Below are 57,671 nucleotides of genomic sequence, written 5' to 3'. Positions count from 1 at the left end.
TCGACGAGACAGTGCAGCGTGAACTCGCATTCATGCTCAAAGCAATGGGTGAGTACGGGCTGTTCGTTGTGATTGTGGGGGTATGGCCGAAGACGCACCTACTCTCGTACTACAACGGCGACCTTGAGGGGCGCGTTGACGACATCCACTTGACCTGGAGCGATGCAGAGCTGACCCAGGTCCTAGTGCAGGGCGCTGACGCACTCAAGATCACATTCAAGCCGGCCTTGATCGCAGAGTTGGTCAGGGAAGCGTCGGGCAACGTGGGCTTGCTCCAACGACTGGCCGAGCAGGTCTGCACTGCGGAGCAGGTCTACTCCTCCCCGGGGCTCGGAGGGGCGCGGCGCGTTCTCGACGTTGGCGCCTCGCTCAACGTGGCTCGTCAAGCCGTTGCCGATCAGATGCAAGGACGATTCGAGACGTTCGCTGACAACTTCGTCCGAGGTATGCGCCGACTGCCGCAGGGGCTGGAGGTCTACAGACACCTGCTTGAAGCTGTCACCGATGCCAACGATCAGGAGCTGCTCGATGGCATCGACTCTGCAGCCCTGCTTCAGCGGATCGCGTCTCATCCCGGTGGGGCCGGTATCCGGGCCTCTGACCTGACCCAGGCCCTCGACCGTATCGACAGCCTTCAGGTGAAGATCGGCGTGCAGCCACTCGTGCTCACCTATAACAAGCCCAGCCGAAAGCTGTTCCTCGCCGACCGGTCCTTCCTGTTTTTCCGGAGGCATGGCAATCCAGTCTGGCCGTGGGTGGCGGGTGGTCCCGACATCACCAACGATCTCGCGCAGAGCGACCCTCTGAATCTCTAGGTGTTGAGGTGACCGCCGCGCGACCTCAACCACAGATGCAGAGAGTTACCGGTTGATGCTCAATGTCATCGCGCCTGGTCGAGGTTGGGACGGTTGCTGAGGTACCCGCTGTATGGTCGAGCCGTGGCAACTCACACGCTCTTCGACATCGACAAGCAGGCTTTGTCCGACGTTCCCGCAGAAGCAGTCGAGCATGGCGAGGTCTTCACCCGGCGCTGGGTGGTCGAGCTCATCCTCGATCTGCTCGGCTACACGTCGGACAAGGACCTCGCCCAGCTGAAGGTCGTCGAGCCTGCTTGTGGTGCGGGAGCGTTCCTCGGCGTGATCGCTTCTCGGATCAGTGCCTCGTGTCGAGCCCACGGTCGTCCGATCACCGATGGGTTGAACGCTGTCCAGGCCTTCGACCTGCTCGGGCGGAATGTGGCCGAGAGCCGAGGACTCGTCGAGCAGCAGCTTCAGGATGACGGCTGGGAGCGGGGTGACGCTCGAAAGGTAGCTTCGAACTGGGTGAAGCAGGGCGACTACCTTCTCCAGGCCGACGCCGAGCACCGCGCGGATTTCATCGTGGGGAATCCCCCCTACATCAGGCTGGAGGATGTCCCCGACGACCGGATGGACGCCTACCGCAGCGCCTGCTCCACGATGGGTGGCCGCGCCGACATCTACATCGGCTTCTACGAGGTGGCGCTTCGGAGCCTGCAGCCGGGGGGCCGGCTCGGCTTCATCTGCGCAGACCGCTGGATGAGGAACCAGTACGGCCGTAAGCTCCGCCAGCTGGTGACGAGACAGTTCAGCATGGACCTGGCGCTGGTAATGCACGACGTGGACGCATTCCAGGAGCAGGTCTCGGCTTACCCCGCCATCACGATCATTTCCCGCAAGGCACAGGGCGGCGCGGTTGCCGCTGACACGACCCGCGCGTTCGGGGAGCCAGAGGCCCGCGACTTCCTCGCCTGGTACGAGGCCAAGGACCGGACGCCGATCGCCACCGCCGCGTTCCAGGCTGCCCCTCTACCGCACTGGTTCCCCGGCGAAGACTCCTGGCCGGCGGCCTCACCGGCCAGGCTCGCTGTCCTCGAAGACCTCAGCGACCGGTTCCGCCTGCTGGAGGACATGACCACGGGCACCCGCGTCGGCATCGGCATCGCCACCGGTGCGGACAAGGTCTTCATCACCGATGATCCCGAGCTGGTAGAGACGGACCGCCTCCTGCCTTTGGCCATGGTCCGAGACACCACTAGCGGCTCCATCGATTGGAGTGGCTCCCGCCTGGTCAATCCGTGGAGCCCCCAAGGCGAACTCGTCGACCTCGCGGCCTATCCGAAACTCGCCGCCTACTTCCGCCAGCACAGCGGTGCCCTGCGCAAGAGGTACGTGGCAGTCAAGCAGCCGGACCGCTGGTACAAGACCATCGACAAGGTCGACCACAGACTGACGAGTCGGCCCAAGCTCCTCATCCCCGACATGAAACTGACGATCCATCCGGTGCTCGACGAAGGGAAGTTGTACCCTCACCACAACCTGTACTTCATCGTCTCGGACGGCTGGGACATGCGCGTGCTCGGTGGCCTGCTCCTCTCCAAGGTGGCCGAGGCGTTCGTGGAGGCATACGCGGTCAAGATGCGTGGGGGGACGCTCCGCTTCCAGGCGCAGTACCTCCGCAAGATCCGCGTGCCAGACCCGGCAACCATCGCCGAGGAGGACCAGGCTGCCCTGGCAGCCGCCTTCGACAAGCGGGACGTGAAGGCAGCTACCGAGGCCGCGTTGCGCGTCTACGGGCTTGCCGAGCTTCCCGATTAGGAGGAACCGAACTTGACGGTCAGCCGCCAGGACTTCGAGGACGCCATCGCGGCGTACTGGGGTGTCAAACGGGCCCAGAACGAACAGTCGACGATCAAGGCCGCAGTTGGCGCTGGCACCGCGGGTTCCGTCAGAGGCGGTAAGCACTTCGATTCGATCGCGGCCCTCCTGGCGAAGTTCTTCCTCGAAGCCGGCTATCCGCCTGAGAGCATCCGGATCACCAAGTCCCAGCGTCTGGAGCTTCCGGGTTACTACAGGCCCCAGAAGCAGTGGGACGTTGTCGTCACGTACGAGAAGACGCTGGTGGCAGCCTTCGAGATGAAGGCGCTCGGTGGTCCGTCGTTCGGCAACAACTACAACAACCGGGTGGAGGAGGCCCTCGGAAGTGCCGTCGATCTCCGGAGGGCAGCGCTGGCCGACCTCTACCCCGGCGAGAAGCCCTGGCTCGGCTACTTCTTCATCATGCAGGACGAGGAAGGATCGCGTCGGCCGGTCAAGCCGGCCGACGGGGCTCTCCCTGTCGAGGGCATCTGGCACGGCAAGTCCTACCAGGAGCGCTTCGGGATCTTCTGTCAGCGGCTCATGGCTGAGCAGCTGTACGACGCTGTCTGCTACGTCACCTCGTCGGCAAGCGACCCCAAGCCGACTGAGCCGGTCGACAGCCTCGACTGGCGGCACTTCTCGGCTGCCATAAACGCTCGGATCACCTACCTGCAGGAGCTGGGGCTGCCCAAGGCGAGTTGGCCGTTGGCCCCGCTCTTTGGTGATCTCAGCTGAAGCCAGCCGCTGGCGCCTGACCGCTGAGGGACGCTGGTTGGATGCACTCCGGCGCGGTGAGCACCCGCAGACAACCATCGTCTGGGTGCTCACCAGGCCGTGCCGGTTCTACTCCTTCAGCATCGCCTTCACTACCTTGACGCGCCCCTCGATGGCTGCCTGAAGGACACTCGCCGTTGCAGTTGCCAGGGGCTCCAGGTAGCTGACGTCCCCGTCGACACGCTTCGTCGTGATGAACCAGCCTGCATCGTAGACGCGCTCTCCGATGAAGCGCTGGATCATCTCCTGGTACCGCTGGTTGTAGGAAAGCCCCTCGAAGGCGGGATCGGTCGGGAACATCGCCCGGGTGTCCCTCCCTTCCTGCTCCGTCTCGGCAGTCTCCTGCAGGACGAAAACGTAACCGAGCCACGGTGGTACCTGTCCGAACGGGCTCTGCTCGTACTTCCGCTGGGCGGCCTCGATGTCGGTGGCACTTCCCAGCGCCTCCTCGAAGCGGTTGTTGAAGTTCTTCGAGACGCTACCGACCTGAGACTTGAACTCGAACGCGGCGACCAGCACATCCTTGTACTTCACGACCAGGTCCCACTGCTTGCGGGCGCGGTAGTAGCCGGGCAGGTAGGGCTGTCCGGTCTTGATGCACTCTTCGGGGATCCCACAGTCGATGAAGAGGCGCTTCACCAGGGCTTCGAGGGGCTGCATGTGCTTGTTTCCCTGGGTTGACCTCTGGCGGTCCCGCACTGACCAGAAGCCCTCGACCGCCTGCTGGATGTCCTGGACGCCCACGCCGTATCTCTCTTTCGTCAGAAGCGTGGCGGGACCTCCCGCCTGGCGCCATTCTGCGCGATGGGTCTGACATCTCGTCTGTCGTTGCGCGCGGGTGGCCGGACGCTGGTAAACGGTCACTGGTTGTCGCCGACGTGGAGGCGTCCTCGCCATGTCTGCGACAGACCTCCAGCCCTGTCGGCATCGATCCTGTAGACCGGCGAGAGCCTCCAGCAGGACAACCCCAATTGCGTGAGCGATGCGTGAGCGGACCGGGCGGCACGTGCCGGTTCGGACGGGATCTTGGATCACGTTGCAACGCCCTGACCTGCGGATTCATCACCAAGTGATCGATGCTGGCAGCAGCCATCATGATCACTCTCGGGCTCGTAATGCGTAGGTCGCGGGTTCGAATCCCGCAGGCGGCTCCGGTGCGAAAGGCCCGGTCGGATGAGTCCGACCGGGCCTTTCGGCGTTTCCGGGGCCGGCCCGGGGGTGGGGCCGGCCGGGGAGGTGACGGGTCATCCGGTGCGGGCGGGGAGGCGGTCGGCCGGGGTGGGGCCCGGGTTTCCGGTGGCCGTGCCGGGGGTGCGGCGCGGGCGGAGGAGGACGGCCACCAGGGCTGCGCCGGCCAGGGCGGTGAGGGAGGCGGCCAGCAGGGTGTGGTCGAGGGCGGTGGCGAAGGCCGGGCGGACCAGGGCCTCCGGGGTCCCGGCCGGGAGCTGGCCGGTGCTCAGGGTGCGGGCGGCGGCGGCCGGGTCGGGGACGGCGGGGTGGCCGGCCAGGGAGGTGCGCAGGCCGTCGTGCAGGACGAGGCCGAAGACCGCGATGCCGAGCGCCTGGCCCAGCTGGCGGAAGGTGTTGAGGGCGCCGCCCGCCATGCCGCCGCGCTCCCGCGGGACGGAGGCCATCGCGGTCGAGGCCAGGATCGGGCTGACTACGCCGACGCCGAGACCGGTCAGGGCGAGGCCGGGCAGCAGGGCGGGCCAGCCGGACGAGCCGTCCAGGGTGGCCTGGAGGAGGCCGCCGGCGCCGATGACGGCGAGGCCTCCGGCGAGCGGGAGGGCGGCCGGCAGGGTGGCGAGCCGGCGGCCGGCCGCGGCGGAGACCACGAAGGCGACGGCGCTCATCGGCAGCAGGGTGAGTCCGGCGGCGAGCGGGCCCTGGCCGAGCACCGCCTGCAGCCAGAGCGAGGTGTAGGGGAGGTAGGAGAAGGCGGCGGCGGAGTAGACCAGGCCGCAGACCAGTACGCCGGTGAAGGACGGCCGGCGGAACAGCGCGAGGTCCAGCAGCGGGTGCGGACTGCGCGCCTCGACCAGCAGGAACGCGACGAGGGCGGCGCCGGCGAGCGCGGCCAGGGCGAGGACCGGCGTCGACGTCCAGCCGTCGGCGCCGCCGCGGACCAGGACCAGGACGAGGGCGCCGGTCGCGACGGTGAACGCGGCGGCGCCGGGCAGGTCGGTCCGGCGGGCGGCGGGGTCGCGAGACTCGGGCAGGGTGCGCAGGGCGAGCGCCACGGCGGCGACGCTGACGGGCAGGTTGACCAGGAAGACCGACCGCCAGCCCAGGTACTCCGTCAGCAGGCCCCCGGCCACCGGGCCGGTGGCGGCCGCGGCGCCGCTGACCGCGCCCCAGACGCCGAACGCCACGGCCCGGTCGCGGCCCTGGTAGGCGAGGTTGAGCAGGGCCATGGCGGTGGCGAACATGGCGGCACCGCCCGCCGCCTGGACCACCCGGGCGGCGACCAGGACCGGGCCGTTCGGGGCCAGTCCGCAGGCCAGCGAGGCCAGGGCGAAGACGGCCAGCCCGGCGGTGTAGACGCGGCGGCGTCCGTGCCGGTCGGCCAGGGCGCCGAGGCCCAGCATCAGGGCGGCCAGCGCGAGCGCGTAGCCGTCCAGGACCCACTGCAGCCCGGTGAAGTCCATGCCGAGCCCGGTGCCGATGTCCGGCAGTGCCACGATCACGATGCTGACGTCGGTCAGCAGCATGAACACCCCCAGGCTGACCGCCACCAGCGGCCACCACTTCCGCATCCCCGTACTCCTCGCTGCTCTTGAGACTGCTCGTCGTGCCGGCCGGGGCCGGCGTTCCGGCGTTCCGGCCCGGGCGTTCCGGCCCGGCCACCTTCGGCCCGGGGCGGGTGGGCGCGCCGGGTAGCGGCCCCGATCCGACGGATCTCGACACCGGGTACCGTCCTGCCGGTGGAAACCGTGACGCTGGACGCGCTGGACCGCGCGCTGTTGCACGCCCTGCACGTGGACGGCCGGGCGCCGTTCCGGCGGATCGCCGAGGTGCTCGGGGTGTCCGACCAGACCGTGGCCCGCCGCTACCACCGCCTGCGCGCCGAGGGGCTGGTGCGGGTGGTGGGGCGGACCAGGGCGCGGATGCTCGGCGAGGTCGACTGGCTGACCCGCGTCCGCTGCGTGCCGGACGCGGCGGCGGCGATCGCGGAGGCGCTGGCCCGCCGTCCGGAGACCTCCTGGGTGAGCCTGCTGTCGGGCGGCGCCGAGATCGTCTGCAACACCCGGTCGCCGGCCCGGCCGGACCGGGAGGAGCTGCTGCTGGGCAAGCTGCCGAGGACGCCGCGGGTGCTCTCGGTCAGTGCGCACTACCTGTTGCGGACCTTCGTCGGCGGGCGGGCGGCGTGGAGCGGGCGCACCTCGGCGCTGAGCGCGGATCAGGTGGCCCGGCTGCGGGCGGCAGGACTGCGCGACGGCGGGGCGGGGGACGGCGGGGCGGGGGACGGCGGGGCGGGGGAGTCCGGGGGCGCGGTGGTGCCGGTGGTGCCGGACGAGCTGGACCGCGCGTTGCTGGCGGCGCTCGCGGTCGACGGGCGGACGCCGCTGGCCGAACTGTCGGCCCGGACCGGCGGTCCGGAGGCGACGGTGCGACGTCGGCTGGCCGCGCTGACCCGGTCCGGACTGCTCTTCTTCGACGTGGACGTGGACACCCGGCAGCTCGGCTTCGAGATCGAGGCGTTCTGCTGGCTGACCGTGGCGCCGGGCCGGCTGACGGCCGTCGCCCAGGAGCTGGCGGACCACCCCGAGGTGGGCTTCGCCGCCGCGACCACCGGGCCGGCGAACCTGGTGGCCGGCCTGGTCTGCCGGGACGTCGAGGCGTTCTACGGCTATCTGACGGACCGGCTGGGGGCCTTGGAAGGGATCGTCTCGTTGGAGACGGCGCCGGTGATCCGCAGCGTCAAGCGCGCGGGTCTGCTGATCAGAAAATAAAGATATGTACGCGAATTCTTCGCCATAGTGGCCGGTGATGGCCCTATTTATTATCCGACAAGCTTTGGTGCTTGCGATTCCTCCCGAAAATGCCTCGCATCACCTTCCGGCCACCGTTAGTATCGGAACGATTGCTTTCGGTGATCGTTCGGTGCTGGACCGCTGAGGGGGTGGCCGTGAGGGGGCAATTGCGCACTGCGCTGTGTCATGTCGCATACCCGACGCTGCTGTTGGCGGTCGTGTCGATAGCGGTCGCCGCGCTGCGCTGGCGCTGGGACCTCGGCCGGACGAGCCAGTTCTTCCTGGTCGGCGTGATCGGCTTCCTGGCGGTCCTGGAGCGGTTGATCCCGTACGAACCGGAATGGCAGCCGAGGCCGGCCGAGTGGGGCTGGTACGGCGTCTACTTCGTGCTCACCATGATCGGCGGAGGGCTGGCACAGCTGCCGGTGACGGCCGCGGTCGGGCGGGTGGCGCCGTCGCACCCGGCCCTGCCGCTCTGGGCGGAGGTCCCGGCGGCGCTGCTGCTCGGCTCGCTGGCCAACTACCTGATGCACCGGTGGAGCCACCGCAATCCCTGGTTGTGGCGGCTGCACGGGGTGCACCACGTGCCGGGGAAGGTCAACGTCGCCAACAACGGGGTGAACCACGTCCTCGACGTGCTGGTCACCCAGGGGGCGGTCCAACTCGCGCTGGCACTGGCCGGGTTCTCGGCGGAGTCGGTCTTCGTGGTCGGCCTGTTCGTGGTCGCCCAGGGCTACTTCGTGCACGCCAACATCGACGTCCGGATCGGACCGCTCAACCACGTCTTCGCCGGCCCGGAGCAGCACCGGCTGCATCACAGCGTCGACCTGGCGGAGGCCGGGCACTACGGCTCGGACCTCTCCGTCTGGGACCACGTCTTCGGCAGTTTCACCTGGCGGCCGGGCCGCCGACCGGTCGCGGTGGGGCTGCAGCACCCGTCCGAGTTCCCCCGGACGCACGAGGTGATCGCCAGTCACCTCCAACCCTGGCGACGGCCTGCCCGGGCCGACGACGCTCCCGCCTGACCCCGCCGTCCCGCCCGACCCCGCCGTCCCGCTCGACTCCCCTTCCGGCCCGCCTGTCCCTCCCGGCCGGCCCGACCTCCGGCACGCCCGGGGGAACCGGTCCACGGCCGCCGTCCCCTGCCTGCGCGGCCCTCCCCCGTACCCGCCGCGTGCGCGAAACGCAGCGACACAAGGACCCGACCATGACGGATTCAAGCCTCGCCGCAGCACCCGATTCCCCTCATCCCCCGTCCTCCGCCCCTCTTGTCCCCTCCGCCCGCCCCGAGCGGATCGCCATCATCGGCATCGGCTGCCGGCTGCCGGGCGGCGCCAACGACCACCGGTCGTTCTGGCAGAACCTGATCGAGGGGAGGGACTGCATCACCCCGACCCCGCGCAGCCGGTACGACGTGGCCACCCTGGGCAGCCGGGACAGGGCCAAGCCCGGCCGGCTGGTCGGCGGCCGGGGCGGCTACATCGACGGCTTCGACGAGTTCGACCCGGCGTTCTTCGGGATCAGCGGCCGCGAGGCCGACCACATGGACCCGCAGCAGCGGAAGCTGCTGGAGGTGGCCTGGGAGGCGCTGGAGGACGGCGGGCAGAAGCCGGCCGAACTGGCGGGGCGTGACGTCGGCGTCTACGTGGGCGCGTTCACCCTGGACTACAAGATCGTGCAGTTCTCGGACCTCTCCTTCGAGGGCCTGGCGGCGCACACCGCCACCGGCACGATGATGACGATGGTGTCGAACCGCATCTCGCACTGCTTCGACTTCCGCGGCCCCAGCGTCTCGCTCGACACCGCGTGCAGCTCCTCCCTGGTCGCCGTCCACCTCGCCGTCCAGAGCCTGCTCCGCGGCGAGACCGACCTCGCCCTGGCCGGCGGCACCCTGCTGCACATCGCGCCGCAGTACACGATCGCCGAGACCAAGGGCGGGTTCCTCTCCCCGGAGGGCCGGTCACGCACCTTCGACGCCGCGGCGGACGGCTACGTGCGCGCCGAGGGCGTCGCCGTGGTCGCGCTCAAGCGGCTCTCCGACGCCGTGCGCGACGGTGACCCGGTCCACGCCGTGATCATCGGCAGCGGGGTCAACCAGGACGGCCGCACCAACGGCATCACCGTGCCCAACCCGGACGCCCAGGTCGCCCTGATCGAGCGGGTCTGCGCCGAGGCCGGGATCGCGCCGGGCAGTCTCCAGTACGTCGAGGCGCACGGCACCTCCACCCCGGTCGGCGACCCGGTCGAGGCCAACGCGCTGGCCCGGGCGCTGGCGGTCGGCCGCCGTCCCGGCGACGAGTGCTACGTCGGCTCGGTCAAGACCAACATCGGGCACACCGAGTCGGCTTCGGGGCTGGCCGGGCTGATCAAGTCCGCGCTGGCGCTCGAACACCGGCTGATCCCGCCGCACATCAACCTGGAGCGGCTCAACCCGGCGATCGACCCGGCCACCCTGCCGTACCGGATCCCGACCGAGCCCACCCCCTGGCCCGCGCACGACGGACCGGCCCGGGCCGGCGTGAACTCCTTCGGCTTCGGCGGCACCAACGCGCACGTCCTGCTGGAGGCCGCCCCCGCGCCGGAGCCCGCCGGGCAGCCGGAGCCCGCGCCGGCACGCTCCGGGGCCGGAGAGCCGCCCCGCTGGACCGTGCTGCCGCTCACCGCCCGGGACGCCGCGGCGCTGCCCGAGCTGGCGGCCGGTATCCGGGGCGAGCTGGCCGGGGTCCGCGGCGGCGCCCCGGTCCGGCTTGCCGACCTCGGCCACACCCTGGCCCACCGCCGGCAGCACCTGGAGGCTCGGCTCTCCGTGGTGCACGACTCCCGGGAGTCGCTGGACGAGGCGCTCACCGCCTACCTGCGCGGCGAGCCGCACCCCCGGGTGCTGACCGGCCGGCGCCGCGAGGCCCGGCACCGCCGGCTGGCCTGGGTGTTCACCGGCATGGGCCCGCAGTGGTGGGCGATGGGCCGGCAGCTGTTCGCGACCGAGCCGGTCTACCGGGAGGCCGTCGAGGCCTGCGCCGCACACCTCGCCGAGCTCACCGGCTGGTCCCTGCTCGACGAGCTGGCCGCCGACGAGGCGGACTCCCGGATGGGCGGGACGTGGCTCGCCCAGCCGGCCAACTTCGCCGTCCAGAGCGGCCTGGCCGCGCTCTGGCGCAGCCGCGGTGTCCGTCCGGACGCGGTCGTCGGCCACAGCACGGGGGAGGTCGCCGCCTTCCACGAGGCCGGCGTCTACGACCTGGCCGACGCGGTCAAGGTGGTGGTGCACCGCAGCCGGCTGCAGCAGAGGCTGGCCGGGACGGGGGGCATGCTGGCCGTCGCGCTCTCCGAGGCCGAGGCGGTCCGCCGGATCCGCCGGTACGGCGACGCGGTCTCGGTGGCCGCGGTCAACAGCCCGGCCTCGCTCACCCTGGCCGGGGACGGGACGGCGCTGGCGGAGCTGGCCGCCGCGCTCACCGCCGAGCAGGTCTTCGCCCGTCCGCTGGCCGTCGAAGTGCCCTACCACAGTGCCCGGATGGAGCTGATCAAGGACGAGCTGCTGGAGTCGCTGGCCGACCTCAAGGCGCGGCCGGCGCAGGTGCCGCTCTACCTCACCGGGCAGGAGGGCACGGCGTACGGGACCGAGCTGGACGCCGCCTACTGGTGGCGCAACGTCCGCGACGGCGTCCGGTTCCAGCAGGCGGTCGAGCGGCTCGCGGACGACGGGTTCAGCCTCTTCCTGGAGCTCGGGCCGCACCCGGTGCTGGGCCGGGCGATCCAGGAGACGGTGGAGGCCCGCTCCGCCCGTTCGGGTGCAGCCGCCCGCCCGGCCGCCGCCGCCCGCCCCGGTGACGCCGCCCGCCCCGCCGCCGACCGCCCCGAAGTGTGCACCCTGCCGTCGATCCGGCGGCTGGAGGACGAGCAGGTCACCTTCACCTCCTCGCTGGCCGCGCTGCACAACCTGGGCGTCGAGGTCGACTGGTCGGTGCTGCAGCCCGCCGGGCGGCCGGTCCCGCTGCCGCGCTACCCGTTCCGGCGGGACCGGCACTGGGTCGAGCCCCGCCCGGTCGAGCAGGTCCGGCAGGGCCGGCAGGACCACCCGCTGCTCGGCCGCCGCCTGGTGGGTGCCGAACCGGCCTGGGAGGCCCGGCCGGACGCCGAGGCGCTGCCCTACCTGGAGGACCACCGGATCCAGGGCCGGGTGCTCTTCCCCGCCGCCGGCTACCTGGAGATGGCCGTCCAGGCGGTCCGCGCGCTGACCGGGGGCACCGACGCGGCGCTGGCCGGCATCGAGCTGCGCAAGGCGCTGTTCCTGCCGGACGACGGGAGCCGGGCCGTCCGGCTCACCCTCTCCGCGGAGAACGGCGCCTTCACCGTCACCACCGGGAACGACGAGCGCACCGTCCACGCCACCGGCACCGTCCGGCCGGGCCAGCGCCGGCACCGCCCCGGCCACCGGCTGGACGTCGGCGCCGTCCGCGCCCGCGCCGCCCGGCACCTGTCCGGGCCCGACTGCTACACCGCGCTGGCCGCGCTCGGCTACGACTACGGCCCGGCCTTCCAGGGCATCCACGAGGTCTGGATCGGCCCCGACGAGGCACTGGCCGCCGTCCGGCCGCCGGCGGCGGTCGCCGGGCAGGGCGCCGGCCACCAGGTGCACCCGGTGCTGATGGACACCTTCTTCCAGACGCTGCTGACGCCGCAGCTGCTGGCGGACGGCCCGGCCGGAGCGGGGATCAGGCTGCCGGTGGCCATCGACGAGGTCCGGGTGGAGGCGGTCGGCGAGCGCCCGCTCTGGGTGCACGCCACCGTCACCCGGGACGGCGGGGACGAACTGGTCGGTGACATCGCCGTCCACGACGAGGACGGCCGCCCGCTCGGCGGGGTCACCGGCTTCCGCGCCGCCGACGTGGAGAAGGCCGCCACCGCCGTCGGCCTCGCCACCATCGACGGCTGGCTCGCCGAGCCCGTCTGGAGGGAACTGCCGGACGCGTCCGGGGCCCCCGACCTGCTGGCCGAACACCCCGACCACTGGCTGCTGTTCGCCGACGCCCGGGGCGTCGCCGAGGAGCTGGCCGCCCGGATCACCGCGCGGGGCGGCAGCTGCCGGCTGGTCCACCCCGGCACCGGCTACCGGCCCGCCGGACCGGACGGGGCCGCGGCCACCGTCGAGCCCGGATCCGCCGAGGACCTCCGCCGGCTGCTGGCCGGGCAGCGGGCCGCCGGCGACCCCGACCCGGCCGCCGTCGTCCACCTCTGGAACCTCGACCGGCCCGCGCTGGCCGACGCCGACCACGCCACCGTGGCCGGGCACACCGGCGCGGGCGCGTACAGCCTGGTCGCGCTCGCCGCCCTGCTGCCCGGCGAACTCCCCGAGGCGCGGCTGCACATCGTCACCCGCGCCGCCCAGGCGACCGCCCCCGGCGAGCCGGTCGAGCCGCTCGGCGCCCCGGCCTGGGGCATCGGCCGGGTGCTGCGCCACCAGGAGCTGCCCGGCCACCCCGGCAAGCTGGTCGACCTCGGGCCGGCCGGGCCGCCCGCGGAGGAGGCGGCGGCGCTGCTGCGCGAGTTCGCGCTCGCCGACGAGGACGAGATCGCCCTGCGGTCCGGCCGCCGGCTGACCAGCCGGCTGCGCCCGGCCGAGGGCCTGACCGGGCCGCTGCCGCCCAGCCTGCGCCCGGACGGCGCCTACCTGGTGACCGGCGCGTTCGGCGCGCTCGGCCGGCTGCTCTGCCGGACCCTGGTCCGCCGCGGCGCCCGCCGGCTGATCCTGGTCGGCCGCAGTCCGGTGCCCCCGCGCGAGCAGTGGCGCGATCTCGACCCGGAGAGCCCGGCCGGCCGGGCCACCGCCTTCCTGCGCGAGCTGGAGGCGCTCGGCGCGCAGCCCGTCCCGGCGCCGCTGGACGTCACGGACGAGGCGGCGCTGGCCGCCTGGCTGGCCGGGTACCGGGCCCTGGAGTCGCCGCCGGTCCGGGGCGTCTTCCACCTGGCCGGGCAGGTCCGCGACACCCTGGTGCCCGAGCTGGACCGCGAGGTGTTCGACGCCGTCCACGGCCCGAAGGTGCTGGGCGCCTTCGCCCTGCACCGGCAGCTGGCCGGCGAACCGCTCGACCACTTCGTGCTGTTCGCCTCGATCGCCTCGCTGCTCACCACCGCCGGCCAGGCCAACTACGCCGCCGGGAACGCCTTCCTGGACGCGCTGGCGCACCACCGCCGGGCCCTCGGCCTGCCCGCGCTCAGCCTCGACTGGGGGCCCTGGGCCACCGGCATGATCGAGGAGCTCGGCCTGGTCGGCCACTACCGCAACAGCCGCGGCATGAGCTCGCTCGCGCCCGTGGCCGGGATGGCCGTACTGGAGCGGGTGCTCGGCCAGGACCGTGCCCAGCTGCTGGTCGCCACCGTGGTCGACTGGCCGGTCTTCCTCTCCTGGTACCCGGCCCCGCCGCCGCTGGTGGCCGAGCTGGCCGCCGCCGCCCGGGAGAGCGCCCCGGCGCCGCGGCAGAGCGGCCTGCTGGAGGCGCTGCGGGCGGCGGGCGAGCAGGAGCGCCCGGCCCTGCTCGCCGAGCGGTTCACCGCGCTGGCCGCCGCCGTGCTGCGGGTGCCGGCCGAGCAGATCGGGCCCGTCGCCGGCCTGAGCGGGCTCGGCCTGGACTCGCTGCTCGCGATGGAGCTGCGGGCCCGGCTCACCACCGAACTCGGCACCACCCTCCCGGTGGTGGCGCTGCTCTCGGACGCGCCGGTGGCCGAGCTGGTCGCGCAGCTGCAGACGGGCGTGGCCGAGCTGCTCGACGAGGAGGACGGCGGCGGCGCCGGGGCGGAGGTCGTCCGGTACGAGGACGAGTCGGACCATCCGCTGACGCAGAACCAGAAGGCGCTCTGGTTCCTCAAGCAGCTCAACCCGGACGGCTTCGCGTACAACATCGGCGGCGCGGTCGAGGTCCGGGTGGAGCTGGAGCCGGAGCTGATGGCCGCGGCCTTCCGGGCGATGGTCGAGCGCCACCCCAGCCTGCGGGCCAACTTCGTGCTCGACGGCGGCCGGCCCGTCCAGCGGATCTCCGCCGCCGTCGAGCCGGACTTCGGGGTCTTCGACGTCGAGGGCCTGGACTGGCCCGGGATCCACGACCTGATCGTGCGTGAGTACCGCCGGCCGTACGACCTGGAGCGGGACCGGCTGGTGCGGTTCCGGCTGTTCCGGCGCGGGCCGGAGTGCTGGGTGATCATGAAGGCCGTCCACCACATCGTCTCGGACGCGATCTCCACCTTCACCTTCATCGAGGAGCTGCTCGCCGTCTACGAGGGGCTGCGGCAGGGCCGGCCGCCCGGACTGCCCCCGGTCGGCGCCCGCTACCTGGACTTCCTCAACCGGCAGAACGCGTTCCTGGCCGGCCGTGAGGCGCCGCGGATGCTGGACTACTGGCGTTCGCACCTGCCCGCCGAGGTGCCGGTCCTCGGCCTGCCCACCGACAAGCCGCGCCCTGCCGTGCAGACGCACAACGGCGCCTCCGAGTTCTTCGTCCTGGACGAGGAGCTGAGCGCCCGGGTGCACGCGCTCGCCCGCACGCACAACGTCACCGTCTTCATGGTGCTGCTCAGCGCCTACTACCTGCTGCTGCACGCGTACTCGGGCCAGGACGACATCATCGTCGGCAGCCCGGTGACCGGCCGCACCGACGAGGAGTTCGCCGGGGTCTACGGCTACTTCGTCAACCCGCTGCCGCTGCACGTCTCGCTGGCGGGCGCACCGACCGTGGCCGAGCTGCTGGCGCAGGTCCGCGCCACCGTGCTGGGCGGGCTGGACAACCAGGAGTACCCGTTCGTGCTGCTGGTGGAGAAGCTCGGGCTGCAGCACGACCCGAGCCGCTCGGCGGTCTTCCAGGCGATGTTCATCCTGCTCCACCACAAGGTGGCCGCCGAGAAGTACGGCTACCACCTGGAGTACATCGAACTCCCCGAAGAGGAGGGGCAGTTCGACCTCACACTGTCCGCCTACGAGGACGAGGCGGAGCGGCGGTTCCACTGCGTCCTCAAGTACAACACCGACCTCTTCCTGCCGGAGACGACGGCCCGGCTCGCCCGCCACTACGTCAACCTGCTGGACGGGCTGACCACGGCGGGCGCGGACCGCAAGGCCACCGGGCTGGAGCTGCTGGGCCGGGACGAGCGGGCCCGGGTGCTGCACCGGTGGAGCGGGGCCGACCGGCGGGTGGCGCACGAGGAGCCGGTGCACGAGCTGATCCTGCGGGCCGCCGCGGCCGCCCCGGATGCGCCCGCCGTCGTCGCCCCGGCCGGGTCCGGACCGGCCGCCCGGATGGCCTACGGCGAACTGGCCGAGCGCTCCGGGCGGGCGGCCGCCCGGCTGCGGGAGCTCGGCGCGGGGCCCGGATCGGTGGTGGCGCTCTGCCTGGACAAGTCGCCGGAGCTGATCACCGCCCTGCTGGCGGTGCTGCGCACCGGTGCCGCCTACCTGCCGCTCGACCCCGGCCACCCGGCCGACCGGCTGGCGTACCTGGTGGCGAGCGCCGGCGCCGGACTGCTGGTCGGCGACCCGGAGCGGTTCGCCGGGCTGCCCGTCAGGGTGGTCGCCCCGGCCTGGCTGGACCTCCCCGGGCCCGGGTCCGCCGTCGGCTCCGCCGGCCACTCCACCGGCGACCCCGCCGGCGGCAGCGCCGGAGGGTTCAGGGACGCGTCGGCCGACCCGGACGCCCCCGCCTACGTGATCCACACCTCCGGCTCCACCGGCCGCCCCAAGGCGGTCGAGGTCTCCCACCGCAACCTCGCCTCCGCCTACCAGGCCTGGCGCACCGAGTACCGGCTGGAGACCGACGCCCGGGTCCACCTCCAGATGGCCGGCCCCTCCTTCGACGTCTTCACCGGGGACGTCGTCCGCGCGCTCTGCTCGGGCGGGACCCTGGTACTGGTCGGCCGGGAGCTGCTGTTCGACACCGCCCGGCTCTACGAGGTGATGCGGACCGAGCGGGTGGACACCGGCGAGTTCGTCCCGGCGGTGGTCCGGACGGTGGCCGCCCACTGCGAACGGTCGGGCCTGCGGCTGGACTTCATGCGGCTGCTGGTGGTCGGCTCGGACGTCTGGAAGGTCGCGGAGTACCGGCGGCTGCGCGCGCTCTGCGGCCCGCGGACCCGCCTGGTCAACTCCTACGGCCTCACCGAGGCGACCATCGACAGCGCGTACTTCGAGGGCCCGGTGGACGGCCTGGAGCCCGGCCGGATGGTCCCGATCGGGCGGCCCTTCCCGAACAGCGCGCTCTACCTGCTGGACGCACACGGCCGGCCCGTCCCGCCCGGTGTGCCGGGGGAGTTGTGGATCGGCGGCTCCGGGGTGGCCACGCGGTACGTCGGGGACGAGGAGCAGACCGCCCGGCGCTTCGTCACCCTGCCGCTCGGCGGCGCCGACGGGACCGGTCCGGTCCGGCTCTACCGCACCGGGGACCTGGCCCGCTGGGACGCCGGGGGCGGGGTGCACCTGCTCGGCCGGGCCGACTCCCAGGCCAAGGTGCGCGGCCACCGGATCGAGCCGGGCGAGATCGAGACCCAGCTCGCCGCGTGGCCCGGGCTGGACCGGGCGGTGGTCACCGTCCGGCCCGACCGCAGCGGCGAGAACGTGCTCTGCGCCTACTGCGTGCCCGCCCCCGGGCGGACGCTGGACCGGCGGGAGCTCCGCCGCCACCTGGCCGGCTACCTGCCGACCTTCATGATCCCGGCGCACTTCACCGAACTGCCCGCCCTGCCGCTCACCGCCAACGGCAAGGTGGACGTCGCCGCGCTGCCCGCGCCCCGGACGGACGCCGCCGAGCGGGCCGGTGAACCGCCGGTCACCCTCTACGAGGTCCGGATGGCCGAGCACTGGCGGGCGCTGCTCGGCATCGAGGAGCTTGGCCTGCAGCACGACTTCTTCGAGTGCGGCGGCAGCTCGATCCGGCTGATCGAGCTGATCCACGGCCTGCAGGCCGAGTTCGGCGTCAGCATCCCGGTCAGCCTGCTGTTCAAGGTCACCACCCTGCACGGGATGGCCAGGACCGTGGAGCACATCGTCACCGGCCGGATCGAGGGCGGCCGGCCGTACCTCCGGTTCAACCAGGAGCAGCAGCAGACCGTCTTCTGCTTCCCCCCGGCCGGCGGTCACGGCCTGGTCTACCGGCAGTTCGCCGCACACCTTCCGGAGTACCGGCTGGTCGCCTTCAACTACGTGGCCGGCGACGACAAGGTCGACCGCTACGCCGACCTGGTCGGGAGCATCCAGCCCGAAGGGCCGTGTGCCCTGCTCGGCTACTCGCTCGGCGGCAACCTCGCCTTCGAGGTGGCCAAGGAGCTGGAGCGGCGCGGCCGGACGGTGCCCCATGTGGTGATCATGGACTCGCACCGGATCATGGAGTCCTTCACCCTCGGCGACGAGCACGTCCGGGCCTTCGAGCGCGAGCTCGCCGAGCACCTGCAGCGGCACACCGGCTCGGACATCGTCGCCCGGGAGACCCGCGAACAGGCCCGGGACTACCTGCAGTTCTGCAGCCGGACGCCGAACCTCGGGGTGATCAGCGCGCCGGTCAGCGTGATCTCCGACCAGGCCACCGCGGCCCGCTACGCGGCCGGCGAGCACGGGGCGTGGCACGGCAGCTCGGCCACCGGGACGGCGGTGTTCCAGGGCTTCGGCACCCACGCCGAGATGCTCGACCGCGAGTACGGCGCGCGCAATGCCGCGCTGGCCCGGGCCGTCCTCGCCGGAGGCGGCGCCGATGGCTCCTGAGACCGGCACCCGCCCCCCGAAGCCCGCCAGCCCCCCCACGAGAGGTGGACCGCCCCATGCTCAGGCAGCGCCAGCCGCTGGCCTACCCCTTCGAGCCGCGCGGGCTCGAACTGCACCCCCACTACGCCGAGTTGCGCGAGCAGCCGCCGGCCAGGGTCCGGCTGCCGTACGGTGACGGCGCCTGGCTGGTGACCCGCTACGAGGACGTCCGCACGGTGCTCGCCGACCCGCGCTTCAGCCTCGCCGAGGCGATGGGCCAGGACCAGCCCCGGATGCGGCCGGTCGCCCGGACCGGCGCCGGCCTGTTCTCCACCGAGCCGCCCGAACACACCCGGCTGCGCTCGCTGGTGGCCCGGGAGTTCAGCGCCCGGCGGATCGAGCGGCTGCGCGCCCGGGCCCGCGAGCTGGCCGGCGAGCTGGTGGACGCCTTCGTGGCCGTCGGCCGGCCGGCCGACCTGGTCGAGGACTTCGCCATCCCCATGCCGACCACCATCATCTGCGAGGTGCTCGGCATCCCCGCCGAGGACCACCGGATGCTCTGGGACTGGGCCGAGACGGTGCTCTCCGCCGTCACCCCCGCCGAGGTGCTCGTGGCCGAGGGGCAGGCGTTCATCGCCTACATGGCCGGCGTGCTGGACCTGCGCGGCCGCGAGCCCGGCGAGGACCTGCTCACCGTCCTGGTCCGGGCCTGCCGCGAGCAGGGCCTGATCACCGAGGAGGAGCTGCTCTCGATCGCCTGCGACCTGCTGATCGCCGGCTTCGTCTCGACCACCAACCAGATCGGCAACTTCTTCCACCAACTCTTGGTCAACCCCGCCGAGCTGAAGCGCCTCCGGGAGTGGCCCGAGCTGATCCCGAAGGCCGTCGAGGAGCTGATGCGGTACGTGCCGCTGCTCACCGGCTTCAGCCTGCCCCGCTACGCCACGGCCGACGTCGGGCTGGGCGGGGTGACCGTCCGGGCCGGCGACGCGGTGATGATCGCCACCGCCGCCGCCAACCGCGACCCGGAGGTCTTCGAGGACCCGGAACGCCTGGTGCTGGACCGCCCGGGCAACCCGCACATCGGGTTCGGCCACGGCGTGCACTACTGCATCGGCGCCCACCTGGCCCGGCTGGAGCTGCAGGTGGCTATCGAGACGGTGCTGGACCGGCTCCCCGGCCTGCGGCTGGCCGTCCCGGAGGACGAACTGCGCTGGAAGGCGGACGCCATGGTGAACGGCCTGCAGGCGCTCCCGGTCGCCTGGTGACCACCCCGCCGACCACCGCGACGGCCACGGCATCGGCAACGGCCACGGCCACGGCAACGGCAAGGACGAGGACGACGAGGAAGGCCACGGATTTGGCACGGGACACCGCAGCGCGGGGCGCCGCGACGGCCGACGCCGCGACGCATGACACCCCGGCGCACGACGCCGCGACACGCAGGGCTCCGGCCCGGAAGGCGCCGCCCCGGAAGGCACCGCCCCGGGACACACCGCCCCGGGACACACCGGCCGCACGCCGGGAGAGCATGATCATCATCGGTGGCGGCCTCGGCGGCCTCTCCACCGGCTGCTACGCCCGGATGAACGGCTACCGCACCCGGATCTTCGAGATGCACGAGATCCCCGGCGGCTCCTGCACCGGCTGGGACCGCAGCGACTTCACCTTCGACTGGTGCATCAGCTGGCTGCTCGGCAACGGCCCGGGCAACGAGATGTACCAGATCTGGCTGGAGCTCGGCGCCCTCCAGGGCAAGGAGATGCGGCACTTCGACGCGTTCAACATCGTCCGCGGCCGGGACGGCCGGGCGGTCCACTTCTACTCCGACCCGGACCGGCTGGAGGCCCACCTGCTGGGGATCTCCCCGGTCGACGCCGTCCCGATCCGCGAGTTCTGCGACGGCATCCGCACCTTCCGCAAGGCGCTGGCCGTCTACCCGTTCCTCAAGCCGGTCGGGCTGATGGGCCGGGTCGAACGCTGGCGGATGCTGGCCTCGTTCCTCCCGTACCTCTCCACCATCCGCAGGTCGATCACCGTGCTGATGACCGATTACGCCAGGCGGTTCCGCGACCCGCTGCTGCGCGAGGCGTTCAACTTCATCCTCTACGAGAAGCACCCGGCCTTCCCGGTGCTGCCGTTCTACTTCCAGCTCGCCGCGCACGCCAACCGGGCCGCCGGGGTGCCGGAGGGCGGCTCGCTCGGCCTGGCCCGGTCGGTCGAGGAGCGCTACCGGAGGCTCGGCGGCGAGATCACCTACAACGCCAAGGTCGAGGAGGTCCTGGTCGAGGACGACCGGGCGGTCGGCGTCCGGCTCAGCGACGGCCGGGAGTACCGCGCGGACATCGTGGTCTCCGCGGCCGACGGCCACACCACGGTGATGAAGCTGCTCAAGGGCCGCTACCTCAACGACACCTACCGCAGGCTCTACACCTCGCTGATCGACGAGCCGGGCCAGCTGTCGCCCGGCTACGTCGCGCTCTTCCTGGGCCTGCGCCGGCCCTTCCCGGAGGGCGACCCGTGCACCACGTACCTGCTGAGCGAGCGGGAGTCCGCCGGCCTGACCGGCATCCGCTGCCCCAGCATGAACGTGCAGTTCCGCACCCGGCACTACCCGGAGCTGGCGCCCCGCGACTCCACCGTGGTGTTCGCCACCTACTTCTCCGACATCGCCCCCTGGCGGGCGCTGCACGAGGGCCCGGAGCAGGCCTCCCGGGTCCGGCGCGGCGAGGAACTGCACACCCTGCCGGTCAAGCACGGCCGGGAGTACACGGCGGCCAAGCGCAGGGTCCGGAACGGCATCGTCGCCTTCCTGGACGAGCGCTTCCCCGGCTTCAAGGAGGCGGTCGCCGTCGCGGACGTCTCCACCCCGCTCACCCAGGTCCGCTACACCGGCGTGTACGACGGCACCTTCCCGGGCTGGAACCCCTTCGTGGAAGGGGCGGAGACCATGGAGAAGGAGATCAAGAAGCGCGGCCCGGTGCTCCCCGGGCTGGCGAACTTCTACCTCTCCGGGGTGTGGGCCACCATCGGCGGGCTGATCCGGGCGGCCGCCGCCGGCCGGCACGTGATGCAGTTCGTCTGCCGGGACGACGGCCTGGAGTTCACCGCCGGGACCGACCCGGACGCGCCGCCGCCCACCCACCTCGTCCTCCCGGTCGGCCGGCCGACGGAACTGGCCGAGCTGGTCGAGGAGATCCCGTCCACCAGCACCGCACCGACAGGGGCCCCGGCATGAAGATCGAGAAGTGGGTGGTCCGCGAGCACCTCGACGGGGTGCCGGACGTCAACCGGATCTACCGGAAGGTGGTCGAGGAGGTCGAGATCAGCCTCCGCCCGGACGAGATGCTCCTCCGGACCAGGTACGTCTCGGTCGACCCGTACCAGAACGGCCTCGCCCTGGAGACGCCGGTCGGCGACCACATGGGCGCCGACTCGGTCATGGAGGTGCTGGAGGCGGGGCCGGAGGCGGCGTTCCGGGTGGGCGACCTGGTCCAGGGCTTCGGCGGCTGGCGCAGCCACGTCGTCCACAACGGTGCCGAGGAGGTGTGGAGGACCGGCGCCTTCCCGATGGTCTTCCCGGCCTACCGGCGGCTCGACCCGGCCTGTTACGACGACCGGCTGCCGGTCTCCACGGCGCTCGGCGTCATGGGCGCCCCCGGCATGACGGCCTGGGGCACGCTCACCACGTTCCTGGCCGTCCGCCCCGGCGACACCGTGGTGATCAGCGGCGCCTCCGGTTCGATCGGCACCCTGGTGGGCCAGCTGGCCCGGCGCGCGGGCGCCGGCCGGGTGGTCGGCACCACCGCGTCACCGGGCAAGGCCGGGTACCTCAAGGAGCTCGGCTTCGACGAGGTGGTGCTGTACGACCAGGCGGACGACGCCGGCACGGCCCGCGAGGCGCTGCTGCACGCCGCCCCCGACGGGATCGACCGTTACTTCGACAACCTCGGCGGGACGATCACCGACGCGGTGTTCACCATGCTCAACGTGGACAGCCGGGTGGCCGTCTGCTGGCAGTGGGCGACCACGGTGAACGGTGAGCTGACCGGGCCGCGGCTGCTGCCGTACATCATGTTCCCGCGCACCACGATCCGCGGGATCTTCGCCCAGGAGTGGTTCACCGGGCCGCGGCTGGCGGCGATGCACGCAGAGCTCGGCGGGCTGGTCCGGCGCGGCGAGATCCGCTACGACCAGACCGTGCACAAGGGCTTCGACGCGATCCCGCAGGCCTACCGGAGCCTCTACCTGGACCGGGAGGCGAACCGGGGCAAGGTGCTGGTCGAGGTGTGAGCCGCGCCGGCCGGCGGGAGGGACGCGAGGCCCCTCCCGCCGGCCGGCCGGTCACTCGTCGTCGAGGTCCAGGCCGCCGGCGTCACTGCCGTCCGGGGTGCCGCTGATCGCGTACCCCTGGCGGCGCGCCTCATAGCAGGCCACCGTCGCGGCGGCGGAGACGTTCAGCGAGCCGACCCGGCCCAGCTGCGGGACGAACACCACCTGGTCGCAGAGGCCCAGCGCGTCGGGGGTGATCCCGCGGTCCTCGTGGCCCAGCACGAAGGCGACCGCCGGGGTCAGCTCGGCGGCGAACATCGGCAGCGCCTCGTCCGCCAGCTCCAGCCCGACCACCTTGAAGCCGTCGGCCTTGGCGGAGGCCACCGCCTCGGCGACGGTCGGGAACTGCTCCACCTTGAGGTACTTGTCGGTGCCCATGGCGGCCTTCTGCGCGCCGGCCGAGCGCACCGACGGGGTGTCGCCGGTCAGGTACAGCTTCTCGGCGCCCATCGCGGCGGCGGTCCGGACCACCGAGCCGACGTTGAACGGCGACTGCAGGTTCTCCAGGATCAGCGCGAGCCGGAACTCGTTGCTGCGCCGCCACGAGCGGTGCAGCCGCTTCAGTTCGGTCCCGCGGAGCTGCTTCACGACGTCGTACCTCGTCCACTCTCGGGGCCCTCGCCCTCCGGGCGGGGCCGCGCTTCCAGAATCCGGAACCCGTTGACCGACGTGACCCGGGTGGTCGGGTAGCCCTGCTCGTTCAGCCACTTCTGCAGCGAGTCCGAGCCCAGGTTCTTCTGCACCACCAGGAACGCCGAGCCGTCCGGGGTGAGCCGGCCGAGCCACTGGTGCAGCAGCCGGCGCAGCGCGCCCTTGCCGATCCGGATCGGCGGGTTGGAGTAGATCGCCGCGAACCGCAGGTCCTCGGGGACGTCCTCCGGCAGCACCGCCTGCACGTTGCCCAGCCCGAGCGCCTCGGCGTTCAGCCGGACCAGCTCCAGGGCGCGGGTGTTCACGTCGACGCCCCAGACCGGCAGCCGCTTGCGGCGGGTCGCCCAGGTCAGGGTGATCGGGCCGTAGCCGCAGCCGACGTCCAGGATCGGGCCGCGGACCCGCGGCGGCGGGGCGTGCTCCAGCAGGATCCTGGTGCCCGGGTCCAGCCGGCTGCGGGAGAACACCCCGGCGTCGGTGGTCAGTTCCAGGGTGAGGTCCGGCAGGGTGACCGTGATCGGACGGCGCTCGCTGGCGACCTCGGGTGCACCGGAGAAGTAGTGCGAGCCGGACATGATTTCCCCGTCGTTCGTAAGGGCTTCGGGGCCACCGGGTGGGTGTGGGTAAGCCCTGCTGGTACGCGACTGATCGTACCCCCGGCGGCCGGGCCCCCGTTTTCCGCGCCTGCCGGGGCCGTCGGACCGGCTCCGGCGGGGGCTCGGACAACACGCCGAGCGGCGGTCGGCGCATCGCGCCCCGGCGGCCGCGGACGGATACTTCCAGTACCCCCTGACGTGCCCGTGGGCGCCTCCGAGCAGCGAGGACGGATGCCATGCCGCAGAATCACGAGGAGTATCTGATCGACGAGGTCGACGAGGCGGTGGCGCCGGACGACACGGCCGAGCAGGACGACGAGTACGACGAGCTGGCCGAGCGCCGGGCGCTCGGGGCCGACCCGGCGACCGAGGTGGCGGACGTCGCGGAACAGAGCAGGGTCGTGCAGCTCGACGAGGACGAGTACCGGGAGTAGCCCGGCGTTCCGGGACCGGTCCTACAGCGCCCCGCGCCGCTGGAGCCAGGCGAACGCCGCCCAGCCCGGCAGCACCGGCAGCACCAGGGTCAGCAGGCGGTAGAGCGCGACGGCGGCCAGCGCGCCGCCCTCCTCCATCGACGCGGTGTGCTCCAGCAGCGTCACCAGCGCGCTGTCCACGGCGCCGGCCCCGCCCGGGGTCGGCGCCGCGTTGCCGACGGCGTTGCCGATCAGGAACACCACCGCCACCGAGGCGAAGGCCGGCTCCCGGCCCACCGCCCGCACGCAGCTGTACAGGCAGGCGACCAGGCAGAGCGAGACCAGCAGCTGGCCGGCCAGGCCCACGGCCAGCCGCCCGGGGTTGCGCAGCAGCTCCAGCAGCCGGGGCAGCACCTCGGAGGTCAGCGGCCGCAGCCGGGCGGCCAGCCAGCGGCGGGCGGGCGGCACCGCCGAGACCACGGCGAGCAGCACCGCGGCCCCGGCCAGGCCGCTCACGACGGCCGGCAGCGCGTCCAGCTCGGAGCCGCCGGGTTCGAGGTCCAGCAGGTAGACGAAGGCGCCGAGCTGCAGCAGGTGCAGGGTCAGGCCGAAGATCTGGCCGACGCCGACGCTGGACAGCGCCTGGGCGGTCGGCAGGCCGGCCCGCTGGAGGAAGCGCGTGTTCAGGGCCACCCCGCCGACGCCGCCGGGCGACACCAGCTTCACGAAGGAGCCCGCGACCTGGGCGAGCACCGCGTGGCGGAAGTTCAGCCGCTCCGGCACGAAGCCGACGAAGCCCATCGCGGCGGTGAAGTGGCTGGCGGTCGCGGCGACCAGGGCGAGCGCCAGCCAGAGCGGGTCGGCGTCGGCGACGGCGGCGATCGGGTTCTGCTCGCTCGCGAACAGCTGGGGGAGCAGCAGCCAGCCGGCCACCACGCCGCCGCCGACCGCCATCAGCGTGCGGGGGCGCAGCCGCTCCAGCTTGACCGGCCGCACCGGCGCCTGCGGCTGGGTCCGCAGGACCTCGGCCCGGATGGCGTCCAGCAGCTCGGCGGGCGGTGCGGCGGGGGCCTGATCGGCGGCCTGATCGGGGGCTGACCCGGGTCCCGGCTCGGGTCGGGCGGTTGCCGTGCCGGCGGGCGCGCCGGCGGGCGCGCCGGCCGCACGGGCGGCCGCGGCGGCGCGCTTGAGGTCGGTCCGGGTGGTGCGGGCCAGGGCGATGGGCTGGAGCAGCGGGAGGGCCGCGCCGACGGCGTCCCGGCCGAGCACCGCCACCGCGGTCCGCACCGACCGCTCGGCACCGGTGCGGAGCGCGAGGGTGGTGAGCAGCTGGGCGATGTCGCAGCGCAGCACCAGGTCGCTCGCCGCGATGTCGCCGTCCGCGAGGTCGACCAGGTGCACCGCGCCGGCCTCGTCGACCAGCAGCGCGGAGGGCACCAGGGCCCGGTGCGAGATCTCCCGCCGCTGGAGCAGCGCGAGCTGGGTCCAGGCGTCGGTGAGCAGCTCGTCGGTCAGTTCCTCGTCGGCAAGTCGGTCCAGGGTGCGGCCGGGCAGGTACTCGTAGGCGACCAGGGCGGTGTCGCGGCCGAGCTCGGCGGTGGCGGCGATCCGGCGGGTGCGGACGCCGGCGGCGACGGCCGCGTACGAGACCAGGGCCTCGTGCTCCAGCCCGGTGCGCAGCGAGCGCAGGGCCCGCGGGTGCGGGGCGGTGCGCAGCCGCAGCCGGCGCCAGGCGCGCTGGACCAGGGCGGCGGTGACGGCCTGCCGGTCGAGCAGCTGGACGTCGAGGTCGGGACGGCCGGCCTCCTGGCGGACCAGGTAGCGGTCCGGGCCGACGCGGTGCGCGGCGGCCGGGCGCAGCCCCGCCTCGCGCAGGGCGCGCAGCAGCTCGGCGGGCCGGGGCCGCGGGTCGGGGGTGCCGACCGCGTACCGGGTGCCGTGGGCCGCGGTCCAGCCGATCAGCAGGCCGAGCAGCAGCGCGGTCGGGGTGGCGTACCCGGAGGAGAGGCCGGCGAGCGCGGAGACGGCGAGGGCGATCCGGGGCACCCGGCGTTCGCGGGCGTCGGAGGCGATGAGGAAGGCGAGGACCGGGGCCAGGTAGCCGTAGACCGGCTCGGTGTGGACGAGGCCGTCGCCGGGGATCCGCCGGCTGAGCGCGGCGACCAGCGAGACGGGGGCGGCGCCGTCGAACCAGAGGTCCAGGGCGAGCGAGCAGCCGTAGGCGAGGACGGCGGCGAGCAGCCCGTCGGAGAGGTGCTGGAGGGTGCGCCGGCGGTCGGGTGCCCGGCTGAGGAGCCGGCGGGCCGCCGAGTACGCGGGGACCAGCAGCAGGGCCGCGGTGGAGAGGCCGCCGGCGATCCCGCCCAGCGGGTGCGGTACCAGCCGGGCGGCCTGGCCGACGTCGTCGGCCAGGCCGACGGTGGTGGCCCGGGCGTAGTCGGCGAGCAGCAGCGTCAGGGCGATCGCGACGAGGCCGGCGAGGAAGGCGAGGAGCGCGACCGGCTGGCGGACCCGGCCGGTGCCGGAGGGGCCGGCGGCCGCGGGGGTGGTGTCCGGGAGGCCGGCGTCGTCCGGTATGTCCGGTGGTGCGCCGGGGCCGGCCTGCCCGGGTATGCCGCCCGCCCGGGCACCGCCCGTGTCGCTGTCCGTTCTCCCCGTTGCTACCGCCACGGATGGCATGCTCCCACGACGCCTCCCCGGCCGGCCGGGGAACCCGCGGGCGAACGGGTTCCCCGCCGGCCTCGCAGCCGCCCCGGGGTCAGGCCTGCCGGGTGGGCAGGGCGACCAGGTGGCGCAGGTTGACGTGCCGGGGACGGGTGACGGTGTAGCCGATCAGGTCGGCGATGTCCTCGGCGGTCAGTGCGGGGATCGCGGTGAACATCCCGCCGAGCTGCTCGCGCAGCACCGGGTTGTCGATGTGGCCGCCCAGCTCGGTGTCGGTCAGCCCGGGCTCGACCGCGCTGACCCGGACGTCGAGCGGGCCGAGCTCGGAGCGGAGCGCGGCGGAGAGCTGGGTGAGCGCGGCCTTGGTGGCGCCGTAGACGGCGTAGTCGGGGAAGACGACGTGCGAGGCGATCGAGGAGACGTTGACCAGGTCGGCGGTGCGGCCCTCGGCGGCGGCCGCGGTGAGGTCGGCGGTGAAGGCGCGGACGACCCGCAGCGCGCCGGTGAGGTTGGTGTCGATCATGCGGGTCCACTCGTCGACCCGGCCGTCCGCGAGCGGGTTCGGCAGCATCACGCCCGCGTTGTTGACCACCAGGTCGACCGGCCCGTACGCGTCGTGGACGGCCTTGGCGGCGGCGTCCACCGAGGCCTGGTCGGTGATGTCGGTGGTGACGGCGAGCGCCCGGCCGCCCGCGGCGGTGATCTCGGCGGCCAGGGCGTCCAGCCGCTCGGTGCGGCGGGCCAGCAGGGCGACCGCGGCGCCGCCGGCGGCGAGCAGGCGGGCGGTGGCCGCACCCATGCCGCTGGCGGCTCCGGTGACGACGGCGGTCCGGGCGGCGAGGGCGGGGTAGCTCATCTTCGGCTCCTGGGAAGGGGTTCGCGGGGCTGACGGGAACGACTCTGCCCGCGCCGCGCCCGGCGGCCCAGGGCTGCGTCCTTCCCGGGAAACGGCAGCCCGGGAAAGCCCGTCCTGGGACGGGCGTTACCACCCTCGCGCCCGCGGTCCCGGTCTACGCTGCCGGTCATGGAGAACACCGTCGGGGACTTCCTCCGCTCACGCCGCGCCCGGATCCTGCCCGAGGAGGTGGGCCTGCCGTCGAACGGCCGCCGCCGGGTGCAGGGCCTGCGCCGCGAGGAGGTGGCCCAGCTCGCCGGGGTCAGCGTCGACTACTACGTCCGGCTGGAGCAGGGCCGCGGCGCCAGCGCCTCGGACGCCGTGCTGGACGCGGTGGCCCGGGTGCTCGGGCTGGACGAGGTCGAGGCCGCGCACCTGCGGTCGCTGACCCGGCCGCCCCGGCCCGCCGCCGCGCCGCGCGGCCGCCAGCAGGTGCGGGAGGGCACCCGGCTGCTGCTGGACCTGATGCCGGTGACGCCGGCCTTCGTCCTCGGCCGCCGGATGGACGTGCTGGCCTGGAACGCGCTCGGGGACGCCGTGCACGGGTTCTCGGCCCGCGCGTCGTCCGGCGAGGTCAACGCGGCCCGGCACGCCTTCCTCGACCCGGCCGCCCGGGAGTTCTACCCGCAGTGGGAGGCGGTCGCGGCCGAGACCGTCGCCTATCTGCGGCTGGACGCCGGCCGGTACCCGGAGGACGCCCGGCTGGCCGCGCTGGTGGGCGAACTGTCGGTGCGCAGCGAGGAGTTCCGCCGGCTCTGGGCCGACCACCAGGTGCGGGAGAAGACCCACGGGGTCAAGCTGATCCGGCACCCGCTGGTCGGTGAACTGGACCTGGGCTACGAGACGCTGGCCGTCAACGGCTCCGCCGACCAGCTGCTGGTGGTCTTCACCGCCCCGCCGGACTCGCCGACCGCGCAACGGCTGGCCCTGCTGGCGAGCTGGACGGCCGGCGGGGCGCCGGGCGGCACGCGGGAGCCGGCCGGACCGGCGGTCCCGGACGCGTCCGCCGCCACGGACTGACCGCCGCCACGGACTGACCGCCGCCACGGACCGACCGGCCCCGCGGACCGACCGGCGCCGGTCCGCGGGGGCGTGTCTTGGGCCGCGGGCCGGGCCGGCCGTCACTACCCTGCGTCCATGAGCGCCTGCGAAGACCTCACCGCGGCACCCCGGGACATCGAGCCCCTCGCGCCGACGGACGGCTGCGCCGACTGCCTGGCCCAGGGGCGCCGGGACTGGGTGCACCTGCGGGTCTGCCTGGACTGCGGCCACATCGGCTGCTGCGACTTCTCGCCGCAGCGGCACGCCACCGCGCACTTCCACAACAGCTCCCACCCGGTGATCCGTTCGTACGAGCCGGGGGAGGACTGGCGCTGGTGCTACGTCCACGAGGTCATGGGCTGAGGTGTCACGGGCCGAGGGCGGGGCGTGCGGGCCGGGGCCGTGTCCGGTTTCCGGGACGCCCCGGGTGGCAGGGCGGGTCGGGTGTAGGGCGGCTAAAATCCGGACATAACGCCCGTGCGGCCCTCCCGGCCGACGCCTGTGCGGCCGGAGACCGCCGAAGGGAGGCCGACGATGACCAAGCTGGCACCGAGCAGTACCCGCAAGCTCCGCCAGGGCACCCAGGAACTGCTGGAGCGCCGCGGCATGGCGATGAGCCCCAGACCGATGCCACCACGCCTGCGCACCAACGCCCCGCCCGCCTCCGGCGGCACGTCCGCGGGAGGCGACGCCTTCCGGCACGGCGGCCGCGACGTCGAGATGGCGGGGATGCGCTCGGCCCCGGCGATGCACGCCGAACTGAAGGGGCACCGCCACCGCGGCGCGGAGAAGCACTCCGCGCACTGAGCGGACCCCGGGCCGCCGAGGGGCGGGGGCGGAGGCGCCCCCGCCCCTGACGCCTGCTCAGGAGCCGGCTCCGGGCTGCCCCGGGGTCGGCTCCGGGGCGCGTGGGGGGCCGCCCCGGATGGCCGGAGCGCCGTACTCCGACAGGCTCGTTCCCGTGAACGGCACGGCCCAGCGCGGGCCGCGCCCCGGACGAGCCACCGTGGGAGAGCAGCCCGATGAACACCCCTCAGCGCGCACGCCGTTGGACCACCCTCGCCGTCGCCGGCGCACTGCTGGCCGCGGTCGGCGCGGGCGTCGCGACGCCCGCCCTGGCGGCCGACCGCCCCGCGGCCGGCACGGGTCCGGCCGCCGGCCTCCGCCCGGTCGCCCCGCTGGACCGGGCGGCCATGGCGAAGACGCTGGCCGGCCTGCCGAGCGACGGCATCCTCGGCGCGCTGGTCCGGGCGGACGGCCGGGGCGGCCGGTGGACCGGCACGGCCGGGGCGGACGTCCCGGCGGACGCCCGGTTCCGGATCGGCAGCATCTCCAAGGTCTTCACCGCCACCGTGGTGCTCCAGCTCGCCGCCGAGCGCAGGCTCGACCTGGACGGCACCGTCCAGCAGTACCTGCCCGGGCTGCTCCCGGCTTCGTACCCGCCGGTCACCGTCGGCCAGTTGCTCGACCACACCAGCGGTCTGCCGGGCGGCGGCGGTCTGACCTCCGGGGACGGCACCGAGGGCTGGTTCGCCGCGCACAAGGCGGACTCCTGGACGCCCGCACAGGTGGTCGCGGACGCCGTCCGGCAGCCGATGGGCTTCGCACCGGGCACCGCCCAGCAGTACAACGGCATCAACACCTTCGTCGCCGGGATGGTGGTCGAGAAGGTCACCGGCCGGACCTTCGCCCAGGAGGTGCAGGCCCGGATCGCCCGCCCGCTCGGCCTGCGCGATACCGTCGTCCCGGACCGCGACGACGTCACCCTGCCCGGCCCGCACGCGCGCGGCTCCGTGGACGTCCCGGGCCCGGACGGCACGAAGCAGCGGGTGGACGTCACCGAGCAGAGCCCGTGGCCGTGGGCGGAGGGCGGCATGATCTCCTCCGCCGCCGACCTGGACCGGTTCATGACCGCGCTGCTCCGCGGCCGGCTGCTGCCGCCCGCCCAGCAGGCCGAGCTGTTCACCGTCCCGGACGTGCCCAACGTGCACAACAAGAACTGCGAGATCGGCCCGACCGCCGGCCACGCCTGCTTCAGCAAGGGCCTGATGAGCGCCACCCTGCCCAACGGCGTCGTGGTCTGGGGCAAGACCGGCTCCCGGCCGGGCTACTCCAGCGCCGTCTTCGCCACCCGTGACCTCAGCCGCAAGGTGGTCGTGTCGCTCAACCCGACGGACGTCTCCGGCCACGAGTTCCCGAAGATGTGGGAGATCGTGACCACCGCCTTCGGCTCCGGCCAGACGTACGGGACCCGGTCGGAGTAGTGCCGTTGTCGGAGGCCTGCGGTACGTTCGGGATGATCGTTCGTTCGGGGGCAGCACACGGGGGCGCGGCATGGCCGACCTGATGACGGAGGAACCGGTCGAGCTCCAGCTGGAGCGGTACCGGAGGGAGTTGACGGGCTACTGCTACCGCATGCTCGGCTCGGTCTTCGAGGCCGAGGACGCGGTGCAGGAGACGATGGTCCGTGCCTGGCGCGGCCACCGGGGGTTCGAGGGCCGGGCGGCGCTGCGCTCCTGGTTGTACCGGATCGCCACCAACGTCTGCCTGGACGCACTGAACGGCCGCAACAGCAGGGCCCGTCCGATGGACCTGGCCGGCCCGTCCACCGTGGCGACCGCCTCCGAGGCTCAGCTGCCCGAGGTGAGCTGGATCGGCCCGGCGCCGGACGGCCGGGTCCTGCCCGAGACGGGGGACCCGGCCGAGGTGGCCGCGCAGCGCGAGTCGGTCCGGCTGGCGTTCGTCGCCGTGTTGCAGCGGCTGGCGCCCCGGCAGCGGGCGGTGCTCATCCTGCGCGAGGTGCTGGGCTGGAAGGCCGCCGAGGTGGCCGAACTGCTGGGCGTCACCGTGGCGTCGGTCAACAGCGCGCTCCAGCGGGCCCGTGCGGTGCTCGCCGCGGACGCCCCGGCGGCCCGGCCGGTGAGTGCGCTGGACGAGGACCACCGGGCGCTGCTCGCCCGCTACGTCTCGGCCTTCGAGGCGTACGACATGGAGGGGCTGGCGGCGCTGCTGCACGAGGACGTCACGCTCAACATGCCGCCGTACGCGATGTGGCTGCAGGGGCGGGACGAGCTGCGCGCCTGGATGCTCGGCCCGGGGTGCGGCTGCCGCGGGTCGCGGCTGGTTCCGGTGCAGGCCAACGGGGTTCCGGCGTTCGGGCAGTACCGGCCGAGCCCGGCGGGCGGGTACGAGCCGTGGGCGCTGATCGTGCCGGAGGTGTCAGGGGGCCGGATCACCGGGCTCACCAACTTCCTCGACACCGACGCGCTCTTCCCGCTCTTCGGCCTCCCGCCCCGGCTCGAAGCCGGGCAGCCCGGAGCCGGGCAGCCCGGAGCCGACTAGCCCGGCTTCGGGCAGTCCGCAGCCGGGTGGGCCGGCCTCGTCGGCCGGCAGCACGCAGCCGAGGCCGCTGAACGCGAGCAGCTCCCGCAGGGGGCCGCTCGCGTTCGTCAGGTGCACCCGGACGCCGTGCCGGGCGGCGGCGAGCCGGAGCCGGGCCAGGGCGTCCACAACGGCCAGGTCGGGAGCGGTGAGCGCGCCGACGTCACAGGTCAGACGGGGCTCGACGGGGGTTTCTCGGCTGGTGTCCACGGAGGTTGGACCGGCGCGGAGGGCCCGGCTCATCGGCCCGTCGGCGGATTTCCGGAAAACCCTCCGGCGGGAGGCGGCCCCGGCCGCCGGCCCGGGGGGTGGCAGAGTGGGCGCAGTTGCCCCTGCGCCGGAGGAGGACCGCGTGTCGGCCGAGCCGTTGAAGTCCAAGGAAGAGTGGCTGGCGTCCCTGCCACGGGTCTACGCGGCCGCCGGCTGCGTCCTGCGGGACACCTCGGGGCGGATCCTGATCGTGAAGGCGGGGTACCGGGAGCACTGGCAGTTCCCCGGCGGCACGATCGACCTCGGCGAGGGGCCGGCCGAGTGCGCGGCGCGGGAGCTGACCGAGGAGACCGGGCTGGTCAGGCCGGCCGGCGACCTGCTGGCCATCTCGTGGACCCACCCGTCCGGCGAACTCGACCACCCGGCCGAGCACTTCCTCTTCGACTTCGGCACCGTCCCGGACGGCACCCCCGTGACCGTCCCGGCCGGTGAGCTGGACGACTTCCGCTGGGCCGCGGACGAGGAGGCGCTCGAACTCCTCGGGCCGGCCCGGTTGTTGCGCCTGCGGGCGGCGATGGAGGCGGCCGCCGACGGGCGGGTGCGGATCATCACGACCCACGTGTCCGGCTTCTGAGCACAGCGTCGCGGTGAGCACGGCGTCGACGGTGCTGCGGGGCGCCGGAAGGCCGTTGCCCCGCAGCACCGGTGACGCCGCCCCGGAGCGGCGCGCCCGGCTCAGGCCGAGGAGTCGGCACGCGCCGCGATGTACGCGGCGACGGCCTCCGCGGTGAAGGTCTCGGCCTCGGGCTTGTCCACGCCGAGGTCGGCCAGCACGCCCGCGCCGTTCTCCTGCTCCAGCAGCGCCAGCAGGATGTGCTCGGTGCCGACGTAGTTGTGTCCCAGCTTGAGCGCCTCGCGGAAGGTCAGCTCCAGCACCTTCTTGCCCTCGGCGTCGTAGGGGATCAGCCCGGGCACGTCCCCGGTGGCGGCCGGCAGGACGGCGGTCGCCGCCTCCCGCACGGCGGCCGGGGTGACGCCCTGGGCCGCCAGCGCCTTGACGCCCAGGCCCTCCGGCTCGGCGAGCAGGCCGAGCAGGAGGTGCCCGGTGCCGATCTCGGCGTTGCCGGCCGCCCGGGCCTCCTCCTGCGAGGCCATCACGACGTGCCGGGCCCGCGCGGTGAACCGGCTGAAGCCGTGGCTGGGGTCGAGGTCGGCGGGCGTGCCCGGGTCCTTGGGGACGAACCGCTTCTGGGCGGCCTGCTTGCTGACGCCCATGCTGCGGCCGATGTCGGTCCAGGATGCCCCGGAGCGGCGGGCCTGGTCGACGAAGTGGCCGATCAGGTGGTCGGCCAGCTCGCCGAGGTGGTCGGCGGCGATGACCGCGTCGGAGAGCTGGTCGAGTGCGTCGGAGTGGACGTTCTTGATGGCCTCGATCAGATCGTCGAGGCGCAGCGGAGTGGTCTTGGGAACGATCGGATTCTCCATGCGTCAACCGTAGGTTGTCGACCCGAGGGTCGTCAACCATCAGTTGACGATAGTCCGGATTGAGGTCCGGGGCGTTCCGGCCGGACGTTCCTTCCCCGGGCGCGGCGCCCGGTTCCGGTGTCCGCCCCGGGCCCAACCGGCTTGTCAGAGCGCCAGTTTGAACCCGTCGTGGCTGCGCGCGAAGCCGAGCGAGGCGTAGAAGCGGTGAGCGTCGGCGCGGCGCTTGTTGCTGGTGAGCTGGACCAGCGTGCAGCCGCGCTCCCGGGCCCGGCCGATCGCCCGGGTCAGCAGCTCGCGGCCGAGGCCGGCGCCCCGGCGGTCCGCGCGGACCCGGACCGCCTCGACCAGTGCGCGCTCCTCGCCGTGCCGGCCGAGCCCGGGGATGTAGGTGAGCTGGAGGCAGCCGAGCACCGTGCCGTCGCCCTCGTCCAGCACCATCAGCTCGTTGCGGGCGTCGGCGTCCACGGCGGCGAAGGCGCGGGCGTAGGCCTCGTCGACCACCACGGTGGCCGGGTCGACCACCCGGTCCTCGTCGGCGAGCAGGGCGATGACGGCGGGCAGGTCCCGGCGGGTGGCGGTACGGAAGATCACGCGCGCAGTCTGCCAGGCCGGGGTGCCGGGGTGCCGGGGTGCCGGGGTGCGGGGTCGACCGGGGCCGGCCGACCGGGGTCCGGCGGGCGGGCGGGCGGGAGCGGTCAGGCGCCCCGCAGCCGGGTGCGGACGGCGGCCAGGGCGGCCGGGTCGACGCCGGCGGCGCGCAGGTGGCCGACCAGGTCGAAGCCGTCGAGCGCGGCGTGCACGGCGGCCTCGGCGGTGGTGCCGGCCTCGGCGAGCACCGCGTCGATCCGGCGGTACTGGTCCGGCAGGCCGAGCATGCCGTAGAGCGGGCGGACGTTGGGCCCGCTCAGCAGGTAGTCGGCGACGATCTCGGCCGGTTCGGCGCCTGCGAGGGCGAGCAGCAGGAGGGCGGCCAGTCCGGTGCGGTCGCGGCCGGCGCCGCAGTGCACGACCACGCCGCCGGGGCGGGCGCCGGCGACGGTGGTGACCAGTTCGGCGGCGGCGTGCGGGCAGTGGTCCAGGTACGGGCGGAACGCGAGCGGGGTGCCGTCCAGCCTTCCGTGCGTCTCCCACCAGGCGGGGCCGGCCAGTTCGTCCAGCGGGACGCGGACCAGCTCGACGCCGCCGGGGAGCGGGAGGAGCGGCTTGTACTCCTCGGCGTTGCGCAGGTCGACGACGGTGCGTATGCCGTGATCGAGGAGGGCGTCCCAGCCCTCGGCGGTGAGGCGGTCCAGGTTGTCGGCCCGGACGATCGCGCGGCGGGCGGTGCGGGCGCCGTCGGTGGTGCGCAGGCCGCCGAGGTCGCGGACGTTGAGGCAGCCGTCCCAGACCAGGGTGCGGTCCTCGGTGGTGGTCGGCGTGTGCGTCCGGTTCATCAGGATCCCCGTTTCTTGCCGGGGGCCCGTTACCCCCTCGTTATCACGACTTCCGGGGCGGCCGGATGGTTCCTCGGACGGGCGACAGACCGTCAGGCGACCGGGCGGGCGGGGCGACAGACCGTCAGGCGATCAGGGCGGGCGACCAGGCGGGCGGGGCCGGCCGGGCGTCAGCAGGCGGACGGCTCGGCGGTCTCGGCGCCGATCAGCTTCTCCATCGGGTCGGCGGCGATCTGGCCGAGCACCGAGCCGACGACGAGCGCCGCCACCAGGAACACGGTGGAGAGCCAGGCCATGGTGGAGACCGGCAGGGTGAAGGCGCCGGCCACCCGGGCCGCGCACTCGGTCAGCAGGGCGGTGCCCCAGATGGCGGAGAGCATCCGCTCGTGGCGGTGGAAGGCGCGGGACCCGGCCGCCCGGCCCCCGGCGAGCCGCTGCCAGGCCGCGGAGCGGGCCTGGTCGCCCCTGGTCAGGAAGGGCATCACCACCGGGGTCATCAGCGGCCGGCCGATCAGCGCGGAGACGAGGATCGCCAGGGCGAGGCTGCCGCTGAGCGCACCGTCCTTGGCGAGCATCAGCCGGGCGTCGCCGGTGACGGTGGTCAGCGCCAGGCCGATGACGTTGACGCCGAGCATCATCGAGGCCCAGAGGTTGAGCCTGCGCTCGCGGACCAGGCCGACCACGGTCCGCACGGCCGGGACGGCCCCGCTCCAGGCGAGGGCGGCGAACTCGCTCATCCCGAAGGCGGAGTGCAGCAGGTAGTAGCCGCCCAGCGGGACGGCGACGTCCAGGAGGAGCGGGCGGAGCGCGGACCCGGCCTGGCCGGGTGCCCCGGCGGCCTTGACGGTGGTGACGGGGGCGGGGGCGCTGACGGTCTGGCTCACGGTGGGATCCTCCCCGGACTGGCTGCTCGTCCGCGGGCCGGTGCCCGCGTCGTGCCGCCAGTCTTCCGGACCGGTCCTCCGTCAGAGCAGTGCCGTCCGTTGCGGGATCCGCATGACGGTTGTCACGGTGGGCGCCGTGACACCGCCCCCCGCCTGCGGGTTCACCGGCCGGGCCGGTCGAAGGACCAGAGCTCCCGGCCCAGCGTGTCCAGACAGCGCACCGCGTGGAAGCGGTGGTCCTCGGCGGAGAGGAAGCCCTCCGAGACGCCCTCCAGGACGGTCCGCGCGACCGGGTCGGCCCGGGTCCAGGCGCCGGTCAGGACGAGCCGCTTGTCGGCCAGCTCGGCGCGCTGGATCCGGGGCACCGCGACGGCCAGCAGGGCGGCGTTCACCTGCTCCAGCTCGGCGGGGGAGAGGTACGTCTCACCGGTGCCGGCGCGGTCCCGCTCGACCCGGCGGATCAGTTCGGGCAGGCCGTAGTGGCGGACGGCGGCGACCGAGTCGTCCAGCGCGACCAGCCAGCGCGGGCCGGGCAGCACCTCCCACCAGACGTCCTCGCCGACCGGCAGCACCTCGCCGATCCGGGCCCGCCAGGCCTCGACGCCGTAGACGGCGCGCGGGTCGGGGCGCAGGCCGGGGAAGCCCGCGGCGGTCCAGTCCGTTTTGCGGACCAGGCTGAGGTCGAAGGTGAAGCGGACCCGGCCGTCGACGGGCTGGTCGACCAGGCCGAGCAGCGCCCAGTGGGTCTCGTCGGGGAGGCTGAACGTCCGGCGCCACCCGGTGAGCCCCAGTGCGCGCAGTGCGGGCGCGAGGTGGTCGCGCAGGCCTCTCGCGTAGTACTCGCGGGCGGTCGTCATGGCGTTCTCATCCCTCATGGGGGTCATGCCCGGCGGGGCGGCGGGCACTCGTCCGGGACGGCGGGGCGGCCGGGGGCACGGCCGGGGCGCGTCGGGGCGCGGCTCGCGCCTGGGGGCGGACACGAGTGGCGGGGCCGACGGAGCGGGCGGCTCCGTGGGGACCGCCCGGCCGCTTTCCACCGTACGGAGCGGGTGCCCGGTGCGGCCGCGGGCGAAGGCCAGCGGGCCGCAGGACCAAGGACCCGCCGGTGTCCGCCCTTGGTCCGGACCTGCCCGGCGGAGGAAGCTGCGGCCGGCCGGGGCCGGGGCGCCCGCGGCGTCGGCGAGTCGGACGGAGTCGCCCGGATGGCGCATCATGTGGCGGGTGCAGAGTGCAGAACGCCCCGGAGCGGGCACCGACAGGCCCGGCGGCCCGTCCGGACCGGTACCGAATTCAGGCCCCCCGTCCGCCCCGCCCACCGGTCCGGGCGGCGCCCCGGCCGATCTGTCCGAGGCGGTGCGGGCCGCGCAGAACGGCGACGAGGAGGCGTTCCGGCTGCTGTTCCGCAGCGTCCAGCCGGGACTGCTCCGCTACCTCCGGGTCCTGGTCGGCGGCCGGCCCGAGGACGTCCAGGACGCCGAGGACATCGCCTCCGAGGCCTGGCTGCAGATCGCCCGCGACCTGAGCACCTTCTCCGGCGACGGGGACGGCTTCCGCGGCTGGGCCGCCACCGTCGCCCGCAACCGGGCGCTGGACCACCTGCGGGCCCGGCGCCGCCGCCCGGTCGCGGACCTGCCGTTCGAGTACCTGTCCGAGCTGGCCGCCGGAGACGACACCGCGGGCGCGGCCCTGGCCGCCGTCGGCACCTCGGACGCGCTGGCGCTGATCTCCCGGCTGCCGCGCGACCAGGCCGAGGCGGTGCTGCTGCGGGTCGTGATGGAGCTGGACGCGGAGAGCGCCGCGCAGGTGCTCGGCAAGCGGTCCGGCAGCGTGCGGATGGCGGCCCACCGGGGGCTGCGCCGGCTGGCCAAGCTGCTGGAGCAGACCCTCCCCGGCGGGGTGGGGATCCCGGCGCAGCAGCCGGCGACTGGGCCGACCGGGCAGCCGGTCCAGCCGTCCGCGGGACGAGCCGGTTCGCGGGGTGCTCCGGGCGCCCGCAGAGCCGCCGACCGGGGGGCCGGAAGAACCGAGAAAAAAAATTCTGCGCAGGGTGTGACAGAACGCCGGGCCGCGACGCTGAAGGACATGAGATGAGCACCAACCGATCCCGCCGGATCGACCCCGACACGGCCGAGCAGCTGCTCGGCGGCGCCGTGGGCGGACCGTCGGCCGGGCAGGAGGCCTCGCTCACCGGACCGGACGCCAGGACCGGGCACACGGCAGTGGCCCACGTGCTGGCGGCCGCCGCCGCCCCGGCGGTGGCGGGCGAACTGGCCGGGGAGGAGGCGGCCCTGGCCGCGTTCCGGGAGGCCCGTCTCGCGCCCGTCCCTGCTGTATCCGCTGCACCCGCAACCGTCCGGAGGCGATCGATGGCAACCGCCACGCTGGCCAGGGCCTTCAGCACGAAGGCCGCTGCCGTCGTGCTCGGCGCCACTGCGCTCGGCGGCGTCGCGGTCGCGGCCGGTACGGGCAACCTGCCGTCCCCGCTCGGCGGGTCCGGTGGGCCGGACCACCAGCCGGCCGTGGCCGGCACGTCCGCTCCGGCGGCCGGGTCCGGTACGCCGGGCACCGCCTCGGGAGCGCGGCAGCCCGGCTTCGGGCCGTCCGCCGGCGCGTCGCCGTCCGCGGATCCGTCGACCGGGGCGGCGAAGCCCTCGTCGCCGGGTGCCCCGGCCTCCGGCGAGGCCAGGGGCGGGCCGGTTCCGAGCGCCATGGTCGCCCTCTGCCGGGGGTTCTCCGACCGGACGGGCAAGGGCGAGCGCCCGCGCACGCTGGTCGCGGACCCGCAGTTCGGCGCGCTGGTCGCGGAGGCCGGCGGTCCGGACAAGGTGGAGGAGTACTGCCGGGAGACCCTCCGGCGGGCGGCCGACGACGACCGCCAGGGAGCCACCCCGCAGCCCCGCGGCAGCAACGACGGCAACAACGGCAGCACGAACGGCAACGCCAACTCCGGCGGCGGTGGTGACGGCAGGAACGGCGGTACCGGTGGCAGGCCCACGGCGGGCACCCCGGCCGTGCCCGTCGCACCGACGCTCCCCGAGATCCACCCGAAGCCGGACCACACCGACAAGCCGGCCGACGCCTCGCCCAAGAGGTAACCCCCAGAACTCCGGATGGGCGGCGGGCGAATCCCCCCGGGCCCGTCGTCCATCCGGACCGAACCACCCGTAACACCAGCACCACCCGTAACACCAGCACCACCCGCTCCACCCACAGACCCCGGGTGGCCGGCCGGCTCCCCCGTGCCCGCCGTCCACCCGGCCGGCCCCGGCCGGACCGGCAGGCGCACCCCGGACGCGCCCCCGTTCCGGCCCGGGACCGGGCTCTGTGCGGCCCGCCCGCCCGCAGTCGGGCGGGCCGCACCCAACCCGACAGACCTGGACCCGACCGTGACCGTCGCTTTGTACGACCACGAGCCGGCGGCCGGGGATCCGCTGCCCGGTTCCCCGGCCGCCTTTCCTTCCGAACAGGCCGCCGAGACCACCGCCGCCCCGGTGTTCGTGGACTCCTCCGGCCGTCGCCAGCGGCGGGTCCGCCGGCTCGGCCTGCTGCTCGCCGTGCCGGCCGCCGGCTACCTGGTGCTGCTGGCCAGCACGTTGCTCGGCGGGCCCACCGTGGACGCGCCCTTCCTGCCGTTGCCGGCCGCGCCGAGTGCCGCCGCGCCCGCGCCCGCCGAGCAGCCGCCGGCACCGGAGCCGACGATCACCGGCACGCCCGGGCCGGACAGCGTTCAGCCCGCGCCTGCGCGGCCGGCGGCGGCCGACCACCACAGCACCGCCGCGGCGGCCACCACGCGGCCGTCCGCCCCGGCGGCCGGGCCGTCCACCCCGCCCACCGCGACCGCCACCCCCGGCGGCAACGGCAACGGCAACGGCGGGCCGACCACCGCCCCCACCCCCGGCCACGGCCGTCCCACCGACGCGCCGGGCAACTCCGGCAACCCCGGCGGCAAGCCCGGCAAGCCGTCCCCGACCCCCTGACGCCACCGCCTCGCCCCCTCCGAGGCACCCGCCCAGGCCCTCCCGAAAGCACCCTCGTGAGCACCTCCCGCCGCCGAAGAGCAGGCCGTCCCGGCCCCGCCGCCCCGACCCCCCGCCGCGGCCGGCGCGGCGTCGTCCGCCAGGGCCCATTGCGCACCCACTGGCTGCTGCTGAGCGCCCTGCTGCTCACCCTCGCCGCCACCCTGGTGCTCCAGGGCTACACCCAGCACCTCTTCGACCACCGCCCCGACCAGGACGCCCGTCCGGCCGGTGCGGCGACGGTCCCCGAGCAGATCCGCACCGGCGGCCCGGTGATCGACGCGGCCGGGGCACAGCCCCGGAGCGCCGGCCCCAAGCCCGGCACCGTCGCGCTGACCTTCGACGACGGCCCGGACCCGCGGTGGACCCCGGAGGTCCTGGACACCCTGCGCCGCAACGGCGTGCACGCCACCTTCTTCGTGGTCGGCACCCAGGCCGCCGCCCACCCCGACCTGGTCCGCCGGATCGTCGCCGAGGGTCACCAGCTCGGCGTGCACACCTTCACCCACACCGACCTCGGCGCCCAGCCCGAGTGGCGCCGCTCGCTGGAGCTGCGCGAGACGCAGCTGACCCTGGCCGGTGCCGCCGGGGTGACCACCTCGCTGCTGCGCCCGCCGTACTCGTCCACCGCCGAGGCGCTGGACGACCCGACCTGGTCCGCCGTCCAGCAGGCCGGCCGGGAGGGCTACCTCACCGTGCTCTCCACCCGGGACAGCGAGGACTGGCGCCGCCCGGGCGTGGACGAGATCATCGGCGCGGCCTCCGCCGGGGCCGGCGACGAGGGCCGGGTCGTGCTGATGCACGACGCCGGCGGCAACCGCTGGCAGACCGTCGCCGCGCTGGACGGCCTGCTGCCCGCGCTCAAGGCACGTGGCCTCCGCTTCACCACGGTCAGCGAGTCGGTCGGCCTGCCCGACCCGGTCCACCCGGCCACCGGGGCCGAGCACTGGCAGGGCCTGGCCCTGATCCAGGTCCTGCGCACCGGTGACTGGACGCTGACCGTGCTGGGCTGGCTGCTCTACGCGGCGGGCGCGGTCAGCGTGCTGCGCGCGGCCGCCGTCCTGGTCGCCGCCCGCCGGCACAAGAAGCTGCGCCGCCGCCGGCCGTGGGGCCCGCCGGTCACCGAGCCGGTCAGCGTGATCGTCCCCGCCTACAACGAGTCGGCCGGCATCGAGGCGGCCGTCCGCTCGCTGCTGGCCTCCGACCACCCGGTCGAGATCATCGTGGTGGACGACGGCTCCACCGACGGCACCGCCGACCTGGTGGAGTCGCTGCAGCTGCCCTGCGTCCGGGTGATCCGGCAGCGGAACGCGGGCAAGCCGGCCGCCCTCAACACCGGCATCGCCGCCGCCCGCGCCGAACTGCTGGTGATGGTCGACGGCGACACCGTCTTCGAGTCGGACGCCGTCCGGATGCTGGTGCAGCCCTTCGCCGACCCGGCGGTCGGCGCCGTCTCCGGCAACGCCAAGGTGGTCAACCGGGGCGGACTGCTCGGCCGCTGGCAGCACATCGAGTACGTGGTCGGCTTCAACCTGGACCGCCGGCTGTTCGACCTGGCCGAGTGCATGCCCACCGTCCCGGGCGCGGTCGGCGCCTTCCGCCGCTCGGCGGTGCTCGCGGTCGGCGGCGTCGGCGACGAGACGCTGGCCGAGGACACCGACCTGACCATGGCCCTCTGCCGGGACGGCTGGCGGGTCGTGTACGAGGAGCGCGCCAAGGCCTGGACCGAGGCTCCGGCCTCGCTCTCCGCCCTGTGGCGGCAGCGCTACCGCTGGTGCTACGGCACCCTGCAGGCGATGTGGAAGCACCGCGGCGCGCTGCGCCAGGGCGGCCAGGCGGGCAAGCTGGGCCGGCGCGGCCTCGGCTACCTGCTGACCTTCCAGGTGCTGCTGCCGCTGCTGGCCCCGGTGGTGGACGTCTTCGCGCTGTACGGGCTGGCGTTCCTCGACCCGGTGCGGATCATCGGCCTCTGGGCCGCGTTCCTGCTGCTCCAGCTGCTGATGGGCGTCTACGCGTTCCGGCTGGACAAGGAGCGGCTCGGCCCGCTGTGGAGCCTGCCCCTGCAGCAGTTCGTGTACCGGCAGCTGATGTACCTGGTGGTGATCCAGTCGGTGTTCACCGCGCTGGCCGGCTCCCGGCTGCGCTGGCAGCGGATGCAGCGGTACGGCAGCCTGCGGGTGCCCGCACAGGGTGTGGCGGCGGACACACCTCCGGAGCCCGTGGGCGTCGGGGGCTATCGTGCACAGGTGCACGAGGCGGTCCGGGGCCCCGGGCGAGGCCAGTGAGGGGAGTTCCAGGTGATCGGACGGGCGCTCAACGGGCGTTACGAACTCGTCGAGCCACTGGGCGTCGGCGGCATGGCCACCGTCTGGCGGGGCGTGGACCACGTCCTGGGCCGCCAGGTGGCCGTCAAGGTGCTCAACGGCGGCCTCGCCGACGACCCGCGCTTCGCCGAGCGGTTCAGCCGGGAGGCGCAGCACGCGGCCATGCTGGTCCACCCGCGGATCGTCATGGTCTTCGACTCCGGCGTGGACCAGGGCTCGCCGTACATCGTCATGGAGCTGGTGCAGGGCCGCTCACTGGCCGCCCTGCTGGCCCAGCAGCCCGGCCTGCCGGTGGAGCGGGCGGTGGGCATCGCGGCGGCCGTCTGCGAGGCGCTGACGGTCGCGCACGGCGCCGGCCTGGTGCACCGGGACATCAAGCCCGGCAACATCATGATCACCGACGACGGCGGGGTGAAGGTCGTCGACTTCGGCATCGCCCGGGCCGGCTCCTCCAACAACCTCACCCAGACCGCCTCGGTGCTCGGCACGGCGGCCTACCTCTCGCCCGAGCAGGCCACGGCGTCCGAGCTGGACGGCCGCACCGACCTGTACGCGGTCGGCTGCGTGCTGACCGAGATGCTCACCGGCGCGACCCCGTTCACCGCCGAGACCCCGGTGGCGATCGCGTTCAAGCACGTCAGCGAGGCCCCGCTGCCGCCGTCGGCGCACCGCGCCGGGGTGCCGGCGGCGCTGGACGCGGTGGTGCTGCGCCTGCTCGCCAAGAACCCGGCGGACCGCCCGGCGGACGCCGCGGCCGCCCGGGCCGAGCTGCTCGCCTGCATACCCGGGCTGGTGGTCGGCGACCCGACGGGCGACCTGCTGGCCGCCACCTCGGCCGGCCAGGCGACCCAGCTGCTGCCGCCGGTGCCGGTGCCGCCCGGGCCGGTCCCGGCCGCCACCTCGGTGATGGCGCCCGTCCCGGCGCAGCCGCCGTTCGGCTCGCCGTCCTTCGAGCCCGGGCCCGCCCCGGAGCGGGAGAGCCGGCGCAAGCCGCTCGTCCTCGGCGCCCTCGGCCTGGCCGGCATCGCCGGCGCCGCGATGCTGGCGCTCACCGCCTTCGACGACCCGGGGACTCCCGGGGCCCCGGCCGCCGCCCCCAGAGCGACGCAGAGCGCCGCGGCCACCCCGGCGCCGACGCCCACCGCCACCGCGGCCCCCACCGCCCCGTCCGCGGTTCCCACGCCGTCGGTCACCACGCCCGCCCCGCCGCGCGGCCAGGGCCCGGCCGTCCAGCTCAACGCCCTGCGCCAGGCCGTCGCCCAGACCCAGGTCGGCAAGGAGCGCGACCGCCAGCTCGAACTGCTGCACGCCCTGGACGACGCCGCCGCCCGCCTGAACCAGGGGCAGCCGGACGACGCCGCGCAGGAGCTGAAGAACGCTCAGCGGACCGTGCGGGACCTCGCGAAGAAGCACGCGATCGACGGCCGGACGTCGCAGGACTGGAACTCCCGGCTGAGCGGCCTGATCACGTCCCTCAACGCCGCCGACCGCAGCCAGCAGGACTGAGCGGGCCTCAGGTCCGGGGCGGCCAACTGTTCGTCCTCCTGCCCACTGTTTGTTACCCGCGGGTATTGGCCTACGCCGTCGGCTGCAGTACGTTCTCGCCGATTGACGTGTGCTGAACGACATCCCCGACGGAAAGGCCTGCTCCCCCACATGAGCATCAAGGCGAAGCTCGTTGCCACTGCGGCCCTCACGGCCGCGATCACCACCGGCCTGGCGGCCCCCGCGGTCGCCGCCCCCGCCACCCCGGCTGCCCCTGCCGCCGCCCCCGCCGCCGCCCCTGCCGCCGCGGGCGGCACCGCGGTGACCGAGGAGCAGTGGCTCGCCGACGTCACCGCCGCCATCGCGCCGGCCCGTGCGTACGTCGAGCAGCGCGCGGCCGGGTCGGCGGGCGAGCGGCCCGCGATCGTGTTCGACATCGACAACACGACCCTGGCCACGCACTTCCACCCGATCACGATGCAGGGCATCAAGCCGGTGGTGGAGCTGGCGCAGTACGCCCACGCGCACGGCGTCGCGATCGTCTTCGTCACCGCGCGGGTCGACTTCATCGCCCCCGTCACCCGGTACAGCCTGGAGAAGGCGGGCTACACCGTGGACGAGCTGCACGGGCGCAACCTGTGCGACCTCTTCAAGCCGGTCCAGCAGTACAAGACCGACGAGCGGGTCAAGGTCGAGAACGAGGGCTACACGATCATCGCCAGCGTCGGCAACAACTGGACCGACCTCAACGGCGGCCACGCCGAGCGCACCTTCAAGCTCCCGGACTACGACGGCCTGCTCTCCTGACCCGTCCGCGGCCGGAACGCCCGCGGCCCCCGCGCTCCCTCCGGAGTGCGGGGGCCGCTGCGCTGCAGGGCCGCGGACGCCTGCCGAGGGGGCTGGCGCGGGCTCAGGCGCCGAGGAGGCGCTGCAGCTCCGCCAGGACGTAGTTGGCGCTGGTGTAGCCGGTGCCCTGGAACCAGAGCTGGTCGTCCACCTCGAAGGCGCGGTGGGCCCGGACCGCGCCGAGCGACTGCCAGCCGGGGCCGGCCAGGGTCGCCGTGGTGCCGGCCCGGCCGGGATCGCCGTAGGTGGCGTGGAAGAGCACGTCGCCGTCGGCCCTGGCGATCTGGTCCACGGGGATCTCCAGGTCGGGCTGGTCGACGTTCTGCGGGTCCGGGCGGCCCAGTTGGACGTCGGCCAGGACCGTCCCCGGGAAGTTCTGCCTCCCGTACAGCCGGATGCCCCCGCCCTCGACGAAGCGGACCAGGCTGATCCTCCTCCCCGAGGCCTTGGCGCCGGCCAGCGCCTGGACCACCTGCGAGACGTGCCGCTGGTACGAGGAGACGAACGCCGCCGCCGCGTCCTGGCGGCCGAGGGCCTGGGCGTGGAGCTGGAAGTCCGCCTTCCAGGGGGCACCGGTGGTCTGGGTGAGCACGGTCGGCGCGATCTCGCGCAGCTGGTCGTACCGGCCGCCGTCGCGCGCCTGGTCGGAGAGGATCAGGTCCGGTCGCAGGGCGCGGACCGCGGCGAGGTCCGGGGTGCCGATGGAGCCGACCCGGGTGATCCCGCTCAGCCGGGAGGCCGGCCAGTAGTCGGGGAACCCGGGGTCCAGCGGGGCCAGGGCGGCGCCGACCGGGGTGATGCCGAGGGTGAGCGCCGAGTCGAAGGCGGCGGTGTTCAGGGTGACGACGCGCATCGGCGCGCCCGGCACCAGGACCGGCCCCACGGCGGTGTTCACCGTGACGGGCGGCACCGGCGGCGGGCTGGGCGGAACGGTGGCGGCGGTCGTGTCGACGGGCAGCGTGGCGTGCCGCACGGTGCACCCGGCGAGGGCGGCGGCGCCGAGCCCCGCGAGCAGGGTGCGGCGGGTGGTCGGGGGCATCGGCGGTCCTCGGGCGGCGGCACGGACGGGAGCGGCGGCCGGAACGGGTCCGGCCCCGGGCGCGTCGATTATGTCCGAATTGCCCGCTGGACGTCCGCCTTGGCCGTCCACGGCGCGCCCGGTACGACCAGCGGGGTGCCGGTCACCGGGTCGGGCACCACCATCGAGTCCAGCCCGAACACCTCCCGCACCAGCTCCGCCGTCACCACCTCGGCCGGGTCGCCCTGCGCGACGATCCGGCCGTCCCGCATCGCCACCAGGTGGTCCGCGTACCGGGCGGCCTGGTTGAGGTCGTGCAGCACGGCGACCACCGTCCGCCCGCGTTCGACGTTGAGCCGCCGGACCAGGTCGAGCACCTCCACCTGGTGCGCGATGTCCAGGAAGGTCGTCGGTTCGTCCAGCAGCAGGATGTCCGTGCCCTGGGCGAGCGCCATCGCGATCCACGCCCGCTGCCGCTGCCCGCCGGAGAGCTCGTCCACGCTGCGCTCGGCCAGCTCCGCGGTGGAGGTGCGTTCCAGTGCCTCCGCCACCGCCCGTTCGTCCTCCGCCGACCACTGCTGCCACCAGCGCTGGTGCGGCTGCCGGCCGCGCGAGACCAGGTCGGCCACCGAGATGCCCTCGGGCGCGGCCGGGGACTGCGGCAGCAGCCCGATCCGCCGGGCGATCCGCCTGGTCGGGACGCGGGCCAGCTCGGCGCCGTCCAGCAGCACCGCGCCCCGGGCCGGCGTCAGCAGCCGGCCGAGCGCGCGCAGCAGCGTCGACTTGCCGCAGGCGTTCGGGCCGACGATCACCGTCACCCTCCCGTCCGGCACGACGAGGTCCAGCCCCTCGACGACCGTCCGCGCCTCGTAGGCGAGCGTCAGGCCCCGGGCCTCCAGACGGTGGCCGGGGGCGGTGGCGGCAGCAGCGGTGGCGGGGCCGGGGTCGGCGGGCGCGGCAGCGGGCTCGGCGGTCATGCGGGACTCTCCAGCGGTCGTCGGGCGGCTTCCATCAGGAGGGGGACTGCCCCCGGCGGGACCGGATCAGCAGCCACATCAGGTACGGCGCACCGATCAGGCCGGTCACCACGCCGACCGGCAGCTCGGTGGGCGCGAGCAGCCGACGGGCGAGCAGGTCGGCCAGGACGACGACCAGCGCGCCGGTCAGGGCCGAGCAGCACAGCGGGATCTGCGCCGAGCGGGCCAGCCGCACGGCGATCTGCGGGGCCGTCAGCGCGACGAAGTCCACCGGCCCGGCCGCGCCCGCCGCACAGGAGGCGAGCACGACGCCGAGCAGCGCCATGCCGAGCCGGATCCGGCCCAGCCGCAGCCCGAGGCCGACGGCGGTGGCGTCGTCGAAGGAGATCGAGCGCTGCGCCCGCGCGGCCCAGAGCGCCACCGGGACGGCGGCGAGCAGCACCCCGGCGAGCGGGCCGGCCTGGTCGTAGCCGGAGCCGTTGAGGCTGCCGGTCATCCAGACCTTCGCCGCCTGCGCCTGGAAGCCGTCGCCCTTGGTGAGGAAGACCGAGGTGAGCGAGGAGAGGGCGACGGAGATCCCGATGCCGACCAGGACGAAGCGCTGGGCGTGCAGGCCGCGCCGCCAGGCCAGCAGGTACACCAGCAGGCCGGCCACCAGGCCGCCCGCCACCGCCGCGTACGGCACCTGCCCGGCGGAGCCGACCGCGCCGTACGCCGTCAGGCCGACCACGGTGGCGGTGGCGCCCCACGAGACGCCGACCACGTCGGGGCTGGCCAGCGGGTTGCGGGCGACGGTCTGGACCAGCGCGCCGGCCAGGCCGAGCGCGGCGCCGGCCAGCAGGCCGACCACCACCCGGGGCAGCCGGAACGCGCCGACCACCAGCTCGTCCGGGCTCGGCCGGCCGAGCACCACCTTCACCACCTCGGCGGGGGAGACGGTGGACTCGCCCAGGCAGAGCGAGGCGACCACGGCGGCGGCGAGCAGCACCAGCAGGCCGAGCGCGGCGCCCGCCGAGCGCCGGTGCAGCAGGAAGGAGGCGCGCCCGGCCCGCAGCACGGTGTAGCCCAGCAGGGCGACGGCCGTCACGCCGCGACCACCTTCCGGCGCCGGACCAGCGCGACCAGCACCGGCACCCCGACCAGCGCGGTCATCACCCCGGCGGGCACCTCGGACGGCGGGAAGAGCACCCGGCCGAGCGCGTCGGCGAGCAGCAGCAGGGCCGGCCCGAGTACGGCGGAGAGGGCGAGCACCCAGCGGTGGTCCGCACCGGCCACCGCGCGGGCGGCGTGCGGGACGGCGAGGCCGACGAAGGCGACCGGGCCGGCCGCGGCGACGGCCGAGCCGGTCAGCACGGTGGCGCCGAGCGCGCCGACCACCCGGACCGCGCCGGTCCTCGCGCCGAGCCCCCTGGCGGTGTCGTCGCCCAGCGCCAGCGCGTCCAGCCCGCGCGCCACCGCGAACACCAGCACCGTGCCGGCCAGCAGGAACGGCACCAGCTGCCAGGCGACGCCGGCGGTGCGGCCGGAGAGCGAGCCGACCTGCCAGAACCGGAACCGGTCCATCGCGGCGGCGTCCGTGGTGAGCACCAGGGTGTTGAGCGAGGCGATGAACGCGGACAGCGCCGAACCGGCCAGTGCCAGCTTGACCGGGGTGGCCCCGCCCCGGCCGCGCCCGGCCAGCCCGTACACCAGCACCGCGGCGAGCACGGCTCCGGCGAAGCCGAACCAGACGTAGCCGGTGAGGGTGGAGACGCCGAAGACGGAGATCGCCAGCACCACGCCGGCCGCCGCGCCCTGGCTGACGCCGAGGATGCCCGGGTCGGCGATCGGGTTGCGGGTGATGCCCTGCATCACGGCGCCCGCCAGGCCGAGCGAGGCGCCGACCGCCAGGCCGACCACCGTCCGGGGCACCCGCAGCTCGCGGACGACCACGGCGTTGGTGCTGTCCCCGCCGTGCAGCAGCGCGCCCAGGGTGTCGCCCGGCGGGACGGTCCGGCTGCCGACCGCGAGGCTCAGCAGCACCGCGGCGGCCAGGAGGACGAGGGCGGCGGCGAGCCACAGGACGCGACGGCGCAGCAGCCGCCGTCTGCCGGGTGCGGTGGCGGGCCTCGCGGGCGGCGCGGTGGTCTCGGTCATGGCCCTCTCTCGCAGTCGGCCGGGGCACACCTGGGTTCCGTGGGGGGCCGGGGCGATCGCCGGCGCACCCCGTCCTGCGCACACCCCCGTCCCTTTCCCCGTCTCTACCCGCCGTCCGCCGTGCAGCCCCGTCCGCCGTGCAGCCCCGTCCCCCGTGCGCCCCGTCCCCGGACCCCCCGTCCCCGTGCACCCCCGTTGGAATAGCCTGACGGCATGCCTTCCACCCCGGTAGCCCCGCTCACCGTCGGCTTCGACCTCGACATGACCCTGCTGGACACCCGGCCCGGGATCCGGGCCACCTACGTGGCGCTCTCCGCCGAGACCGGCACGCACATCGACGCCGACCTGGTGGTCACCCGGCTCGGCCCGCCGTTGCTGGACGAGCTGGCCAACTGGTTCCCGGCCGAGCGGGTGCCGGCCGTGGCCACGCGCTACCGCGAGCTTTACCGGGAGCACGCCTTCGCCCCCACCGTGCCGCTGCCCGGCGCGCACGCCGCGGTCGCGGCGGTCCGCGCGCACGGCGGCCGGGTCGCGGTGATCACCGGGAAGTACGAGCCGAACGCCCGGCTGCACCTGGAGCACGCCGGGCTGCACGCCGACGCGCTGGCCGGCGACCTCTGGGCGGAGACCAAGGGCGAGGCGCTGCGCGAGCAGGGTGCGAGCGTCTACGTGGGTGACCACCTCGGCGACATCGTGGGCGCCCGGCACGCGGGCGCCGTCGCGGTGGGCGTGGCCACCGGGCCGTACGGCGCGGACGAGCTGCTGGCGGCGGGCGCGGACGTGGTGCTGGCCGACCTCACCGGCTTCCCGGCCTGGCTGGCCGGACACCTCGCGGCGACGGCTTAGGGTCTGTCCGGGACGGTCAGGAGCGGACCCGGCGGCGCTGGGCGCGGGCGGAGAGCAGCAGGCCGGTCATCGCGAGCAGGAAGCCCAGCGGCATCAGCATGCTGAGCCAGTACGCGGCCGTCGGCAGCGGCGTCAGGTGCAGGAACAGCGGGACGAAGGTGGCGAGGGTGGCGAGCGCGCCGAGCCCGAAGACGACCGCCCCGGCCTTGACGTAGCTGTCGCCGCGGTCGGCGCTCTGGCTGCTCACTGGGCTTGCTCCTCCACGGGCCGGGGCGGCCCGGCGGGCCTGTTCGGTCGGTCTGCCGTCCCAGTCTGGCAGAGCGCCCGGGGCACGGCGGCGCCGGACCGGCGGCGGGCGGACCGGTCACGTTGCGCAGTTTCCCGGGAGCTGGGAGTTTCGATCCCTGCTGGGCGGGGGTATGCAGGCTGTGCCAAGGGGTGCGACAGGTGCGCCCCGTCTCCTCGGACCGGGGGTGTGAGCCAGTGGAAAGCGCCGAGTTGCGCCCCGGCCATGCCAGTCCCGGGTCGCCCGTGGCCGCGAGAGCCCCGTACGGATCCATCGCGGAACGCGGATGAGGCAGTGACGGAACGTTAGTCTGCTCCCTACAGCGTGCTGACCATGAGTGCCCGCACGGGCGCCGTGCGGAGGTCGGCCCGCCCTTCCACCACCCAGTGATCCCCGGCCAGGGCCGGGATCCCTCACACCCACATCGAGGACTGTTCGAGATGCCCACCGGCCAGGTCAAGTGGTTCAACGAGACGAAGGGCTTCGGCTTCCTGTCGCGCGACGACGGCGGCGACGTCTTCGTCCACACCAAGGCGCTGCCCACCGGTGTCACCGCGCTGAAGCCGGGCCAGCGGGTCGAATTCGGCGTGGTCGCGGGTCACCGGGGTGACCAGGCGATGGCCGTGCAGCTGCTGGACGCGCTGCCGTCGGTGGCGGCCGCCCAGCGGAAGAGCCCGGACGACATGGCGGCGCTCGTCCAGGACCTCATCACGATGATGGACGCGGTGCTGCCCGGCCTCCAGCACGGCCGCTACCCGGCCAAGCCGGCCGGTCAGAAGCTGGCCGGGCTGCTGCGTGCGGTGGCGGACCAGTTCGACGTGTGACCGCCCGGTCCGGCGGGTGAGCGGGCGGTCCGCTCTCAGACGTCCAGCGCACCCGGGCCGAGCGGGGGCACCAGCCCCTCGTCGGCGGCCCGGGTGAGCAGCGCACGGACGGCGCCGTAGCCCTCCTCGCCGAGGTCCGCGGTGAACTCGTTGACGTAGAGGCCGATGTGCTGGTCGGCGACGCCCGGGTCCATCTCCTGGGCGTGCGCCAGCACGTAGGCGCGGCCGGCCGACGGGTCGGCCCAGGCCTGCCGGACGGAGGCGCGGATCGCCTCGGTGATCGCCTGCAGCCGCTCCGCGCCCAGCGAGCGCTTGGCGATGATCGCGCCGAGCGGGATCGGCAGGCCGGTCTCCTGCTCCCAGGCCTCGCCCATGTCGGCGAGGCGGTGCAGGCCGTACTGCTGGTAGGTGAAGCGGGCCTCGTGGATCACCAGGCCGGCGTCCACCCGGCCGTCCCGCACGGCGGGCATGATCTCGTGGAACGGCAGGACGACGATCTCGCCGAACCCGCCGGGCACCGCCTTGGCCGCCCAGAGCCGGAACAGCAGGTAGGCGGTCGACCGCTCGGAGGGGACGGCGACGGTCCGGCCGGTCAGGTCGCCCCCGGTGTCCGGGCGGGTCAGCACCAGCGGGCCGCAGCCGCGCCCGAGCGCGCCGCCGCAGGGCAGCAGGGCGTACTCGTCCAGGACCCACGGCAGGGCGGCGTAGCTGACCTTCAGGACGTCCGGCCCGCCGCGCTCGGCCAGGCCGTTGGTGACGTCGATGTCCGCGAAGGTGACCTCGGGGGCGTCCGCGCCGGGCACCAGGCCGTGCGTCCAGGCGTGGAAGACGAAGGTGTCGTTCGGGCACGGCGAGTGCGCGATGGTGAGCGTTTCAGCCACGGCGGGCCTCCTTCAGGAACTCCGGACAGGGCAGCGCGGCGAAGGCCCGCTCCAGCGCGGCGAGCGCCTCGCCGATCCGCCAGGCGGCCCGGTCACGCGGGCCCACCGGGTTCGACACGGTGCGCAGTTCGAAGGCCGGCACGCCGTACCGGGCGGCGGCCTCGGCCACGCCGAAGCCCTCCATCGCCTCGGCCACCGCGTCCGGGTGGCGGGCGGTCAGGGCGGCGGCGCGCTCGGCGCCGCCGGTCACCGTGGAGACGGTGAGCACGGTGCCGGTGACGGCGCCCAGGGCGTCCGCGGCGAGCGCCACGGCGGCCGGGGCGGGGGTGTGCCGGACGGTCCCGAAGCCCAGCTCGGTGACGTCGGCGAACCCGTCCGGGGTCTGCGCACCGAGGTCGGCGGCCACGATCGCCCCGGCGAGGACGGTCGCGCCGACCGGCGCCTGCGGGGCGAAGCCGCCGCCGATGCCGGCCGAGACCACCAGGTCGTACCGGTGGGCGGCGAGCGCGGTGGCGGTGGCGGCCGCGGCGGCGGCCGGTCCGACCCCGCCCGCCAGCACGTCCGCGGTGACGCCCGAGGGGTGCGTGACGCGGTGCAGCTCACCGCCGGGCAGCGGCAGGCGGCCGACGGCACCGGGCGCCGGCCCGGCGAGGCCGCGCAGCACCGCCTCCGCCTCGGCGGCCACCGCGACGACGACGAGCAGCCGGCCCCGCCCGGGGGCCGACTGCTCGTCGGAGAGGCGCTCGGTCACCGCTGGGCCGTCAGGAACCCTGGGTGTTCAGCTCGAAGTACCAGACGCCGTAGATGCCGTCGGGCTGCTTCGGGTCCGACTCGACCACGGTGACCAGGGTCTTGCCGGAGGCGTTGATCGCCTTGGTGGCCGGCACCGCGCCGGACCAGGTGACGTCCTTGGCCGCGGTGGCCAGGGTGAACCGGCCGCCGGAGGCCTGGCCGCCGCCGTTGGTGTTGGCCCACCAGCCGCGGTCCGCCACGACGGGGGTCACGCCGACGCCGATCCGGTCGCTGGGCGACACGTCGGACTTCGGGAGCTTGCCCTCGTCCAGGGCCTTGCTCGCCTTGTCCTGGCACTGCTCCTGCTGCTCGTCGGTGAGCGGCTTGCCGTCGTTGAAGCAGAACGGGCTCTCCTCCATGGAGGAGTTGCCGACGGTGAGGGTCACGCGGTGGTCGCTCGGCGCATCCTGGCCGGAGGCGTAGGCGATGGACCCGCCGACCGTGCCGGCGCCGATCACGACGACGGCGCCGAGGGCGGCGATGACACGGGTGCTGAGGCTCATGCGTCAGAGGCTACCGGGCTTTGCCGATCACGCTACGCGGGGGTGGGCAACCGCGTGTTGTGGTCCGCGGACGACGGGTGTCCGCCGGGGCGGGCTAGGCGACGCGGGCCGCGGCCGGGCGGCGGCGCAGCCCCACCCGGAACAGCGAACGGATCGTCCAGAGCAGCACCAGGCCGACCACCGCGGCCGCCAGCGAGAGACCGAGGACGCCGTTCAGCGGCAGCACGATGCCGACCGCGCCGCCCGCCACCCAGGACAGCTGGAGCAGCGTCTCCGACCGGGCGAAGGCGGAGGTCCGCACCGCCTCCGGGACGTCCCGCTGGATCAGCGCGTCCAGCGCCAGCTTGCCCAGCGAGGCCGCCACCCCGGCCGCCGCGGCGACCACGATCACCGTGACCACGCCGTACCAGAACGCGGCGGCGGCCGTCGCACAGGTGGCCAGCAGCAGCATCGCGGTGACCGTCCGCTCCGGGCCGCGGGTGCGCAGCCAGGAGCCGAGCACCGAGCCCAGCGCGTTGCCGGTGCCGGCGGCCAGCGCCACCAGGCCGAGCGCCACGGTGGGCTTCAGCCCGCCGATCGGCTCCTCGCGCAGCAGGAACGCCAGGAACATCACCAGGAAGCCGACCAGCCAGCGCAGCGCGGACATCGCCCGCAGCGCCAGGATCACCGAGGGGCCGACGGTGCGCAGCGAGGCCTTGGGCGGCTTCGGGGCGGCGGCGTCCCCGGCGGGGGGCGCGCCGGCGGCGGTCGCGCCGTGCACCTCCGCGTGCAGCACGGCGCGCTGCTCGCCCTTGGCCGAGTCCACCTTGTGCGGCAGGTGGAAGGCCATCAGGGTGCCGATCACGAAGACCAGGAAGGCGCCGCGCAGCGGCCAGCCCGGCCCGATCAGGTGCAGCAGTCCGCCGACCCCGGCGGCCACCATGGTGGCCAGCAGGCCGGCCAGGGTGACCCGGGAGTTCGCCTTCACGAGTGAGAGCCGGCTGGGCAGCAGCCGGGGCACCACGACGCTGCGCACCACCCCGTACGCCTTGGACGCCACCAGGACGCCCAGCGCCTCCGGGTAGAGCGCCAGCCCGCCGCCGACCACCGTGCCGGCCATCGTCCACGCCAGCACCGCGCGGACCAGCATCGACATCGCCATCGCGGCCCGGCGGCCGTGCGGCAGCCGGTCCAGCAGCGGGCCGATCACCGGCGCGAGCACCGCGAACGGCGCCATGGTGATCAGCAGGTAGAGCCCCACCCGGCCGCGGGCCTCGCCGGTGGGGACGGAGAAGAAGATGGTCGACGCCAGCGCGACGGTGATCAGCATGTCGCCGAAGGAGTTCAGCGCGTGCAGCTCGATCAGTTTGGCGAGGCCCGACTCGCCGGCGCCCTCGGCGGAGGTGGCCTTGCGGATCCGGCGGCCGGTGCCGTGCACGACCTTTCCGGTGCGGGAGCCGGCGGCGGAGGCGGTGCGGACCAGGAAGTGCCGCCGGGGCTCCTCGGCGGGCTCCTCGTCGGCGAGCTCCTCCTCCGTGACGTCCGCCGGGGGGTCCGCCGCGGGGTCTGCCGCGGGGTCCGCCGTGATGTCCTCCGTGAGGTCCGCCGGGGGGTCCGCGGGCCCGGCGTCCTTGGTGAGGTCGGGGGGCGTCGTGGAGGCGCCCACCGGCTGCGGTTCACCCGCAGCGTGGACCGGAGGCTGCTGTCGCGGCACGGCGTTCGCCTCGTCGGGGCTGCCGTCGGCCTGCGAGGCGCGCAGTGCGTGCTGCGACGGTTTTTCGTCCGCCACAAGCCCATCCTGCCCCAGAATCGTGACGACGACGCGGGATTCCGCTCCGGTCGGCGCGGCCGTCGCGGTGCCGGACGCGGTGTCCGACGGCGCCGGAGACCGTGTCCGCCCATGCCGGAGACGGTGTCGGGCCGTGCCGGGCGGGGCGTCCGGAGGCCCCGGACGGGGTGTCCGGGGGTGCCGGGCGCCGCCCCGGACTGTGCCGGGTGGCCGACCGGCGGGTAGCCTGCCCAGGGTCCGCCTGACGGCCGGCCGGGCGCCGGCCGGACCGGACGAGCGGCGCGGCCGGTATCCGAGGCGGCCCGTGGTCGCGCAGAATGGACGAGGGAAACCGCGCCGCGAGCGGACAGGCAACACGCCGTGGGCAACAGAAGAACTGGGAGAGAATCGACGCCGTGAGTGCTGCGATGCGAAGCCGTACCCCCGATCGGCTCTGTGCCGAGGCCGTCGAACTCGCCCGGCAGGCAGCGGACGAGGCCGTCGGAGCAGACACCGTCGGTGCGCACCTCGGCGTCCAGGCGGACGCCGACCGCGTCGTCACCCACACCTTCGAGTGCCTGGACGCCGCGTACCGGGGCTGGCACTGGGCCGTCACCGTCGCCCGCGCCCCGCGCGCCAAGAACGTCACCCTGGACGAGGTCGTGCTGCTGCCCGGCCAGGACGCCGTCCTCGCCCCGCAGTGGGTGCCGTGGAGCGAGCGGCTGCGCCCCGGCGACATGGGCCCCGGCGACCTGCTGCCCACCGACGCCGACGACCTGCGTCTGGAGCCGGGCTGGACCGGCGAGGACGAGCCGGCGCCGAACTCCGCGGTGGCGATGGCCGCCGAGGAGGACGTCGTGGTCACCGACCCGCACATCCAGCCCGCCCCGGCCCGCGCCCAGATCAGCGCCGTCGCCGACGAACTCGGCATGGGACGCAGCCGGGTGCTCTCCCGGCTCGGCCTGCACCTCGCCGCCGACCGCTGGGAGAAGGCGCACGGCCCGCAGACCCCGATGGCACAGTCGGCCCCCGCCGCGTGCGCGAGCTGCGGCTTCCTGATCCCGATCGGCGGTTCGCTCGGCCAGGCGTTCGGCGTCTGCGGCAACGAGTTCGGCCCGGCCGACGGCCAGATCGTCTCCTTCGCGTACGGCTGCGGCGGCCATTCCGAGGCGGCCGTCATCCCGGCCCCGCCGGCGCCGTCCGAGCTGATCCTCGACGAGCTGGTGGTCGAGCCGCTGCAGCTCCACGCGGACCGCACCTCCGGCTCGGTCGAGCCGGACGCCCCGGCCGAGGAACTCGGCCACTCCTGAGCGGACCGCCCGTGGCCCGTCCCACCGCACCGGTGGGGCGGGCCACCGGCATGTCTGGGGCCTGCGGGCGTTCCCGGCTCAGCGGCGGCTGTTCCCGGTTCAACCGCGGGCGTTCCCGGCTCAGCGGCGGCTGTTCCCGGTTCAACCGTCGGCGCTCCGGGCTCAGCGGCGGCCGAACCGACCGCGTTTCGGCGGGACGGCGTCCGTGGGCGCCTCCGCCGGAGCGGAGGCCGCAGGCCGGGGCGCGGGTGCCCCCTCCTCGGTGTGCACCAGCTCGCCGACCGTGACCCGGAAGTGCCGGACCCAGCCGGAGCGGCGGAGCTCGACCAGGAAGCCGCCGTCGGGCAGCCGGAAGACCCGCCGGGCCGGCGCCCCGGCCGGCTCCGCGCCCTCGCGCGGGACGTACGTCCGGGCCGCCTCCTCCGCCAGCGCGACCGCCTGCTCCCGGCCCAGCGGGGCCTCCTGGGGCTCGGTCAGCTGCCAGCGGTAGTACACGGCGTCGCCGTAGTCCCGCCGGTCGCGCTCGATCAGGACGTACCACGAACCGTCGGACACCACGGCGATCCCCCTCACCAGCCGGAACAGGTGCTTCAGCCTAGGCAACGGCAGGCCCCGGTCCGCCGGGGGTGCCCGGGCGGGGGAGAATGCCCCCCGTACGAAGTACAGGGCGGCGGAAGGCGGCAGGTCCAGTGGAACCTCGGATCATCGGCAGCGGCACGGACGAGCACCTCGCGGACCCCTTCGGCAGCGCGGGACTGCGCCGCCGGGTGCTGGCCGCCTGGGCCGCCTCCCCGGCCCGGTTCCGGGAGGACGCCAACGCCGAGGAGGAGCTCGCCCTCGGCGGCTACCGCGACCGGCTGGTCGTCGAGTTGGCGCAGAACGCGGCCGACGCGGCGGCCCGGGCCGGCGGCGGGCCCGGCCGGCTGCGGCTCACCCTGGCGGACGGCGTGCTGGCCGCCGCCAACACCGGCGCGCCGCTGGACGCCGCCGCCGTCGAGTCGCTCTCCACCCTGCGCGCCTCCTCGAAGCGGTCGGACGAGCAGCCCACCGTCGGCCGGTTCGGCGTCGGCTTCGCCGCCGTCCTCGCCGTCACCGACGAGCCCGCCGTGCTGGGCGCCGCCGGCGGCGTGCGCTGGTCGCTCGGCGAGGCCCGCGCGCTGACCGAGGCACAGCCCGCGCTGGCCGAGGAACTGCGCCGCCGGGACGGCCACGTGCCGCTGCTGCGGCTGCCGTTCGCCGCCGAGGGCCCGGCGCCCGAGGGCTACGACACGGTGGTCGTCCTGCCGCTGCGCGACGCCGCCGCCGAGGACCTCACCCGCCGCCTGCTGGCCGGCATCGACGACGCGCTGCTGCTCACCCTGCCCGGCCTCGGCGAGGTCGTGGTGGAGACCCCGGACGGCGTCCGCACCCTCACCCGGTCCGCCACCGGGCCGCGCGCGGACGATGCCCCCGGCCTCCGCCCGGAAGGCGCCCCCGTCGAGGTCACCGTCACCGACGACGCCGGCGGGCAGCTGCGGCGGACCGTCTGGCAGACCGCCGGCGCGTCCGGCGGCCTGGACGCCGGGCTGCTCGC

The 57,671-nt window shown here is 74.6% G+C and carries 46 protein-coding genes and 2 pseudogenes (1 of these 48 running past the window's edge); 26 read left to right on the top strand and 22 right to left on the bottom strand.

Features of this window, described 5'->3' with window-relative positions; genetic code table 11:
* The 3 genes from ABZ885_RS02510 to ABZ885_RS02500 all read left to right on the top strand — a co-directional run.
* Positions 1 to 815, top strand: the 3' portion of a protein-coding gene (locus ABZ885_RS02510; protein ID WP_360182471.1) for a hypothetical protein. The gene continues 502 nt to the left of window position 1, outside the view; 815 of the gene's 1,317 nt are visible here — the last part of the coding sequence; the start codon falls outside the window, past its left edge; it ends in the stop codon at positions 813 to 815.
* A 123-nt stretch (positions 816 to 938) separates the two neighbouring features.
* Positions 939 to 2,615 (top strand): Eco57I restriction-modification methylase domain-containing protein, encoded by a 1,677-nt coding sequence (locus tag ABZ885_RS02505; RefSeq protein ID WP_360182468.1) that lies wholly within the window; start codon positions 939 to 941, stop codon positions 2,613 to 2,615.
* Between the two features lie 12 nt (positions 2,616 to 2,627).
* Positions 2,628 to 3,392 carry a PaeR7I family type II restriction endonuclease gene (locus tag ABZ885_RS02500; protein ID WP_360182465.1) on the top strand — a complete coding sequence of 255 codons (765 nt, stop codon included), beginning with the start codon at positions 2,628 to 2,630 and terminating at the stop codon, positions 3,390 to 3,392.
* A gap of 108 nt (positions 3,393 to 3,500) precedes the next feature.
* Here the strand turns inward: ABZ885_RS02500 and ABZ885_RS02495 are convergent, their stop codons facing one another.
* The gene (locus ABZ885_RS02495) at positions 3,501 to 4,175 is read right to left on the bottom strand and encodes a PaeR7I family type II restriction endonuclease (RefSeq protein ID WP_360182462.1); all 675 of its coding nucleotides are present in this window, start codon (positions 4,173 to 4,175) and stop codon (positions 3,501 to 3,503) included.
* A 500-nt stretch (positions 4,176 to 4,675) separates the two neighbouring features.
* A complete protein-coding gene (locus tag ABZ885_RS02490) occupies positions 4,676 to 6,187 on the bottom strand; it encodes an MFS transporter (RefSeq protein ID WP_360182459.1) in 1,512 nt (503 codons plus the stop codon).
* A gap of 168 nt (positions 6,188 to 6,355) precedes the next feature.
* Here ABZ885_RS02490 and ABZ885_RS02485 point away from each other — a divergent pair, with 168 nt between their 5' ends.
* From ABZ885_RS02485 to ABZ885_RS02460, 6 genes are all read left to right on the top strand, one after another.
* Positions 6,356 to 7,384, top strand: coding sequence for an Lrp/AsnC family transcriptional regulator (locus tag ABZ885_RS02485; protein WP_360182456.1), 1,029 nt, complete (start codon positions 6,356 to 6,358; stop codon positions 7,382 to 7,384).
* Between the two features lie 170 nt (positions 7,385 to 7,554).
* Positions 7,555 to 8,430 carry a sterol desaturase family protein gene (locus ABZ885_RS02480; protein WP_360182453.1) on the top strand — a complete coding sequence of 292 codons (876 nt, stop codon included), beginning with the start codon at positions 7,555 to 7,557 and terminating at the stop codon, positions 8,428 to 8,430.
* A gap of 182 nt (positions 8,431 to 8,612) precedes the next feature.
* Entirely contained in the window at positions 8,613 to 18,143 is a 9,531-nt protein-coding gene (locus ABZ885_RS02475) for an amino acid adenylation domain-containing protein (RefSeq protein WP_360182450.1), read from the top strand.
* Between the two features lie 56 nt (positions 18,144 to 18,199).
* A complete protein-coding gene (locus tag ABZ885_RS02470; protein ID WP_360182447.1) occupies positions 18,200 to 19,390 on the top strand; it encodes a cytochrome P450 in 1,191 nt (396 codons plus the stop codon).
* Positions 19,391 to 19,653: 263 nt separating this feature from the next.
* Complete coding sequence (locus tag ABZ885_RS02465) at positions 19,654 to 21,360, top strand: NAD(P)/FAD-dependent oxidoreductase (protein ID WP_360182444.1); 1,707 nt, start codon at positions 19,654 to 19,656, stop codon at positions 21,358 to 21,360.
* Entirely contained in the window at positions 21,357 to 22,415 is a 1,059-nt protein-coding gene (locus tag ABZ885_RS02460) for an NADP-dependent oxidoreductase (RefSeq protein WP_360182441.1), read from the top strand. Before ABZ885_RS02465 ends, ABZ885_RS02460 begins: the two co-directional genes overlap by 4 nt.
* Before the next feature lie 51 nt (positions 22,416 to 22,466).
* Here the strand turns inward: ABZ885_RS02460 and ABZ885_RS02455 are convergent, their stop codons facing one another.
* Complete coding sequence (locus ABZ885_RS02455; protein ID WP_360182438.1) at positions 22,467 to 23,042, bottom strand: TrmH family RNA methyltransferase; 576 nt, start codon at positions 23,040 to 23,042, stop codon at positions 22,467 to 22,469.
* Positions 23,039 to 23,680 carry a methyltransferase gene (locus ABZ885_RS02450; protein WP_360182435.1) on the bottom strand — a complete coding sequence of 214 codons (642 nt, stop codon included), beginning with the start codon at positions 23,678 to 23,680 and terminating at the stop codon, positions 23,039 to 23,041. The genes ABZ885_RS02455 and ABZ885_RS02450 overlap by 4 nt, the downstream gene beginning before the upstream one ends.
* Before the next feature lie 257 nt (positions 23,681 to 23,937).
* Between ABZ885_RS02450 and ABZ885_RS02445 the strand changes: the two genes are divergently transcribed.
* Positions 23,938 to 24,135 carry a hypothetical protein gene (locus ABZ885_RS02445; protein ID WP_360182432.1) on the top strand — a complete coding sequence of 66 codons (198 nt, stop codon included), beginning with the start codon at positions 23,938 to 23,940 and terminating at the stop codon, positions 24,133 to 24,135.
* Positions 24,136 to 24,156: 21 nt separating this feature from the next.
* Here the strand turns inward: ABZ885_RS02445 and ABZ885_RS02440 are convergent, their stop codons facing one another.
* Both ABZ885_RS02440 and ABZ885_RS02435 read right to left on the bottom strand, forming a co-directional pair.
* On the bottom strand, positions 24,157 to 26,784 hold the full coding sequence (locus tag ABZ885_RS02440; RefSeq protein WP_360182429.1) for a lysylphosphatidylglycerol synthase transmembrane domain-containing protein: 2,628 nt from the start codon (positions 26,782 to 26,784) through the stop codon (positions 24,157 to 24,159).
* Positions 26,785 to 26,872: 88 nt separating this feature from the next.
* Positions 26,873 to 27,634 carry an SDR family oxidoreductase gene (locus ABZ885_RS02435; protein ID WP_360182426.1) on the bottom strand — a complete coding sequence of 254 codons (762 nt, stop codon included), beginning with the start codon at positions 27,632 to 27,634 and terminating at the stop codon, positions 26,873 to 26,875.
* Positions 27,635 to 27,802: 168 nt separating this feature from the next.
* Here ABZ885_RS02435 and ABZ885_RS02430 point away from each other — a divergent pair, with 168 nt between their 5' ends.
* From ABZ885_RS02430 to ABZ885_RS02410, 5 genes are all read left to right on the top strand, one after another.
* The gene (locus ABZ885_RS02430; protein ID WP_360182423.1) at positions 27,803 to 28,693 is read left to right on the top strand and encodes a helix-turn-helix transcriptional regulator; all 891 of its coding nucleotides are present in this window, start codon (positions 27,803 to 27,805) and stop codon (positions 28,691 to 28,693) included.
* A 117-nt stretch (positions 28,694 to 28,810) separates the two neighbouring features.
* Positions 28,811 to 29,077, top strand: coding sequence for a UBP-type zinc finger domain-containing protein (locus ABZ885_RS02425; protein WP_360182420.1), 267 nt, complete (start codon positions 28,811 to 28,813; stop codon positions 29,075 to 29,077).
* Between the two features lie 171 nt (positions 29,078 to 29,248).
* Positions 29,249 to 29,521: a hypothetical protein gene (locus ABZ885_RS02420; protein ID WP_360182417.1), complete on the top strand. Its 273-nt coding sequence runs from the start codon at positions 29,249 to 29,251 to the stop codon at positions 29,519 to 29,521.
* A 215-nt stretch (positions 29,522 to 29,736) separates the two neighbouring features.
* Positions 29,737 to 30,978: a serine hydrolase domain-containing protein gene (locus tag ABZ885_RS02415; protein ID WP_360182414.1), complete on the top strand. Its 1,242-nt coding sequence runs from the start codon at positions 29,737 to 29,739 to the stop codon at positions 30,976 to 30,978.
* A 70-nt stretch (positions 30,979 to 31,048) separates the two neighbouring features.
* Positions 31,049 to 32,056, top strand: a complete 1,008-nt coding sequence (locus ABZ885_RS02410) for a sigma-70 family RNA polymerase sigma factor (protein ID WP_360182411.1) — start codon at positions 31,049 to 31,051, stop codon at positions 32,054 to 32,056.
* 72 nt (positions 32,057 to 32,128) lie between these two features.
* Here the strand turns inward: ABZ885_RS02410 and ABZ885_RS02405 are convergent.
* Positions 32,129 to 32,338: pseudogene (locus ABZ885_RS02405) on the bottom strand (hypothetical protein); the annotation flags it as partial.
* A 109-nt stretch (positions 32,339 to 32,447) separates the two neighbouring features.
* Between ABZ885_RS02405 and ABZ885_RS02400 the strand changes: the two are divergent.
* The gene (locus ABZ885_RS02400; RefSeq protein WP_360182408.1) at positions 32,448 to 32,939 is read left to right on the top strand and encodes an NUDIX hydrolase; all 492 of its coding nucleotides are present in this window, start codon (positions 32,448 to 32,450) and stop codon (positions 32,937 to 32,939) included.
* A gap of 101 nt (positions 32,940 to 33,040) precedes the next feature.
* On the opposite strand, the gene ABZ885_RS02395 is transcribed toward ABZ885_RS02400, so the two are convergent.
* The 5 genes from ABZ885_RS02395 to ABZ885_RS02375 form a co-directional block, all read right to left on the bottom strand.
* A complete protein-coding gene (locus tag ABZ885_RS02395) occupies positions 33,041 to 33,790 on the bottom strand; it encodes a Clp protease N-terminal domain-containing protein (protein ID WP_360182405.1) in 750 nt (249 codons plus the stop codon).
* Positions 33,791 to 33,934: 144 nt separating this feature from the next.
* Positions 33,935 to 34,381 (bottom strand): GNAT family N-acetyltransferase, encoded by a 447-nt coding sequence (locus ABZ885_RS02390; RefSeq protein ID WP_360182402.1) that lies wholly within the window; start codon positions 34,379 to 34,381, stop codon positions 33,935 to 33,937.
* A gap of 104 nt (positions 34,382 to 34,485) precedes the next feature.
* Positions 34,486 to 35,223: a tyrosine-protein phosphatase gene (locus tag ABZ885_RS02385; protein ID WP_360182399.1), complete on the bottom strand. Its 738-nt coding sequence runs from the start codon at positions 35,221 to 35,223 to the stop codon at positions 34,486 to 34,488.
* A gap of 170 nt (positions 35,224 to 35,393) precedes the next feature.
* The gene (locus tag ABZ885_RS02380; protein WP_360182397.1) at positions 35,394 to 36,107 is read right to left on the bottom strand and encodes a VC0807 family protein; all 714 of its coding nucleotides are present in this window, start codon (positions 36,105 to 36,107) and stop codon (positions 35,394 to 35,396) included.
* Positions 36,108 to 36,268: 161 nt separating this feature from the next.
* Entirely contained in the window at positions 36,269 to 36,964 is a 696-nt protein-coding gene (locus ABZ885_RS02375) for a hypothetical protein (protein WP_360182394.1), read from the bottom strand.
* A gap of 352 nt (positions 36,965 to 37,316) precedes the next feature.
* Here ABZ885_RS02375 and ABZ885_RS02370 point away from each other — a divergent pair, with 352 nt between their 5' ends.
* The 6 genes from ABZ885_RS02370 (at position 37,317) to ABZ885_RS02345 (ending at position 44,739) form a co-directional block, all read left to right on the top strand.
* Positions 37,317 to 38,198 carry an RNA polymerase sigma factor gene (locus ABZ885_RS02370; RefSeq protein ID WP_360182483.1) on the top strand — a complete coding sequence of 294 codons (882 nt, stop codon included), beginning with the start codon at positions 37,317 to 37,319 and terminating at the stop codon, positions 38,196 to 38,198.
* Positions 38,195 to 39,202 (top strand): hypothetical protein, encoded by a 1,008-nt coding sequence (locus ABZ885_RS02365; protein WP_360182391.1) that lies wholly within the window; start codon positions 38,195 to 38,197, stop codon positions 39,200 to 39,202. Before ABZ885_RS02370 ends, ABZ885_RS02365 begins: the two co-directional genes overlap by 4 nt.
* Positions 39,203 to 39,493: 291 nt before the next feature.
* Positions 39,494 to 40,084, top strand: a complete 591-nt coding sequence (locus ABZ885_RS02360; protein ID WP_360182388.1) for a hypothetical protein — start codon at positions 39,494 to 39,496, stop codon at positions 40,082 to 40,084.
* Between the two features lie 149 nt (positions 40,085 to 40,233).
* Positions 40,234 to 42,408 carry a bifunctional polysaccharide deacetylase/glycosyltransferase family 2 protein gene (locus ABZ885_RS02355; protein ID WP_360182480.1) on the top strand — a complete coding sequence of 725 codons (2,175 nt, stop codon included), beginning with the start codon at positions 40,234 to 40,236 and terminating at the stop codon, positions 42,406 to 42,408.
* A 12-nt stretch (positions 42,409 to 42,420) separates the two neighbouring features.
* The gene (locus ABZ885_RS02350) at positions 42,421 to 43,953 is read left to right on the top strand and encodes a protein kinase (RefSeq protein ID WP_360182385.1); all 1,533 of its coding nucleotides are present in this window, start codon (positions 42,421 to 42,423) and stop codon (positions 43,951 to 43,953) included.
* Between the two features lie 150 nt (positions 43,954 to 44,103).
* Positions 44,104 to 44,739, top strand: a complete 636-nt coding sequence (locus ABZ885_RS02345) for an HAD family acid phosphatase (RefSeq protein ID WP_360182382.1) — start codon at positions 44,104 to 44,106, stop codon at positions 44,737 to 44,739.
* A 103-nt stretch (positions 44,740 to 44,842) separates the two neighbouring features.
* On the opposite strand, the gene ABZ885_RS02340 is transcribed toward ABZ885_RS02345, so the two are convergent.
* The 4 genes from ABZ885_RS02340 to ABZ885_RS02325 all read right to left on the bottom strand — a co-directional run bounded on the left by ABZ885_RS02340 (position 44,843) and on the right by ABZ885_RS02325 (position 48,909).
* Complete coding sequence (locus ABZ885_RS02340; RefSeq protein ID WP_360182379.1) at positions 44,843 to 45,817, bottom strand: iron-siderophore ABC transporter substrate-binding protein; 975 nt, start codon at positions 45,815 to 45,817, stop codon at positions 44,843 to 44,845.
* A 68-nt stretch (positions 45,818 to 45,885) separates the two neighbouring features.
* Positions 45,886 to 46,773, bottom strand: a complete 888-nt coding sequence (locus tag ABZ885_RS02335; protein ID WP_360182376.1) for an ABC transporter ATP-binding protein — start codon at positions 46,771 to 46,773, stop codon at positions 45,886 to 45,888.
* Between the two features lie 34 nt (positions 46,774 to 46,807).
* On the bottom strand, positions 46,808 to 47,860 hold the full coding sequence (locus ABZ885_RS02330) for an iron chelate uptake ABC transporter family permease subunit (RefSeq protein WP_360182373.1): 1,053 nt from the start codon (positions 47,858 to 47,860) through the stop codon (positions 46,808 to 46,810).
* On the bottom strand, positions 47,857 to 48,909 hold the full coding sequence (locus ABZ885_RS02325) for an iron ABC transporter permease (RefSeq protein ID WP_360182370.1): 1,053 nt from the start codon (positions 48,907 to 48,909) through the stop codon (positions 47,857 to 47,859). The genes ABZ885_RS02330 and ABZ885_RS02325 overlap by 4 nt, the downstream gene beginning before the upstream one ends.
* Positions 48,910 to 49,122: 213 nt before the next feature.
* Between ABZ885_RS02325 and ABZ885_RS02320 the strand changes: the two genes are divergently transcribed.
* Complete coding sequence (locus ABZ885_RS02320; protein ID WP_360182367.1) at positions 49,123 to 49,755, top strand: HAD hydrolase-like protein; 633 nt, start codon at positions 49,123 to 49,125, stop codon at positions 49,753 to 49,755.
* A 16-nt stretch (positions 49,756 to 49,771) separates the two neighbouring features.
* On the opposite strand, the gene ABZ885_RS02315 is transcribed toward ABZ885_RS02320, so the two are convergent.
* Positions 49,772 to 50,002 (bottom strand): hypothetical protein, encoded by a 231-nt coding sequence (locus tag ABZ885_RS02315; RefSeq protein ID WP_360182364.1) that lies wholly within the window; start codon positions 50,000 to 50,002, stop codon positions 49,772 to 49,774.
* Between the two features lie 479 nt (positions 50,003 to 50,481).
* Here ABZ885_RS02315 and ABZ885_RS02310 point away from each other — a divergent pair, with 479 nt between their 5' ends.
* Entirely contained in the window at positions 50,482 to 50,865 is a 384-nt protein-coding gene (locus ABZ885_RS02310; RefSeq protein ID WP_360182362.1) for a cold-shock protein, read from the top strand.
* A 35-nt stretch (positions 50,866 to 50,900) separates the two neighbouring features.
* Here ABZ885_RS02310 and ABZ885_RS02305 read toward each other — a convergent pair whose 3' ends face one another.
* The 4 genes from ABZ885_RS02305 to ABZ885_RS02290 all read right to left on the bottom strand — a co-directional run bounded on the left by ABZ885_RS02305 (position 50,901) and on the right by ABZ885_RS02290 (position 54,458).
* Positions 50,901 to 51,746, bottom strand: coding sequence for a 1,4-dihydroxy-6-naphthoate synthase (locus ABZ885_RS02305; protein WP_360182359.1), 846 nt, complete (start codon positions 51,744 to 51,746; stop codon positions 50,901 to 50,903).
* Positions 51,739 to 52,497 carry a futalosine hydrolase gene (locus ABZ885_RS02300; protein ID WP_360182356.1) on the bottom strand — a complete coding sequence of 253 codons (759 nt, stop codon included), beginning with the start codon at positions 52,495 to 52,497 and terminating at the stop codon, positions 51,739 to 51,741. Before ABZ885_RS02300 ends, ABZ885_RS02305 begins: the two co-directional genes overlap by 8 nt.
* Positions 52,498 to 52,507: 10 nt before the next feature.
* Positions 52,508 to 53,041, bottom strand: a complete 534-nt coding sequence (locus ABZ885_RS02295; protein ID WP_360182353.1) for a hypothetical protein — start codon at positions 53,039 to 53,041, stop codon at positions 52,508 to 52,510.
* A 94-nt stretch (positions 53,042 to 53,135) separates the two neighbouring features.
* Complete coding sequence (locus tag ABZ885_RS02290) at positions 53,136 to 54,458, bottom strand: MFS transporter (protein WP_360182477.1); 1,323 nt, start codon at positions 54,456 to 54,458, stop codon at positions 53,136 to 53,138.
* A gap of 758 nt (positions 54,459 to 55,216) precedes the next feature.
* Here ABZ885_RS02290 and ABZ885_RS02285 point away from each other — a divergent pair.
* Positions 55,217 to 56,098: a DUF3027 domain-containing protein gene (locus ABZ885_RS02285; RefSeq protein WP_360182474.1), complete on the top strand. Its 882-nt coding sequence runs from the start codon at positions 55,217 to 55,219 to the stop codon at positions 56,096 to 56,098.
* Positions 56,099 to 56,260: 162 nt separating this feature from the next.
* On the opposite strand, the gene ABZ885_RS02280 is transcribed toward ABZ885_RS02285, so the two are convergent.
* Positions 56,261 to 56,701, bottom strand: coding sequence for a hypothetical protein (locus ABZ885_RS02280; RefSeq protein ID WP_360182350.1), 441 nt, complete (start codon positions 56,699 to 56,701; stop codon positions 56,261 to 56,263).
* A gap of 86 nt (positions 56,702 to 56,787) precedes the next feature.
* Between ABZ885_RS02280 and ABZ885_RS02275 the strand changes: the two are divergent.
* Positions 56,788 to 57,671, top strand: a pseudogene (locus ABZ885_RS02275) (molecular chaperone Hsp90); the annotation flags it as partial.

This window comes from Kitasatospora sp. NPDC047058 (assembly GCF_040643935.1).
Classification (GTDB): Bacteria; Actinomycetota; Actinomycetes; order Streptomycetales; family Streptomycetaceae; genus Kitasatospora.
The sequence above is the reverse complement of the archived record's forward strand: the minus strand, read 5'-3'. Positions and strand labels throughout refer to the sequence as shown.

Coding starts and splice junctions, on each gene's coding strand:
- ABZ885_RS02385 (WP_360182399.1), bottom strand. CDS start 35,223: ATGAACCGGACGCACACGCCGACCACCACCGAGGACCGCACCCTGGTC.
- ABZ885_RS02285 (WP_360182474.1), top strand. CDS start 55,217: ATGCGAAGCCGTACCCCCGATCGGCTCTGTGCCGAGGCCGTCGAACTC.
- ABZ885_RS02450 (WP_360182435.1), bottom strand. CDS start 23,680: ATGTCCGGCTCGCACTACTTCTCCGGTGCACCCGAGGTCGCCAGCGAG.
- ABZ885_RS02335 (WP_360182376.1), bottom strand. CDS start 46,773: ATGACCGCCGAGCCCGCTGCCGCGCCCGCCGACCCCGGCCCCGCCACC.
- ABZ885_RS02430 (WP_360182423.1), top strand. CDS start 27,803: ATGGAGAACACCGTCGGGGACTTCCTCCGCTCACGCCGCGCCCGGATC.
- ABZ885_RS02395 (WP_360182405.1), bottom strand. CDS start 33,790: ATGGAGAATCCGATCGTTCCCAAGACCACTCCGCTGCGCCTCGACGAT.
- ABZ885_RS02420 (WP_360182417.1), top strand. CDS start 29,249: ATGACCAAGCTGGCACCGAGCAGTACCCGCAAGCTCCGCCAGGGCACC.
- ABZ885_RS02425 (WP_360182420.1), top strand. CDS start 28,811: ATGAGCGCCTGCGAAGACCTCACCGCGGCACCCCGGGACATCGAGCCC.
- ABZ885_RS02445 (WP_360182432.1), top strand. CDS start 23,938: ATGCCGCAGAATCACGAGGAGTATCTGATCGACGAGGTCGACGAGGCG.
- ABZ885_RS02365 (WP_360182391.1), top strand. CDS start 38,195: ATGAGCACCAACCGATCCCGCCGGATCGACCCCGACACGGCCGAGCAG.
- ABZ885_RS02470 (WP_360182447.1), top strand. CDS start 18,200: ATGCTCAGGCAGCGCCAGCCGCTGGCCTACCCCTTCGAGCCGCGCGGG.
- ABZ885_RS02415 (WP_360182414.1), top strand. CDS start 29,737: ATGAACACCCCTCAGCGCGCACGCCGTTGGACCACCCTCGCCGTCGCC.
- ABZ885_RS02435 (WP_360182426.1), bottom strand. CDS start 27,634: ATGAGCTACCCCGCCCTCGCCGCCCGGACCGCCGTCGTCACCGGAGCC.
- ABZ885_RS02475 (WP_360182450.1), top strand. CDS start 8,613: ATGACGGATTCAAGCCTCGCCGCAGCACCCGATTCCCCTCATCCCCCG.
- ABZ885_RS02345 (WP_360182382.1), top strand. CDS start 44,104: ATGAGCATCAAGGCGAAGCTCGTTGCCACTGCGGCCCTCACGGCCGCG.
- ABZ885_RS02410 (WP_360182411.1), top strand. CDS start 31,049: ATGGCCGACCTGATGACGGAGGAACCGGTCGAGCTCCAGCTGGAGCGG.
- ABZ885_RS02320 (WP_360182367.1), top strand. CDS start 49,123: ATGCCTTCCACCCCGGTAGCCCCGCTCACCGTCGGCTTCGACCTCGAC.
- ABZ885_RS02310 (WP_360182362.1), top strand. CDS start 50,482: ATGCCCACCGGCCAGGTCAAGTGGTTCAACGAGACGAAGGGCTTCGGC.
- ABZ885_RS02325 (WP_360182370.1), bottom strand. CDS start 48,909: ATGACCGAGACCACCGCGCCGCCCGCGAGGCCCGCCACCGCACCCGGC.
- ABZ885_RS02490 (WP_360182459.1), bottom strand. CDS start 6,187: ATGCGGAAGTGGTGGCCGCTGGTGGCGGTCAGCCTGGGGGTGTTCATG.
- ABZ885_RS02465 (WP_360182444.1), top strand. CDS start 19,654: ATGATCATCATCGGTGGCGGCCTCGGCGGCCTCTCCACCGGCTGCTAC.
- ABZ885_RS02460 (WP_360182441.1), top strand. CDS start 21,357: ATGAAGATCGAGAAGTGGGTGGTCCGCGAGCACCTCGACGGGGTGCCG.
- ABZ885_RS02340 (WP_360182379.1), bottom strand. CDS start 45,817: ATGCCCCCGACCACCCGCCGCACCCTGCTCGCGGGGCTCGGCGCCGCC.
- ABZ885_RS02295 (WP_360182353.1), bottom strand. CDS start 53,041: ATGAGCCTCAGCACCCGTGTCATCGCCGCCCTCGGCGCCGTCGTCGTG.
- ABZ885_RS02375 (WP_360182394.1), bottom strand. CDS start 36,964: ATGACGACCGCCCGCGAGTACTACGCGAGAGGCCTGCGCGACCACCTC.